Below are 57,419 nucleotides of genomic sequence, written 5' to 3' on the forward strand. Positions count from 1 at the left end.
AGTAGTTACTATTCAGCGCGATTCTTGCTCGGGTTGCTTTAACCAGATCCCGCCCCAGCGCCAGTCAGACATCCGTCAGCGTAAAAAAATTATCGTTTGCGAGCATTGCGGGCGTATTTTGGTTGATGAGCTAATGGCTTTGGAAGAAGAGAACGCATAACGTAACAGAACCACTATTCATAAACTTATATTTAAAAGGCTCCTTTGCGGAGCCTTTTGTGTTGGTATAAAAAGCATAATCGCAATGACGAGAGTTGGTTTTTCGAGGATGGCTCATTTATAATCCACTAAATTTTCAAATAAAATTCTAATCCCGGCGTTAAGGGTTATCTTTACCACCGAGAAGATACAGAGCTATGGGATTACCGCTAAGGATTACATTTAACGATAAGGATTACGTTTACCAGATAGTAAACAGCCGTTTGATCAATCAAAAAACTACCGAACTGGAACTGTTGCTAAACGGAGAAAAATTGCAACTGGTAAAAGAAAACACCATCTGGATACAAAAGGAAGGCGAACACCACACGCTCGACCCGCAATTTGTGCAGGCGCTTGGCCGGTCGGTTTCGTTACGGCTAAGAATGTGATATTATTTAATAAACCAATATATAAAATGAAAGCCCTGCAGAAAAATTCTGACAGGGCTTTCATTTTATATGCATAGTAAACTTATATCGCCAGTATCTCTACTAACTTTAAAAAGTTAGGGTTTATTTCAACATTGTGTTTGCAGGCATGCTCAAACGGCGTGTACGAGATCTCGTTATGGATAACACCTATCATTTCGTTGCGGTGGCCGTCTTTTAGCGCCTCTACAGCGGCAACGCCCACACGGCTGGCCAGCACCCTATCCATGCAAGACGGGCGGCCGCCTCTTTGAATGTGGCCCAAAATAGATACCCGGGTATCATAATGCGGAAAGCGTTCTTTTACATGGCGGCCTATCTCAAATGCGCCCCCAACATCATCCCCTTCGGCAACAATTACAATTTTTGACAGCTTATCCTTACGGCCATGCTCCAGCCTTTCGCAAAGGGCATCAATATTGGTTTTACTCTCTGGTATCACAATGGCTTCTGCGCCGGATGCAATCCCGGTACGCAGGGCGATCAGGCCCGAATCGCGGCCCATCACCTCCACAATAAACACCCGGTCATGAGATTCTGCCGTATCGCGTATCTTATCTACCGCATCAATAACGGTATTAATAGCCGTGTCATAACCGATGGTAAAATCGGTGCCCAGCAGGTCGTTATCAATGGTGCCCGGTAAGCCAACCACGGGGATGTCAAACTCTTCACCAAAAATATGCGCGCCGGTAAAAGTACCGTCGCCGCCAATGGCAACAAGCGCATCAACACCATGCTTTTTTAGCTGATCGTAAGCCAGTTTGCGGCCTTCCGGGGTGCGAAACTGCTCGCTGCGGGCTGTTTTAAGAATGGTACCGCCACGCTGAATAATGTTGGAAACAGATTTCCTGTCCATGGCAAAAAACTCGCCGTTTATCATTCCCTCGTACCCTCTGCGGATACCGGTTACATTAATACCATAATAAATTGCGGAGCGTACTACCGCCCTGATGGCGGCATTCATACCCGGTGCATCACCACCTGAGGTAAAAACTCCAATGTTTTTGATCTGCGTCATTTTATAAAGGGCGCTGTCGCGTTATGTGTGTAAACAGAAATAAATTATAAAAAGCCAGCAGCAGGCCGCATCGTTTTTATAAATTTCCGCGAATTTACATTAATTTTTTTTAGCCGCCTACTTTTTATAGGCTGCTATGCCACTTTCCAGGTAAGCCTTAAAGGTTTTAACATCGCTGGCGCCTTGGGGCGGTTGTACCAATGTTTCGCCTTTCTCATTAATAATTACATAGTACGGCTGCGCATTGGTTTCGTATTTAGAGATCTCAAAATCCAGCCATTTGCCGCCCAGCGTAGTGATATTTTTATGCGTTGCCTTAGAGGTGTACTGCTCTGCAGCCGGCAGCTCTGTTTTGTCATCAATAACCAGCTGCAGCATCACAAATTCGTTTTGCAGCAGTTTAAGTACTTCGGGGTTGGGCATTACGTTCTGCTCCATTTCGCGGCAGTTAACGCAATTCCAACCGGTAAAATCTATTAGGATGGGCTTGTGCAATTGTTTGGCAACTTCAATAGCCTGGTCGTAATCGTACCAATCGTCAAGCCCTTCTACCTTTGGCAGGCGTTTAAAAAGCTCTTCGTATTTTTTTGTTTTGATGGTTGTTGTATTTGCCGGGGCTGCTGCCAAACCGCCGCCTGCCGATATTTTAAAGTCCTGCGTACTTAAGGGTGGCAGTAATGCGCTGATTGCTTTTAATGGCGCCCCCCAAAGGCCGGGCACCATGTATATGGTAAAGGCAAACATGCCCATAGCTATAAATGTACGGGTTACTGTTAAATGAGTAACATCGCTATCGTGCGAGAACTTGATTTTGCCAATAAGGTATAAACTCATCAATATGCCAATGGCTATCCACAGGGATAAAACCACTTCGCGGTCGATCAGGTTCCAGTGGTAAGCCAGGTCGACATTCGATAAAAACTTCAGAGCGAATGCGATCTCGATAAAACCAAGGATCACCTTAACGCTGTTTAACCAGCCGCCAGATTTTGGCAGGCTTTTTAGCGCCGACGGGAACATGGCAAATATGGTGAACGGCAAAGCGATAGCTAACGAGAAGCCAAACATCACTATAGCCGGGCCAAGCCTGTCGCCTTTGGTAAAGGCGCTTGATAGTACGCCGCCAATTGCAGGGCCGGTGCATGAAAACGATACTACTACCAGCGTGGCGGCCATAAAAAAGATACCGGCTAAACCGCCCTTGTCAGAATTTGCATCCAGCTTGTTGGCTAATGAGCTTGGCAGCGTTATTTCAAACGCCCCCAGGAATGATGCCCCGAATACGATCAGCATCAAAAAGAAAAAGAAGTTGAAGATGCCGTTGGTTGCCAGCCCGTTTAAAGCTGCCGGGCCAAAAATAATGGTAATAAGCAAGCCAAAAACCACATAAATAAATATGATGGATAAGCCATACAGGCCAGATTGCCAGATGGCATTGGCCCTTGTACCTCCACGTTTGGTAAAAAAGCTAACCGTTAAGGGCAGCATAGGGTAAACGCAGGGCAACAAAAACGCTGCAAACCCGCCTACAAAGCCAATGATAAATAACTGCCAAAGGCTTGTGTTTGCATCATCTTTACCGGCAGCGGTTGCCACTGATGCTACCGTAGCGGCCTTCTTTGCAGTATCTGTAACAGGTGCTTTCTTTTTAGCGGCCGCAATACTGTCTGCCGCAGTTGGTATATCCGTAAACTGTACATCGTTGGTAGAAACGGTATCGGCTGTTTGGGCTTTAACCTGTTGCGGCGCTATGGCCACAACAGTAAAAAGGGCAATCAATAGTATTAACGCGTGCTTAAAAGGGCGGCGCAGGGGGGCTGGTATCATTTGTGCTGACTTAAAAAAGGGATTATTTACCTAAGGGGACAGAGAACTTAACCTCGTCTGGCGGAAGGCACTTTTGATCGTTACAGGTCATAAATTCCAGTTTGCCTTTTACAGCCGATGCCTTAGCCGATTTTAATTTGATCTTTTGCTGAAACACAACCGAGTTTTCAAAGTAGCCCACATTCATACCGAATGTTTTTTCGTATTTGGTTATCGGCTTGGGCTCAATAGTTGGGCCGGCCAGCGTGTATTCTTTTGACGGTGCAAAGGTAAAGCTGGTTTTTACCGGCCCGCCCTCTTTAACCGATTGCGAATAAATGTGCCAGCCCTGGTCAATCGTAGCCTTTAAAAACACAATGGCCTCGGTGTTGCTGACCTTTTTGGCCGCGTATGACCACCTTACCGGTTGTTCAATCTGCGCGAATGCTGCCGTGCTTAACACTAATACAGCTAATAAAACTACTATTCGTTTCATATTTTATTTATTTAAAAACTCTATTTCTTTTAAGTTATACAGATGCTCGCCATCGTTTTGTTCAACAACCAGCAAACCGTTTTCTTTAACGTTTATGATCCGGCCCTCAAACTTCTCCCCGTTCGACAGGAATTTATGCCATTCGTTTAACCGATATAGTCGGCTAAGGTACATATTCCTTACAAAAGCGCCCCGCCCGGCTTTAAGGTGCAGATAATAGGCTTCTGTATGGTTGCAAATTTCTGCTAATATATTTTTTAATTCATAATCCCTTTGTAATATCTTTTTAACCGATGTAGCATTTATGGCGCTCTCATCAAAGTTTACCTGGTTAATATTGATGCCGATACCTATTACCGAATGCCTTATCTGGCTGCCCTGTAAAACATTCTCTATCAGCATGCCGCCAAGTTTATTATTGCCGTAATAAATATCATTGGGCCATTTTATCTTCAGGCTGTCACGCAGCAGGGGGTATAAAGCGTCATATACACCCATACTAACGGCGCGTGTAAGGTCAAACTGCTGCTGTGCCGATAAAAAGGTGGGGTTTAATAAAATGCTGAAAGTTAAATTTTTGCCGGGCTCGGCATACCAGGTGTTTTGGCGCTGGCCGCGGCCGGCAAACTGGTGTTCTGCCATAATGACCGTTCCTTCAGGTACTGGCTTGGAATTTGACAGGATATTTTTAAGGAATGTGTTTGTTGAGTCAACTTCTTTTAGTGTCACTAAATTTTGTCCCACAAATAATCCTGAAAATATGTTATTTTGCAACGTATAATATTTTTAAACCCGAAATCGTTCAAAACTAAATCTTTTTAATGGTAAAAAGTAAAGTGATAAATGAATCCGCCTACATTTCTGAACTGGCCATACACGGCATGCAGGAAAAAAAGGGGAATGATCTGGTAAGGCTTGATCTTCGTAATATAAACAGTTCGGTAGCAGATTACTTTGTAATTTGCCACGCCGATTCGGCCACACAGGTAAAAGCAATTGCAAATAGTGTTGAGGAAGAGATTTATAAAGCCATGCAGGCAGAACCCTGGAGAAAAGAGGGCCTGGAGTATGGCGAATGGATACTGCTGGATTATGTAGATGTAGTAATACACATCTTCAGGACTGATAAACGCGAGTTTTATGGTGTTGAAGACCTATGGGGTGATGCTGAAATTAAAAGCTACAAAAGCGCTTAAACAAAGCTCAGGTTAAAAATACCCTTTTAAATTAATAATGATTGATGAGCTTGTAGAACATGGAAATTAAAGATAAAAAGTCCGAATCCAATAAACCTTTACGCAAGGTTCCGAATAAAAAAATCACGCCTAAACCGCCAAAGTTTAACCTGATGTGGCTTTATGCTATCGCGATTATAGGCATACTGGTTGTGCCAACCTTAATGAGCGGCAGCATTGGCAAACAGATAGATTTTCAGCGTTTTAGCAATCAGATGCTGCGCACCGGCGATGTTGACCACATTGTGGCCTACAAAAACGGCGACCTGGTAACGGCCGAGGTTTACATTAAAAAGGATAGCCTTACCAAAGCACAGTACCAGGATGCCAACAAAGGGCAGCGCGGGCTGGGCATTGCCGCCAACGAGCCGCAGTACAATTTTACAGATGCATCTTACGAAAGCTTAAAGCAATCTATCGCTGCGGTACAAAAAGATGTGGCTGATGCACAAAAAACACCTATAGAGTATCAGCAGGGTAAAGAGAACCTGCTGAGTAACTGGCTGGTACAAATGGTAATTATGGCGGCCCTGCTTGTTGTGGTGTGGCTGTTTATTATGCGCCGGATGGGCGGTGGTGCAGGCGGCGGCGCAGGCGGCCAGATCTTTAACATCGGTAAATCAAAGGCTACCCTGTTTGATAAGGAGGCACAGGTATCGGTAACGTTTAACGATGTTGCAGGCCTGGAAGAAGCCAAACAGGAGGTGATGGAAATTGTAGATTTTCTTAAAAACCCTAAAAAATACACCAACCTGGGTGGTAAGATCCCTAAAGGGGCATTATTAGTAGGCTCGCCGGGTACCGGTAAAACCTTGCTGGCCAAAGCGGTTGCCGGCGAAGCGCAGGTACCTTTCTTCTCCCTTTCAGGATCTGATTTTGTGGAGATGTTTGTTGGGGTGGGTGCATCACGTGTGCGTGATCTGTTCCGCCAGGCAAAAGATAAGGCGCCATGTATCATTTTTATTGATGAGATTGATGCCATTGGCCGCGCCCGTGGTAAAAACAATATGATTGGCGGTAACGATGAGCGCGAGAACACGCTTAACCAGTTGCTGGTAGAGATGGATGGTTTCGGTACCGACTCGGGTATCATTATCCTGGCAGCAACCAACCGCCCGGATGTACTGGATAGCGCCCTGATGCGACCGGGACGTTTTGACAGGCAGGTATCTATCGACAAGCCCGATTTGATTGGGCGCGAGCAGATCTTTAAAGTGCACTTAAAGCCTTTAAAACTGGCAGAAGGTGTGGATCCGAAAAAACTATCGGCACAAACACCGGGTTTTGCAGGTGCAGAGATTGCCAACGTTTGTAACGAAGCAGCCCTGATTGCTGCCCGCCAGAACAAAGAGGCGGTTGATATGAAAGATTTTCAGGATGCTATTGACCGGGTGATCGGCGGGCTGGAAAAGAAAAACACCCTGATTTCGCCGGAAGAGAAACGCGTGGTGGCCTACCACGAAGCAGGCCATGCCATTGCCGGCTGGTTTTTAGAGCATACCGATCCATTGGTTAAGGTATCTATCGTTCCGCGTGGTGTTGCCGCATTAGGATATGCACAATACCTGCCAAACGAACGGTTTTTGGTAGCCAAAGAAGAACTGATAGACGACATGACGCTTTCTATGGGCGGCCGGGTTGCCGAGGATATTATTTTTGGTAAAATTACTACCGGCGCCTTAAGCGACCTGGAGCGGATTACACGCCTGGCTTACGGTATGGTTAAGATCTACGGAATGAATGATAAAGTGGGTAACCTTTCTTTTTACGACCCGCAGGGCGACAACCAGTTTGTAAAACCATACTCTGATGCTACGGCAGAGCTGATTGATGCCGAAGTGCGTAACCTGATCGAATCTGTTTACGCCCGCACTAAAGACCTGCTGAACAAACATCGCGAAGGGCTGGAAAATGTAGCCGCAAAATTGTTAGAGAAAGAGGTGCTTTTTCAATCGGACCTGGAAGAGATCTTGGGCAAGCGCCCGTTTGAGCACCGCACCGCATACGATAAGTTTGTTAATGGCGAACCGTCGCTTGTGCCGGATAATAACGCGATACCCGATTCGCTTATCGACCCAACCATCTCTAACATAGAGAAAACAGGCGATAACATCTAAAACATCGTATTTAATGGATAACTAAAAAAGTCGCAAGTCTGGTAATAAGATTTGCGACTTTTTAGTTTATACTTGTTAATTTTGGCCCGGCATGAGGGATATCACTACATCTAAAGAAAAGCTTTTGAAAAAGGTGCGTAAAGCGCTGCTGGAAAAACGCGACAACCCGTATCCCAATCTGGAAGACCTGCCCATGTACCCGCCGGGCGAAGAAATACCGGAGGTTACCTTTGCCGAAGAGTTTACAGCGGTAAGCGGCCAGTTTGTTTTTTGCGAAGACGAAGTGCAGTTTATAGAGAACCTGCTGGAACTTGCCGAAGAGCGTAAATGGCATAAAATTTACTGCTGGGAGCCGCCATTGCAAGAGATACTAAGAACCTACGAATATCCTTTTTTTGAAACCGATAAAGATTTTGAACAGGCCGAAGTAGGTTTTACCCTTTGCGAGGCACTGATAGCCCGCAACGGCACTATACTGTTATCAAACGCCAACGCCGCCGGCCGCCGGCTAAGTATTTACCCGCCGGTACACATTGTGCTGGCCTACACCTCGCAGTTGGTGCCCGATCTGAAAGACGGTTTTAAACTGCTGAAAGAAAAATACGGCAGCCACCTGCCATCAATGATAACCCATGTTACCGGCCCAAGCCGTACTGCCGATATTGAGAAAACACTGGTTTTAGGCGCCCATGGGCCTAAAGAGCTATTTGTGTTTTTGCTGGATGGGTAAACCACATATTTATACGCAAAGTATCGCATCGCTACGTTTGCTTGCATAACAGACGCGAAGTATCGCGTCTCTACGTTTGCTTGCATAACAGATGCGAAGTATCGCGTCTCTACGTTTGCAATTTCAGATCCTCCAGCTTACTTTCTTCCAAAACCATCCGCTCGCTAACATTTTTGTGGTAAGCCCATTTTACCAGGCGGATATAACCGCCCTCAATTTCTATCCCGGTAATATCGCCGTCGTTAAAACAGCAGCAGCCGGTGTTAAAATAGGTATCCAGGTAGCCGTTAAAATCAGGCTGGGTGTTTCCTTTCAGGTGCAGGCTGGTTATCTTTTTTTCCAGTTCGGTAATTTTTAACACATCATGCGCTTTTTTAGCATTATCCAGGCCGGTGTAAAGGATCTCCAGCTGGGTTAACGATTTAAAAACCGGCTGGTGCGTATGCCCGGTTATCAGCAGCATGTTTTTACGCTTACTGCTCCATTCATACATCATCCGGTTATGATCTGTTTTTAACTGATTGTTATATGCCGGCGTATTGGGGTTGATGCGCAGGAACCCCTGCAGCGGCCCCCATACATCAGATACAAACCACTTGCTAAACCAATTGCCATCGCTCTGCAGGTCGCCCTGGTGGCCGTGGGTCATAAAAATTTCTAATGGCTGGTTATTGATGCTGGTTTTTAAAATAACACCTTCATATACATGGATGGTTTTGCCGTAGATCTGCAGCAAACTAATTGCAGCCAGCGGGTCGTTGCCCCAGTACAAGTCGTGGTTGCCAAATATCTTTACAAAGCGGTCGTCGTTAATAAACAGTTTTTCTTTCTTAAACGTAGCTTTATTATGGCGTTTAACACTGATGAACAGGTTTTCCCAAAGTTCTTCGCTATCGCCAAGGTTTATATAAATAAACTGCTGCTGGTTATAATGATCGAGCGCTGCCAGATAGTTTTTAGCCGACCGGGCAAACATATCTGCACCATCCCTGGCGCCCTTGTGCTGGTCGGACAGGATGATGAACCTGTCTTTATCCATCTCGAACGGGATCACCAGCCCCTTTTTACCGGGCTTTACCATTATGTTTTTATACAGCGCGCCCAGGGCCTTATTCACCCGTGCTTTGTTGGGGCGCGACGAAAACCTATCGGCCAGGGCAGAAACCGGTTTGTAGAGTAAGCGTTGTAAAAAACGGCGCATGCAGGTTAAACATGCGCCGCCCTATATTGTGTGATAAGGTATAATGATAAATGGAAAATGTTGGGCAGAATGCTCCGCCCGTCATTTCCTTCCATATGCTTCCCCCAAAGCATACATTTTTTTAAATATTATAAACAGCCTGTAGGTTTAATTGCTAAATCCGTTTTCAGCATCGCCGGGCAAATCAACTATTGATATGCAAATCAAAATTGCGGATATACAGAAGCGGTTGAAAGAAGAAGAACACGGTAACCGGGTGGGTATTTATCTGATTAAATACCGTGAAAAAACGGTACTTATTTAATGGGAGCGGATAGTAAGTTTGTATCAATCAATTTGTTTTTTTACTAAACCATAATCAAAATGTTAACAAAAATTGTTAAAGAACCCACTTCAGATAAAGAGTTGCTAAACGGGGCTGAAGTTACCCAGGACCAATTGGACGGATTGTCTGGTAATTACTTTTTAAAAGTTCATGTCACTTCCAAGGGGCGGATACGCCGTATGGATGCATCTAATCCTGCGCCGTATCAGGATTTGGAAAAAAGGGATACTAAAACTATCTATTTTACAAAAGAAAAAATTGAAGAGCTTTTTAAAGATAATCCGGGCAGCGACGGGCTAAAGATTTACCTTGGGGTACATAATAAAGATATATATCCGGGTATCAGGGACGATAATTACGAAAACAAAGTTATGGTGGTTTTAGTGGCAACAAAAGGAGAGGCAGAAATGAAAGATGTAAACGATAAGGTAATGATAGCTGGTGTTAAAAGTGGCGGAATGGATAACGGCAAGCTATGCCCGCCGGATAAAACCTGTTAAACTTGCTAAATGTTTAGGCGCCTGTATCTTGTATTTGAGTTAGTTGCTCTGTTAACTGTACTTTTTTGTTTTGACAAAATAAAAAAAACAGCGTATAAATACTTTGCACCGTATCTGGCCTTTGTACTGATATATGAAGTTGGCTCTATAGAGAACTGGTTTGTAATAGATCACAAAAATTTGTGGATCTCAAATATTACGCTCGACATTTTTTTTGTTTTTTATAGCGTATTCTTAACTCAGCTGATCAGGAGCATAAAGTTTAAGGGATGGATAAAATATATTATTATTTTATCCATCCTGTTTTCCATAATAAATACGATATTCATTCAGGGCTTTTGGGAGTTAAATACCATCACTATTTTAATACAGTTTGTTATTCTGATTGCTTTAGCTTGCTTTTATTTTTACGAGCTGATGCTTCAGCCCAACTATGTATTTAATATTGCCAGTGGGCCCGGTTTTTGGATGAGTACAGGCGTGTTATTTTTTTGCCTTACCGAGTTTTTATTTTATTCGGCATTTGCCTATATGGCCTACGAAAAAAATTATACGCATTATGATATCGTTCAGCTTGTATTATCTAATATAGCCAATGCAATTCTTTACTCCTGCTTAACAATTTCATTTTTATGCATACAAAAGATGAAGTGCTGATAGCTATTATTTTTGCCGGGACAGTAATTTTATTACTGCTGGGTATTTTTATTATCAGTTTTTTATTCTTTTACCAAAAAAGGCATAATACGCATCTTTCAGAACAAAAAAACCTGAAGGCAGCATTCCAGCAAGAACTCCTCAAAACCCAGGTAGAGATACAGGAACAAACGCTTAACCACATCAGCCGCGAAATTCATGACAATGTTACGCAGGTACTGTCATTTGTAAAACTAAACCTGGCCATACCGGTAAAAAGCACCGCAAAAGAAACCGAATTAAAAATAACCGAAAGCCGCAACCTGGTAGCACAGGTGATAAATGATCTGCGCGACCTGTCTAAAAGCTTAAGCTATGACCATATTGTACAGCTTGGCCTGGTAAAAACCATCGAGATAGAAACCGATCGCCTGAATAACAGCGGGATGATCATTGCAAACCTTGCCATAAACGGCAACCCGCATAGCCTGGGCGAACAGCGCGAAGTAGTACTGTTCCGCATTTTTCAGGAAGGGCTGAATAATGCCCTTAAACACTCGGGGGCAAAACAATTAAATATCGGCTTGGATTATTTTAACGATTTGTTTAATTTAACCATTCAAGACAACGGTGTGGGTTTTTTGGCCGGGGCGCTCCCTAATGGCGGTTCGGGCTTAAAAAACATGGTGAACAGGGCCGCTTTAATTGGCGCCGATGCTGCTATAAACAGCGCGCCGGGAGAAGGCTGTTGTATTAAAATTGGGATCAACCACCTTACACAACATACATATGCCAACGCAAACTACAATAGCCCTGGTTGATGATCACCGCCTTTTCAGGAGTGGTATCGTATCATTAATAAACAGCTTTACAGGTTATAAAATATTATTTGAAGCAGCTAATGGCGAAGAGCTTACCCGTAAAATATCGCCAAAGCTTAAGCCCGATATTGTTTTGCTGGATATTAATATGCCCGTTATGGATGGCGTAAGCACGGCACAATGGCTGCGCAAAACTTATCCCGAAATAAATGTCATCATCCTATCGATGTTTGAAGATGCCGAAAAGGTTTTGGGGATGGTTAAAATGGGCGTAAAAGGATATTTGTTAAAAGATGCCGAGCCCCACGAATTTGAACAGGCCCTTGCCAAGGTAACCCAGGGCGATTTATACTACCCCGAATTTGTTACCCGCCACCTGGCACACCGCTTTAGCAAAACTACCGAACAGATTAAGCTGAATGCCCGCGAAATTGAATTTTTAAAACTGGCCGGTACCGAACTTACCTACAAGGAAATTGCCGACCAGATGTGCGTTAGCGCCCGTACCGTAGATGGCTACCGCGACCAGCTTTTTGAAAAACTACAGATAAAAAGCCGTGTGGGGCTGGTTTTATACGCCATAAAAAATAAAATGATTGAGTTGTAATTTGCTAATTATTTTAGCAAATTTGCTTTCATGTCGCATGAGGATAACGCCGGATTTTTTAAGGGGAGAGGGGCGCAGGTAAACACCCACAACAAGTTTTTAAAAAACAAATATGTGCTGGAGCACATTGAAGGGCTTGACGAGCAGCTGCTGGAAAACACCCATACGCAGCTTTTTGAAGAAAACCCTAAAAAGATCGTGAGCGAATCTGACAGCCCCGATCTGAGCCATTTTCATTCCATTAACCCGTATCAGGGCTGCGAGCATGGCTGCATTTATTGCTATGCACGCAACAGCCACGAGTATTATGGCTTTAGCGCCGGGCTTGATTTTGAGCGCAAGATCATCGTAAAGCGTAATGCGCCCCAACTGCTCGAAAAATATTTAAACAAAAAAGGCTACCAGCCGGTACCCATAGTGCTATCGGGCAATACCGATTGCTACCAGCCGATAGAGCGTAAGCTGAAGATTACACGCGGCCTGCTGCAGGTATTTTTAAAATACCGCCACCCCGTAAGCATCATTACTAAAAATAATGTAGTGCTGCGCGATATAGATCTGCTGGGCGAAATGGCGGCTATGAAGCTGGCCCATGTAAATGTATCTATCACCACGCTGAACGAAGCTTTAAGGCAAAAACTGGAACCGCGCACCGTAACAGGTATGAGCCGATTGGGGGTGATCCAAAAACTGACGGAGAAGGGTATCCCCTGCCGGGTGATGGTTGCGCCCATTATACCGGGGCTAAACAGTAACGAGATCCCCGATATTATAAAAGCCGCGGCAGACCGTGGCGCGGTATCTGCCGGGTTTACCATTGTGCGCCTGAATGGCGCCATTGCCGAGATCTTTACCGATTGGGTACACAAGGCCTTCCCGGACAGGGCAGAAAAGGTGCTTAACATGATCAAAGCCTGCCACGGCGGCAAGCTGAACGACAGCGAGTTTGGCCGCCGCATGAGTGGCGACGGGCACGTAGCGCAATCTATCCATCAGTTATACCGCATGGCCTGCATGCGGTTTTTAGCAGGCCGCGAGATGCCCGATTATGACCTTACCTTGTTTACGCCCAAAAGCGGTAAACAAACCAGTTTGTTTTAACAAAAATTGTAACCTGTTTTAATACAGCAGGGGTTTATCCATGCCGGTATAGCATGGAATAAACCCCTGTAATAAATATGAATGGATGTGGCCGGCTTATTCGCCCTTAGGCGAAATGTCTACTATTTTGGCTTCGCTTTCCCTTTGCAGCTTTTTAAGCATTTCAGACCCTATCAGTGCATCTATTAAGCCATTGCCGTTGCCATTCTGGCCGTTAACCAAAATCTCGGGCACCAGTTTAATACCATTGGCCGCTAAGGCCTCTGCTACGCGTACAATGGCGTATTGTTCGGTACCCATGGCTTCGGTTTTTTGTTTGGTCACTTCGGCTTCGGCTAAACCAATGGCTTTTATTTTGCCGGCATCGGCGTTACCGTTCACTTCGGTTGCGTTGGCATCCGCCTTGGCGTTTATGGTTTTTGCTTCCGCATCGGCACGGGCAATAATGGTTTTATTCTCGGCATCCGCTTTAGCGTTAATCACCCGCGATTCCGCGTCGCCTTTAGCAGCAGCAACCCTTGAGGCAGCCATTTGAGTGTTGATCTCTACCTGCCGGGTTGATTTTACCACCTCGGGCTGCATATCGGCACCGGCTTTGGCGCTTTCAAATTCTTTACGCTCTATCTGTGCGCTTTTTTGAATTTCGTAGGTAACGCGTTCCTGCTCGGCTATTTTACGGTCGGTAAGGGTTTTCATCAGGGCTTCGGGCGGCACAATATCGCCAATTAAGGTATCTACACCCTCTACGTTATAGGCGGCTAATACTTTACTGATCTGTTCCCTCGCGTCTTCCTGCCTTTGCGACCGCGCGGTTAAAAACTCTATCACACCACTTTTTTGCGCCGAGTTACGAAAGTAGTTGGCAATAGTAGGTTCCAGCACCTGCGATACCAGGTTTTTCATGTTACCGAAACGGGCGATAACCTTTGGCGCTTCGTTACGCGGGATGTGGATGATCTGCGAAACATCCAGATTAAAGGTAAAACCATCTGATGAACGCACGCTGATGGTGCACAGGTTTTTATCCAGCTCGTGGCTCTCGGTTCGGCTGTTGGCCCAGTTTAATACAATGTTAGTAGTAGGCACTATCTCTACCGTATGGGTATATATATTTACCGGGTGCTTGCCCGGATCCAGCGGTTCGTCCCAAACACCTTTATCATATTTTTTTACGATGTTACCGTGGGTAAAGCCGGTGCCGCTGGTATCTTTCCCCTCCGGCCCTACAAAGGAGTTCACCACGCCCACAAAACCAATGTGGATGTGAATCATTTCTACCTGTTCTACAATGGCAAACCAGGGGTTTAAATAATAGGTACCCGCCAGTATCACATCTTCCTGCAAGCCCTTTTTACCGCCGGCTTTAATAAAGGCCATCGGGTCCTGGTAGTTGCGGTGCCCCATTACAGATCCGCCTGCTATCTCGCCTTTTTCCAGTGGCTCACCATCTAAGGTGGTTACAATACCCACCTTGTTTTCATGAATGCTGGTGATAGGCACCATCACAATCTCGAACAAAAAGGTATTGATACGATAGTTACCCGGCGTTAAGAAAGCGGCCTGCGGACCTTTTTGGCCGTTATTTTCCAGGAACGCCTGCGAATCCTGAAATTTGTCGCAGTCTACCGGTTTGCCCAGCACACGGCCGGTATCCATTGGGGCACCGTCTTTAGCCTTTACCAGGCCCAGCTTATCCTGCGGGATAACCGTGAAGGACTCCATCGTAATAATGTATTGCCATGGCCACATGCGCCAGTAAAGGCCCGGGGCAAGCGGCTTGGCCTGCATACCCGCTTCGCCATAAATAGCAATGATGCGGCCGTCGGGCAGCCGCTTATCCCCGTAAAGGGTGAATTTTTTAACAACCAAACCAATACGATCATCAGGAACGATGATCATACCAAAAAATACGCGCAATACCAATTTGTAAAGCACCAGAGCGCCAACCAGCAGGGCTACCCACCAGAGTTGAATAATTGTTTCAGACATTTGTTTTTTGATTTATTTAACGGGGCCCTTAAGGTGCGGGCTCCTCACAATAACTTATAGCTTTATGAGACCTTGGCTATATAGTGATAGTAGGATGCTGGTGTAATTTAGTTGTTACAAAAAAGTGAAGAATTATTTTTTTACTGATGTACTCCCTGTTTAATTAAACTATTTACTACAAGCCTTTTATATATAAATATTAATTTATACTTTTGCATCCCCGCAGAAAGAACTCCGGGGACAATGTTGAATACATAAAAACAAAAGAATGGCAACTAAGATCAGACTGCAAAGACACGGTAAAAAAGGCAAACCTTTTTATTACATCGTAGTAGCAGATGCCCGTGCTCCAAGAGACGGTCGTTTTATTGAGCGTGTAGGTTCATACAACCCAAACACCAACCCTGCTACAATTGATATCAATTTTGATAAAACATTAGAGTGGGTTAACAATGGCGCACAGCCAACAGACACTTGCCGTGCAATACTGTCTTACAAAGGCGTATTATACAAAAAACACTTACAAGGCGGTGTTAAAAAAGGTGCTTTAACCCAAGAGCAGGCAGAAACCAAGTTTGCGGAGTGGTTAGATCAAAAAGACAGCAAAATAACAGGTAAAAAATCAAATCTTAACGCTGCAAAAGACGAAGCCCGTAAATTGGCTTTAATTGCTGAAGCTAAAAAGAAAGATGATAAAGCTGCAGCTATTGCTGCTAAAAACGCACCTGTAGCTGAAGAAGCAGAAGAAACTGAGGCACCTGCCGAAGAAGCAGCTGCCGATACTGCAGAAAGCGCTGAGTAATTATTTGAACGAAAGTTCTAAAGCAAATGGCGAAGCAACCCACCGGTTCTTCGCCATTGTTATTTAATAACATTTGAATATGAAGACTGAGGATTGTTTCAGGTTAGGGAGTATCCTAAAAACCAAAGGCTTAAAAGGCGAAATGCAGGTGTATATTGATTTTGAGGGCGCAGAAGCCATCAAGATCAAATCTATTTTTGTAGATATTGCCGGCAAGCTGGTGCCTTATTTTGTAAGCTCGATAAAGTTTTTGCAAAAGAACCAGGCCTACCTTAACCTGGAGGACGTAGATACTATTGAGAAAGCCACAATGTTGGTTAAGAAAGATATTTATCTGCCAAATAAAGTAAAGCCCAAAAAGAAAAAAGAAGAATTTACCCTTAAAGATGTTAAAGGCTTTATTGCGGTAGATGAAACCCATGGCGAACTGGGAGAGATACTGGATGTAGTGGAATATCCGCAGCAGTTGATCGCCTCGGTAAACTTTAAAAACAAAGAGGTGCTGTTCCCGCTGAATGTGGAGATCATTAAAGGCATCGATGTAGAAGGCGGTGAGATCTACATTGCCCTGCCGGATGGTTTGCTGGATGTTTACCTGGAAGGATAACGGAATAGAATCAGGATCTTTAGATTCAAGAACCAGGATTAAAACTAATCTCTATTCTCCAATTGCTAATTACTAAATTTGCCCCATGCGTTTTGATATCATATCTGTTTTGCCCGGTTTGCTGGAAAGCCCCTTCGCCCACTCCATTTTACAGCGGGCGCAAAAAAAGGGCATCGCCGAGATTGTGGTGCATAATCTGCGCGATTATGCTGCCGGCAAGCAAAAAAGCGTAGACGACTACCCTTATGGTGGCGGCAGCGGTATGGTAATGGCCATTCCGCCTTTTGCAGCTTGTATCGAAAAGCTGAAAAGAGAGCGCGAGTACGACGAGGTCATCTTTATGTCGCCGGATGGGGAAACGCTGAATCAGAACATAGCTAACCAGCTATCCATCAAGAAGAACATCATGATACTTTGCGGCCATTATAAAGGGATAGACCAGCGCATCCGCGAGATCTACGTTACCCGAGAGATCTCGATAGGCGACTATGTGCTATCCGGCGGCGAACTGCCCGCAGCGGTGCTGGTTGATGCCGTAGTGAGGCTGATACCGGGCGTACTGAGCGATGAGACCTCGGCCTTGTCTGATTCTTTCCAGGATGATATGCTGGATGCCCCGGTTTATACCCGCCCGGCCGACTGGAACGGGCACAAGGTGCCAGACATCCTGTTAAGCGGCAACACCCCTGCCATAGAAAAATGGCGTTTTGAACAAGCTTTAGAGCGCACTAAACAACGCCGGCCCGATCTGTTGGCGTAATTTGGTTAATATTGGCCGGTTAAAATGTGATGTGTTAACTATTTAATAACCACTTACATATTCTTCCCGACCCACTAAAAACCTGCACAGCTTGTGGACAAATAGCAATTTGTGGAAATTTTTAAAATAGGTTTTTAAAATCCAAATAATATCCTTATAATTGCACTCCGATTTTTACGGGTTAAAAATCGCTTTAAGAGCTAAAAATCATGGATTTAGTAAAATTTGTAGAAGAGCAATCAGTAGTTAAGAATACCTTCCCGTCGTTTAAGGCCGGTGACACTGTTAGCGTATATTATAAAATCAGAGAAGGTAACAAAGAACGTATCCAGCTTTACCAGGGTGTTTGCCTGCAGCGCAACAGCGTTGGTAACAGCGAAACTTTTACTGTACGTAAAGTTTCTAACGGTATTGGTGTTGAGCGTATCTTCCCTATCAATTCTCCAAACATTGATAAAATTGAAGTAAACAGTGTTGGTAAAGTACGCCGCGCTAAACTTTACTATCTGCGTGCCCTTACCGGTAAAGCAGCCCGTATCAAATCTAAAAGGGTTTAATTACATTTCGCCTTACGGCGGATACCATATAATATTTAAGAACCTGCCCGTTACTATGGGCGGGTTTTTTTGCGTTGTATTTTAGCTTGGTGAGCCTGTCGAACCATTGGCCGCTTTGCCAAGTCTTCGACATGCTCAGGATGACATTACGAATTTGTCATGGTGAGCTTGTCGAACCATTTGATGATTTAGATAATTCCGGTAATAACTTCCATTGTCCTGCAATAATAGCTTCCTTTTTGGCCCTTCTCCATCCTTTAACTTGTTTCTCAAAGGCAATAGCCTGATTTACATCCGTAAATATTTCATTAAAAACCAACTTTAAAGGCCGCCGTTTGAAAGTATAACATTGAGGATTCTCACCAGTATCATGTTCAGCAATGCGTCTTTCTATATTATTTGTAATCCCTGTGTAGTAGGAGTTATCCCGGCACAGTAAAATATAAACATGATAATTGCTCATACTACTAATATACAGTAATCCATTGATGTACTTTTAAGAGGCTTATTTTAAATTGTCATGGTGAGCTTGTCGAACCATTGGCCGCTTTGCCAAGTCTTCGACACGCTCAGACTGACATATTTGTTTATCCTGTCATGGTGAGCCTGTCGAACCATTAGCCGCTTTGCCAAGTCTTCGACATGCTCAGACGGACATGGTGGGGGTTGTAATGATGGAATGTGTCATGGTGAGCTTGTCGAACCATTAGCCGCTTTATTAATCCTTCGACAAGCTCAGGATGACATGGTGGGGTTGTAATGTTGGATTGTGTCATGGTGGGAATTGTCATGGTGAGCTTGTCGAACCATTAGCCGCTTTATTAATCCTTCGACAAGCTCAGGATGACATGGTGGAGGTTGTAATGTTGGATTGTGTCATAGTGAGCTTGTCGAACCATTAGCCGCTTTATTAATCCTTCGACAAGCTCAGGATGACATGGTGGGGATTGTCATGGTGAGCCTGTCGAACCATTAGCCGATAGATGCTGTTACTTAAAAATACTTTGCGCTTTCTTGATGGTTTTTTCCAGGTTTATCCCTTTGTCGAGTACGCCTTTAAACAGGTCGCCTTCTGTTTTAAGCCTGTCTACAGCGTTATGGATGGTAAAATCTTTCATGGTCAGGCCGGGTTTCACCTCGTCCCAATGCAGGGGCATAGATACCGTTGCACCGGGTTTGGGCCTTAACGAGTATGGGCCGGCAATGGTTGCGCCGGGGCGGTTCTGCAAAAAATCCAGGTACATTTTACCGTCGCGATTTTTTACCATACGCTCTAATGAGGTATAATCGGGGATCTGCCGGTGCACAATGTTCACGATAAGGCGGGCAAACATCTGCGATTGATCGTAATCATACTGAGCCCCCAGCGGGATGTAAATATGCATCCCCGTTGAGCCCGATGTTTTGCAGTAGCCGGGTACATCTATGGCATCCAGCACTTTCTTTACTTCCTGCGCAGCTTCAATTACCTGGTCGAATGTGTTTTTATCCGGATCAAGGTCGATTATACAGTAATCCGGATTGTCTGGCGATTGGATGCGGCTAAACCAGGGGTTCATCTCGATGCAACCTAACGATGCCATCCAAAGCAGGGTGGCTTCATCATGCCCTACCAGGTAATCCTTATCCTCGCCCTCGCTGGTAGTATAGGGGAAGGTGCGCACCCAATCCGGCGATTTGCCGCGCACATCCTTCTGATAAAAGCTTGGCCCGTGGATGCCGTTAGGGAAACGGTTTAAGGATTGAGGCCTGTCTTTTAAATAAGGCAAAATATACTCGGCCACCTGGTAATAATAGTTAAACATATCCCGCTTGGTAATGCTGTCTTCGGGCCAGTAAACCTTGCTCAGGTGGGTAAACTTCAGGTCGTGCCCGCAGATCTTTTTAACCTGCGTTTCTTCCTTAGGATTAAGCAGCGTACGTTTCACCGTTTCCTTTGGCGCGTTAACCAGCTTGTGTTTGGCTGTAACCGGCTCCTTTGGGGCCTTTGGCTTATCCTCTTCTACCATTTCCGCGGTATCGGCCTCCGTTTCGCGCACTATATCTTTAGCCTTTTTATCCACCCGCATGCCTTCAAAAGATGGGTGGCGAAAAACACCATCGCTGGTCACCTCGGCAAAGCTAACCTCGCAAACCAGTTGCGGCTTTAGCCAGGTTGCTTTAGCCCTGGGCGGGTTTGGCCGAAAGCGCGATGGTTTGTTTACATCCGGCTCGCTGGTAAAAGGCACTTTATCTACAATCAGCGGCTCAAACATGGCCATCATTTCTTTTTGCAGCTTATCTGAAAAGCCCGTGCCCACCTTGCCTACATACTGAAACTTGCCATCTTCGTAAACCCCCAGTAAAAGCGAACTGAATTGCTTGGCGGTACCCGCATTTTTGGTAAAGCCGCCAATCACCACTTCCTGGCGCTTGTTTATCTTTATCTTCAGCCAATCTTTTGACCGGTTATTGGTTAAATAAGTGCTGCTTGCCCGCTTGGCCATAATCCCCTCTAAACCCAATTTGCCGGCAGCCTCAAAAAATTCGGTGCCGTTGGCTTTAAAGGTCTGGCTCAGGCGTATGCGGTCGTCATCCGTCGGGATCACCTCTTTCATAACGGCCTGGCGTTCTGCCAGGGGCAGCTCCATCAGGTTTTTACCCTCATACCAAAGCAGGTCAAAAATGTAAAGCACCAGTTCGCCGTCGGCCTCGCTGCGCCAGTTTTGCAGTGCGCCAAAGTTTGATACGCCCTTATCGTTCAGCACCAGTATTTCGCCATCAACTACGGCGTTCAGCTTCCAGCTTTCCAGCAGTTTTTTAAGCGGGTAATATTTCTCGTTAAAATCTTTGTTATTGCGCGATAGCAGCTGCACCTCGCCTTTATTGATAAACCCAAGTGTGCGGTAGCCGTCCCACTTCACCTCGTAGATCCAGTCGGGGTCATCAAAGGGCTCGTTCACCAGGGTGGCCAGCATCGGCTTTATACCGGTAGGAACTTTGCCCTTAGGCGCTTTCTTTAAAATCGCGTTAGTATCTGTCTTTTTACCGGCCGGTGTTTCCTCAGCCTCATCAGATAGCTCTTCTATAGGTTGGTGCAGTTTTTTTTTAGATGAGGCCTTCTTTTTGGGCTGTTCGTCTTCTACATCCTGCTCTTCGCCATCCTTCCAAACCTTCTCGCTGGTTTTTTCCATTTTTTCGATGGTTTTGCCGGAGCGCACCGATCTGTCTTTTTTCGTGATATCCGTAGTGGATGCAAAATCATCTTTATGCTTGATGAGCAGCCAGCCGTTCTCGCCCATGCCGTGGGTTTTTACCAGGGCGTACTCACCTTCCAGTTTTTCGCCGTGGAGCTTTATTTTAAGCGAACCCTCTTTTAACTGCTTCAGCAGATGTTTTTCCTGTGCTTTTTTACCCTTAATTTCTTCTATAGGTTCATACGTGCCCTCGTCCCATACAATAACAGTACCCCCACCATATTCGCCCTGCGGAATGATGCCCTCGAAGTTGCGATAGTCGAACGGATGATCTTCTACCATCATGGCCAGGCGTTTGTTCTTAGGGTCGGTAGAGGGGCCTTTAGGTACCGCCCAGCTTTTTAATACGCCATCCATCTCCAGCCTGAAATCGTAGTGCAGGCGCGATGCATCGTGCTTCTGGATCACAAACATCAGCTTGTCCTTATCCTTGCTTTTACCGGCTTTGGGTTCTGTGGTTTTTGTAAAATCACGTTTTTTTGCATATTTCTCCAGGCTCATAACTAATTAACAGCCAGCCTTAATTAAGGTTTGAAAATTTTAATTAGCAATTAATTACCGGGGCTATTCCGGTTCGATCTCAATCAGCGACAGGTAGTTACCGGCAGGATCTTTAAACCAGGCGATGGTTGGACCGCCGTTTCCTTTAGCTACGCCATGCTCGTCTGTTTTCAGGTACTCGCTGTCGTAGATCTCGAACCGAACGCCGCGGGCGGTCAGCTCTTTTACCGCTGCTTCCACATCTGCCACCGGGAAGTTCAGGATGGTATAGGTAGCGGGCTGATGATCTTGTTTGGGATAAACCAAAATGTTGTTCTCATTGCCATTGATGTGAATGGTGAGCATGCCACCCATGTCTTCTGTTTTATTCACCGGCAGGCCTAAAGTTTCACCATAAAATTTGTGGGCGGCATCAATGTCGTTAACCGAAAAACCGCTGAATGCTTTTGAATTTTTTAACATATCCTATGATTTTGGTGTAATGATTAAACAACACAAAAAACCTGCCGTTTATTGGAACAACAAGGGCGAATGAAGGGCGAAAAAAAGACGTTCCGGGGCGTTTTAGATCCCTATATTTTCCAGGTATTTATACCCGCTGCCGGTATTTACCAGCACCACCGTTTCGCCGGGTTTTATCCAGCCGGTGGCTTTTAGTTTTTTATAGGCCTGCCATAAAGCGGCGCCTTCGGGGGCAATCAGCATGCCTTCGTGGCGGGCAATTTCTTTAACGCCATCATTCATTTCGCTATCGCTGATGGATAGAGCTGTGCCGTTGCTATCGCGCAGCACTTTTAATATTATTTTATCGGCAAATGATTTGGGTACACGCAGGCCGTTGGCTATGGTAAAGCCGCCATCAACAAATTCGGCATGGGTTTGGCCGCTGTTAAAGGCCGTTACAATACCGTTGCAGCTTTGGGATTGTACCGCTACCATACGGGGGCGCTTACTGCCTATCCAGCCCAGTTGCTCCAACTCGTCAAAGGCCTTCCAGATTCCGATAAGGCCTGTACCGCCGCCTGTAGGGTAAAATACCACATCGGGCAGCTGCCAGTTAAACTGTTCGGCAATTTCAAAACCCATTGTTTTTTTGCCTTCCAACCGATAGGGTTCTTTCAGTGTGGAGATCTGGAACCAGCCGTGTTCTGCAGCTCCTTCTGCCACCAGTTTGCCGCAATCGGCAATATTGCCGTCTACCTCTATCAGCCGGGCGCTATACAGCCGGCATTCGTCCTTAAACACCTGCGGCGTTAATTTGGGCATATAAACAATCGCATTTATACCGGCACGGGCCGCATAAGCCGCTAAAGCGCCCCCTGCGTTACCAGCTGTGGGTATCGCAATGGTTTTTATACCCAATTCCTTTGCTTTGGATACGGCCATGCCAATCCCTCTTGCTTTAAAAGATCCGGTAGGGTTACCCGCTTCGTTCTTCCAGTAAACCAGGTTGCCATCGGTATCTTTGGCCAGGTTCTTTATCGGGATAATCGGCGTAAAGCCCTCTCCCATAGTTACTATGTTTTCCGCACCAGTAACCGGCAGCAGTTCGCGGTAGCGCCACATACTATTAAGGCGGCCTTTTAGTACCAGTCTATCCAGCGGCTGGCCAAGGTCATACTGCGCAAAAAGGGTACTATTACAACCCTCTTTGGTACAGAATGTATTGCTTACAAAGGCATTATAGATTGCACCGCATGCCGGGCATTTCAAATTTATAAGTAACGACCCGGTGCCGGCAGCAACATTAGTTTCCATGTTATAAATAAAGTATCTGCTTACTTAACCGCAAGTATCCTGCCTTTATTTTAAGGCACTGATAAAGCCGGTAAATACTTCCTTTTTTAAGCCTGCGGAATTACAATTCGTAAAGCGAGCCCTTTAATTTAAATGTGGTACCTGGCAATGATGCAGCAACCGAAATCTCGGGGATGTTTACGATCAGCTTACCGTTTGTATTTATAATTACCTCTGCAGAAACATCGCTTCCGCCCAGGTAATACAGTACGCCGCCGGCTGCATCGGTAACCGTAACGCGGCATTGATTTTCTGTAAGCGCAGCCGAACCGGCTACAATTGTATAAGTACCGCCCTTCACAGGCAGGGTATTAAACTCAACCTTTACAGCATCTTTTGATCCGCCGGCGTTGTCTTTAAATATAATCGCATTGGCTGTCCGCCCGGCCTGATCTATTGTGTGTTCGGTACTATTTATAAAATAGCTGTTACCTGGTAAATCCGGGGTATAACCATCTTTTGTACAGGCAGCTATCATAAACAGCGCCGAAATCATTATTAATAATAGTGCTTTTTTCATGTTAAATGTTTTTTGTTGCGGGTAAATATCCGCTTTTTATCTAATGGTTTAAAATACTTATTCAATATAACGATTGCGCCCGGCTAAAACCTTTTTGTTTAAAAACAGTTTAAGGTATTGACAATTAAATTTTTAACAAAAATTTTATATTTATGAAAATCCGAATATTGATACCCTCGTTATTTGTTTTGGCGGTGGTAGCCTCTGGCTGCGTAAGTAATAAAAAGTATAAAGAATTACAGGCTAATTACGACAAGCTGGATAGCAATACCCGCAATCTGCGCGGAAAATACCTGCTTACCGAACGTAATTTAGGCATCTCTACAGAACGAGTGAAAAGCCTTGACGAGCAGCTTGCATCTGAACGGGCCAACAACAAGCAGCTGCAATCGGCCCTTGATAAGTGCTTAACTTCCAGCGGGCAGGGCAATGTGAACATTTCCAAGCTGGTTGACGAGATCAACAGTTCTAACCGGTACATTCAGCAACTGGTTAACGCTAAAAACAAAAGCGACTCGCTGAATATGGTGCTTACCAACAACCTTACCCGGTCTTTAAGCCAATCGGAAATGCAGGATGTTGACGTAAAAGTGCTTAAAGGTGTGGTATATGTTTCACTGGCTGATAACATGCTATATAAATCTGGCAGTTACGAGCTTACCGACAAAGCCGGCGAAACCTTAAGCAAAATTGCCAAGATCATTAAAGATTACAACAATTATGATGTATTGATTGAAGGTAACACAGACAATGTACCCATCACGATGAAAAACATCCGCAACAACTGGGACCTAAGCGCCTTAAGGGCATCATCTGTAGTAATGGCCTTGCAAACCACTTACCAGGTAGACCCCAAACGTTTAACAGCGGGTGGCCGCGGCGAATACAACCCTATTGCCGATAACAGCACAGCTGCAGGCAAGGCACAAAACAGGCGTACACAAATTATCATTACCCCAAAACTCGATCAGTTTATGGACCTGATAGGTAAAGCGCCCGAGTCGGCCCCTGTAAAACAATAAGTTGACACGATTTGAATTAAACAAAAAACCCGCTTGATATGCGGGTTTTTTGTTTTGTATGTCGGGATGGCAGGATTTGAACCTACGACCTCCAGCACCCCATGCTGGCGCGATACCGGGCTACGCTACATCCCGAAATTTTATGTTTACTTCAAATAAACGCTGCAAATATAATAAGTTGCGGTTTAAAGGCTAAAAAGCTTTTAAAAAATCTAAGGCGATATCAGAGTTTTTAAACTCATCGCTTTCCAACACCTCTTTTTCCATATGAAAAAAGCTGATCAGATCCGGATGAGCATCCAGGTCTACATTTTCAAACTTCATACTCCAGTTGTTAAACCTTCTTTCTTTTAAATCGGCTTCTTTCAGCAGGGTTACTTGAGTATGGCGGGCATCTTTTTTTATTTTATTAAAGATCCATTGCACCTCCTCCTGCTTCCCTTCCAGCACCTGCATAAATCGCGCTTCAACACGGCCATTTACCGAGCCTTCAATATAGGCCAACATACCCGTTAGGCCATGCGATTCATTCCACGTACGCGACTCTGTAAGCAATTGCTCTAAATCGCTTTTCTGCATAAGTTTGGTAGCCGTGCTAAAATAAATTAAGTAGTATAACATATAGCTGTTGTTTAAACTTTTAAATATATAATTATAATAACAGTATTAAACGCTTGATCAATTGGAGCTTACGCCCCGTTCACATAATTTTTGCTTATAAATGTTTGTAACTGCTTCTACGTTAACAATACCGATGCCAAAAATATGACGTTCCCCGTGGAACTTAAGCTAACATTTTAAGGATTAAAGCGCCTGTAAATGGTGCTCATTTACTGCCATAACATTTTGCTGTTGCTTTAATTTTTCTTTACGCTGATAGCGAAAATGCAGCAGGCCGATAAGCAGGGCTGCAATACCCTCGCATAAAATGGTATTAGGCGCACCGATCCATTTAGATACAGAGCCTACAAGCAGCCCGCCTATGGGCTGGAGCCCGAAAAAAGCCATTGCATAAAAGCTGATAACCCGCCCGCGCATCCCCGGTTCAACGGTGGTTTGAATCAGTGTATTGCTGATGGTTATCTGCGACATCATCCCGAAGCCGGCAATCGTTGCAAATACCAGCGCCAGCCAATACGTATTTTCGTGCGAGAAAAGCAGCAGGCCAATCCCAAATACAAGCGTGTTGAAGCCCAGGATCTTTTTAAGATTGCTCCCTGCCTTTAGCGACGCCAGGAATATTGCCCCGCTAAACGCCCCCAGCCCTATTACGCTATCAATAACCCCAAAAGTGGTGGCATTCCCTTTAAAAACCTCGCGCGCATAGTAGGGTATCAAGGTACTAAATGGCAGCACCAGCAGGCTAATCAATCCCAGCATCAATATCACAAAAGAGATGGATGGCGTAGCTTTAAGATAGGCAAAGCCCTCTTTTAGTTCGCCAAATACATTTTTGGGGTGTTTAGTTTCTACATACCGGGGCAGGCGCATCATCATCAATGACCCTATTACGGCAATAAAGCTTATCGCATTCAGCCCAAAACAAAACCCATCGCCCCAGTACTCTAAAACAAACCCGGCAATGCCTGGCCCTATTAACCGCGACAGGTTTACCATGGATGAATTAAGGGCCAATGCGTTGGGCAGGTCCTTTTTATCTTCTATCATCTCATAAACCAAAGATTGCCTTGCCGGCACATCAAACGCATTAATAATGCCCAATAACACACTTAGAGCAAGTATCTCCCATACGGCATAGTGCTTTAGCAGAATAAGCACGGCCAGCAGGGTTGCCTGTACCATAGATGCCACCTGCGTGGTTAACAAAACCTTGTAACGGTTATACCTGTCAGACACCACGCCGCCAAACAGGGATAATACAAAAGAGGGGAACTGGCTGGCAAACAAGGTTAGCCCCAGCATAAAGGTAGAATGGGTAAGCGTGTAAATAACCCAGCTTACGGCTGTTTTTTGCATCCAGGTACCAATTAACGATACGGATTGCCCGGCAAAATATAAACGATAATTACGGCTGCGGAAAGCGTTAAAGGTAGTAATATTCATATTATAATTATTCAACGACAAAAATTGCGCGGTAATTGTTTTTTGCCCGCTATGTGTTATTTATATTACGATGTTGTGGCATTTGGTTTGCGCTATTCAAAATGATTTTAAATACCTAAAATATACCCTTATCAATATTAATTAATACTTTAATTTCGTTTTATTGTGTAAGTTGGCAGCTTAACCCAAATATGACCCAGGCCGAAAACTATGACCTGTTGATTGAAAAGATCAACACATTTATTCGCAAATACCATTATAACAACCTGCTGCGCGGGCTGATATTTTTGGGTGCAGGTATATTTTCGGCCTATGTAGTAATTACCCTGCTGGAGTATTTTGGCAATTTTAACACCACCTTGCGCACCGTTCTGTTCTATTTTTTTATTGTGCTGAATGTGGGTTTAATTGTTTGGTTGGTTTTACCGCCACTTTTAGCAGGTTTAAAGCTGCGTAAAACGTTAACACATGATGAAGCTGCCGAGATAATTGGCCGGCATTTTAATGATGTGCACGATAAGCTGCTTAACACGCTGCAGCTAAAAAAGCAGGCGGCAGAAAACCCTTCACACCGCGAGCTGATAGAGGCCAGTATCAACCAAAAAATAGAAGCCTTAAACCCGGTTAGTTTTCCATCTGCTATTAATATTCGCGAGAACAGCAAATATTTAAAATGGGTTATCCCGCCCGCGGCCATCATTTGCATTATTGCCTTTGCTGCCCCATCGGTTTTAACAGAAAGCACCAAAAGGCTTATCAGGCATAACGAGTATTTTGCGCCTGTAGCCCCTTTTCAGTTTGTACTGCTAAATAAAAACCTGTCTGTGGTACAAGGCGAAAATTACAAACTGGACCTGAAACTAACCGGTGATAACCTGCCTAATGACGTTTATGTAGAAACAGCCAGCACTACTTTTAAGCTGGATAAAGATAATATCAGCCGCTTTCATTACCTGTTTACTAATTTACAGCAAAATACAGCCTTTAAATTAACGGGCAACGGTTTTGCATCTGTGCCTTACGAGATAAAAGTTAACCGGAAACCCGTGCTGCTGCATTTTGATGCCGGGCTGGTGTATCCCGCCTATCTCCGTAAAAAAAATGAGACTGTTGCCAATGCCGGCGATCTGACGCTACCGGCCGGTACTATTGTAAACTGGCAGTTTCATACGCAAAACGCATCTTCGGTTTTATTTACGATGGATGGGGCTCACAAAACTATTGAGCCCAAAAACAGTGATGTATTTGAACATCGAGAGCGGATCCTCAAAACCACCGCCTATCAGGTTAGCCCCGTAAATGACCGGGTACGCCGAAGCGATTCTGCCGGTTATCGTATTAATGTAATTGCCGATGAAGCCCCGGCTATTGAAGTGCAGGAAAAGCCCGATTCGGTAAGTATGAAGGCTTTTTATTTTAACGGCCGCGTACAGGACGACCACGGCTTTTCATCGCTAAAATTTTACTATAAAACGGGCGGCAAAGGGGCAGAACGATTATTAAGTAACCCTGTAAAGGCTGATTTGAATGCTTTGCAGTCGGCTTTTTTTTACTACTGGGATTTGAAAGATCTGGGCATTAAACCCGGCGATGTGGTTACCTATTACTTTGAAGTAGCCGATAACGACGGTGTTAACGGCCATAAAACAGCCCGAACGCCCGAACGTACCCTGAATATACCCGATGCGGCGGCATTGGCCGATCAGCTTAACGCCGGCACTAACGCGGTAAAAGAAAAAATGCAATCGGCAGTAAAACTTGCTGCGCAGATAGAAAAAAGCGCGCAAAAGCTAAATCAATCGCTGTTAGATAAAACTGACCTTTCTTTTGATGAGAAAAAACAGGTGGAAGAATTATTGCAAAAACGTAAAGACCTGGATGAACTGGTGAAAGATATACAGGCCGATAATAAAAAGAACCTGTATAACCGCCAGGAAAATCAGCAGCAAACGCAGGAATTGATGGACATGCAAAAGCAAATAGAAAATTTGTTTAACAACGTGCTTGACGATAAAACCAAAGAAATGCTGCAAAAACTGCAGCAGCTACTGCAAGAAAGCCAAAAAGACGGCACCCGCGATGAGCTTTCTAAAATGCAGATGGATAATAAATCATTAAAAAAGGAACTCGACCGGATATTGGACCTGTACAAAAAATTAGACTTTGAACAAAAGCTGAACCAGAATATCAACCAACTGAACCAGCTGGCGCAGGAGCAGCAAAAACTGGCCGGGCAAACACAAAAAGCGGGCGATAATGATAAAAACCTGCAACAGCAGCAAAAGCTGAACCAGCAGTTTGATGATATTAAAAAATCGTTGGATGAGCTGCAGAAAGAGAATGAAAAAGGCGGTAACAAACAGGAGTTTAAAAACCCGGATGCCGAAAAGCAGGCCATTGATGAGCAAATGGATAAAAGCACCGACGCTTTAAAAAAGAACAACCGCCCGCAAGCCTCCAAAGCGCAGCAGCAGGCGGCCAAACAAATGAAACAATTGGCCGATAAGATGCAAAACGATGACGCCGAAGGCCAGGAAAGCCAGAATGCTGTTGATGCCCGCCAATTGCGCGAGTTGTTAAAATCGTTGGTTAATAGTTCTTTTAACCAGGAAAAAATAATGCAGCAATTACGCGGCACAAGCCCTACCGACCCTAATTATATTAGTTTGGCACAAAGGCAAAAAGATATTAAAGACAATTTAAAAACAGCCGAGGATAGCTTATATTCGTTAAGCCGGCGTATCCCGCAAATACAATCAACTGTAAATAAAGAGATTACAGGTATTAACGGGCAGATTGACCAGTCGCTTGAAAACTTAGGTGAACGCAAAACGCCCGAAGCGTTGCGCAACCAGCAATTTGCCATGACGGGGATGAACAATTTGGCACTGCTATTGAGTGAAGCGCTTGAGCAATTGCAAAAACAAAAAAATAAGAGCGGTAAGGGTAAAGGCAAACAGCAATCTTTATCGCAATTAAGCAAAATGCAGCAGCAGCTAAATCAAAACATGCAAAAAGCCCGCGAGGGGATGCAAAAAACGGGTAATATGCCGCAGGGTAATGGCGGGCAGCAGGGCATGAGCGAGCAATTTGCAAAAATGGCCCGCCAGCAGCAAATGATACGGGAATCGTTACAACAAATAAATAAAGAGAGCAATAAGGACGGGGCCGGCGGTTTGGGAGATCTGGATAAAATATCAAAAGAAATGGAACAAACTGAGAACGATCTCGTAAACAAGAAAATTACAAATGAAGCGTTAAAGAGGCAACAGCAGATACAAACACGTTTGCTTGAAGCTGAAAAAGCAGAACAGGAAAGAGAGCAGGACCAAAAGAGAGAGAGCCGGGCGGCAGGCAATATGCCACCGGGGTATATTAAAGCTTTGCAGGATTATGAGCAGGTTAAGTCAAAGCAAACAGAGCAGATAAAAACAGTGCCTGCGGCGCTTAACTTGTACTACAGGCAAAAAATAAAAACATACTTTGATCAACTTAATGGAAAATGATATGGCACAGGCAAATGTTCAGACAGGTGAACTTTATACATTACAACTTCCGTCAAAACACGAAAGCATAACACAGCTGGAGGCTTTGATTGAAGAGGTAGCGGATAAATATCAGGTGGCCGAAGATGTTTTTGCCAACATGATGACCTGCCTTAACGAGGCGGTTATTAATGCTATTATACATGGCAATAAATTAAACCCCGATAAAAAAGTTTTTGTAAACGTAGAGGCCGACCCCAAACGGATCATCTGGACCGTAACAGACGAGGGTGCAGGCTTTGATTATAATAACCTGGCCGACCCTACAGCTGCAGACCGGCTGGAAGAACTGACCGGCCGTGGGGTGTTTATTTTAAAACATCTTGCAGATCAATGCATTTTTAATGCAAGCGGTAACGAGGTTGAACTACATTTTAAGATATAAATGCCGGCCATTACCTTCCACGAGGAAGACATCAGTTACACGTTAAAAAACAAAACAGCCGTACGCAAATGGATAACAGACACCATTACTGCCGAAGGTTATAAACTGAACGAGCTTACCTACATTTTTTGCACTGATGAATATCTGCTGCAGATCAATCAGCTGTACCTGGATCACGATACTTATACCGATATCATTACCTTTGATAATTCGGAACAAGAAGGCGTAATTGCCGGTGACATCTTTATTTCGATAGAACGCATTAGGGATAATGCCGCCAAGTTTGGCGTTACCGATACACAGGAATTACATCGTGTTATCATTCACGGTACGCTTCATTTGCTGGGTTATTTGGATAAATCGCCGGCCGACAAGAAAAAAATGACGCAGAAAGAAGATTTCTATTTAGATAAAAGAGGTTTTTAATAGCTAATTTTACATCTGTAATTCAATTATCTCCGTAATTCACTCACATCAAATTCTAAAAAATGAAATTACTTACATTAATATGCGCTATGATGTTTATTACATCGGCTCCCACATCGGTTTATACCTTTAAACTAAAAACTATTGATGGGCAAGATTTTTCGCTGGCTAAATACAAAGGCAAAAAGTTACTTATTGTAAACACTGCCTCAAAATGCGGTTTTACACCACAGTACGCCGAATTACAGAAACTTGCCGACCAGTACAAAGACAAATTGGTTGTGGTTGGCTTCCCGGCTAATAATTTTGGAGGGCAGGAACCCGGCACCAACAGCGAAGTAAAAGAGTTTTGCCAGAAAAACTTTGGTGTTACCTTCCCGCTAAGTTCAAAAGTAAGTGTTAAGGGCGATGATATAGCGCCGATATTTGCTTATTTAACCAAAGAACCGAACCCGGATTTTACAGGCGAGATTAAATGGAACTTTGAAAAGTTTTTGATAGACGAGAACGGCAAGCTGATACACCGCTACCGCTCAACTACAAAACCTTTGTCTGACGAGATAACCAAAGCATTATAAAACAAAAAGGGAAGCTGTTTAGCTTCCCTTTTTGTTTGTAGATATTTGCAGTGATACCAAATTAGTTATCACCATTCTTTTTAGCAGCATCTTTAGCTGCTTTTTCTTTTGCTTCCTGGGCTTTTTCCTGCACTTTCCTTATCGAATCTTGTTTAGCTTTTTTTGCCTTTTCCTTCTTTTTAAAGAAACCCCTTAGTAAAAAGTTATGTTGGGCTGCTTTCAGGTCTTCATTCAAAGTGGCTGTAGTAGTATGTACGCCCTTCATGGTGGTTTGGGCCTGTTTAACAGTACCTTCTAAATCGCGGGCTATTTTATCATTATTTAGCAGGCGGCCTATGCTGCCTTTACCGTTATTTACTTTGGATACAATTTCTGACAGATCGCTGGTAAGTGATTCTGCGTTATCAGCCACTTTGGTAAGTTTTGTGATAATCTTATCTACATCAACCGGGTTAACAGATCCTAACTCCTTGCCATCACCTATTTCTGTTTGGCTGGTGATACCGCCCGGCGCTATCACTACCAGCTTATCCCCCATCAGGCCGTCGCTGCCGATGCTCATTTTAGAATCGGTTTTTATGAATTTTTTTACCGAATTATTCAGGGTCAGGTCCACCCTTACCGAACTATCGGTAACGATATTTATGGCTTCAACCACCCCCACATTGATCCCGGCAAAGCGTACATTGTTACCCACGGTAAGTCCGCTTACGTTTTTGAACGTACCGTAAACTTTAAAGGTAGAGTTAAATAAACTTTTTTGATTGCCGATGTAAAATACCGCCAGGAATAGCACCAGTAGCCCAACTACGGTAAATACCCCGATCTTTACTTTTTGCGATGATGTGGTTTTCATGTTGTTACGTTAAAAAATGACTTTACCAGTTTGTCGTCTGATCTTTTTAGCTCATCAAATGAGCCTTCAGCTATATATGTACCCTCATTCATGATCACTACACGGTCGGCAGTAATTTTGGCGCATTCCATATCGTGGGTGATAATTATAGACGATGTTTTATATTTTTTTTGCATGCTAAGGATCAGTTCGCTGATCTCGCGCGAAGTGATCGGGTCCAGCCCGGTGGTAGGTTCGTCATAAAGCATTATTTCGGGCCGTACAATCATCGTTCTGGCCAGGCCGGCACGTTTACGCATCCCGCCCGAAAGGTCTGACGGCAGCTTATCTATGGCATCCAGCAGGCCTACTCCGTCAAGCGCCTCTTCAACGCGCTTATCCAGTTCGGCCTGGTCGGTGATCTTCAGGATACGGGTAAGCGGGAACTCCAGGTTATCCCTAACCGTCATCGAATCGTACAAAGCACCACTCTGGAACAGGAAACCAACTTTGGTCCGTAATTCTTTTAGTTCAACCTCGTTCATCCGGCTTACATCATCGCCAAAAACCTTTACAGTACCGTTGTCCGGCGTAAGTAAACCTACAATGCATTGTATGGTAACTGATTTCCCCTGACCGGATTTACCCAACACCACTACGTTTTCGCCCCGTTTAAGCTTCAGGTTAATGTCTTTAAGTACATCTTTCGCCCCAAACGATTTAGATATATGGTTTATATCTACCACAACCTCGTTATCAGTAACCGGCTTATCTTTTGGGGTAGAATTAGTTTGATTTTGCATAGTTTACCTGTAAAATAATAAGCTGGTTATCTGTACCGCAAGAGCATCAATAACAAAGATCCATAGCGATGCCGTTACCACTGCAGAATTTGCGGCAATACCTACACTTTCGGTCCCTTTGTTAGAATTATACCCTTTATAACAGCCCACAAAGCCTATGGCAAAGCCAAAAAAAACGGTTTTAACCAGCGCCGGGAAAAGGTCTATAAATTCAAGCGATGCGATGCATTTATGAAAATAAAGCGAAAAACTGATATCATCTGTAAAGTTTAAAGCTAAAAAACCGCCAAACAAGCCGATTGCATCACCAATTATGGTAAGCAGCGGTATCATTAGGCTGGTAGCTAAAATACGGGTAACAACCAGGTATTGTAAGGGGTTTGCCCCAGATACTTCCATGGCATCTATCTGCTCGGTAACCTTCATACTGCCCAGCTCGGCGCCAATGCCGGATGCTACCTTACCTGCGCAGATTATGGCTATAATAACCGGCCCTATTTCGCGGATAAACGATACGGCAAGCGTTTTGGGCAGCATACTTTCGGCACCCAGCTCCAGCATAGACGGCCTAAGCTGCAGGATAAGCACCAGCCCCATAATAAAGGAGGTGATGCCTACCAGCATCATAGAGCGATAGCCAATTTCATAACACTGGCGCACAAACTCCGACCACTCAAAACCGCCCCTGAAGATATTGCGGAAGAAGCTTGTAAAAAATACGCCCTGCTCCCCAACGCCTTCCAGCCATTTTTTGTATCCGGTAACTGCCTGTTCTGCCATAAGTTATTAATTACTGCCTTTTAAAACAAAGTATTCCTAAAATGTTTTAAACCGCCGTAATATTCTTCAGGATCAGCTTATAAACATCGGTACTTCTATGATCAATATACGGCTTTCGCTGTTGGTTTCTATCGCGAATGCGTCTGTTTCGTAAACGCCAACGGCATCCCTTTTGTTTAGATCGTGCCCCGCAATTTTAGCACTTCCTTCTAAAAGAAATACATAAGCGCCGTTCCCGGGAGTTATCATGCTGTAAATTAACTGTTTACCGGCATCAAAATTACCCTGGGAAAAGATGGTATCCTGGTTTAACCAAAGGGTATCTTCACTTTTTACAGGTGATATCAGCGTGGTGAACTGGTTTTGGATAAATTTGTCGCCGAAATGCTTCTGATCGTAACGCGGCTGGATATTCCTCACTTTAGGGAAAACCCAGATCTGTAGGGACTTAGTATCCTCATTTTCAGAGGGGTTATACTCTGAATGGAAAACGCCCGTACCGGCAGACATTACCTGTACATCGCCGGCTTTGATGATGCCTTTGTTGCCCATGCTGTCCTGATGTTCTAAGGCGCCTTCCAGTACAATGGTCGTGATTTCCATGTTGTCGTGCGGGTGGCGGCCAAAGCCGTTTCCACGGGCAATAAAGTCGTCATTCAGCACCCTTAAAACACCAAAATTCGTCCTTTTTTCGTCCCTAAAAGGCCCAAAACTGAATGAAAAGTTTGCCTTTAACCACCCGATGTCGTTATACCCTCTTTCGCCTGCTGCGTGAAATACTGTCTTCATTTTTTTTATTAATAAGTAAATACTCGTTATGTAATTAAATACATGTTTAAACATTCAATATTCACTCCACAATTTAATTATGCGTATTTTTGCACGTTAAAACCTACCATAATGGCATATAAAGCAGTTATAGCAGGCGCAAGCGGCCTAATTGGCAGTAATTTATTAAATATATTACTGAATGCACGCGAATACACGGAGGTTTTAGCAGTAGTGCGAAAAGAATTACCGCTGCAGCACCCTAAACTGGTTCAGTTGGTTGTTAACTTTGATGATTTGGCAAAGCATGCGGGGGCCATAACCGGCCACGCAGTATTCTCTTGCCTGGGCACCACCAAAGCGCAAACACCGGATGAAGCAATTTATAAAAAAATAGATCACGACTATCCCCTGCAGCTGGCACAATTAGCAAAGCAAAACAGCGTTGATCAGTTTCACGTGGTATCGGCGGTTGGGGCAAACGCGGCTTCTTCCATCTTTTATACCCGGCTGAAGGGAGAACTAGAAAACAGCCTGAAGAAGCTTGGCTTGAAGGCACTTTACATCTATCAGCCGGCTATGCTGATTGGCGGGCGGGAAAAGCCGCGCCTGGCAGAAAAAATAGCAGGCAGTTTGTTTAAACTGATAGACCCGTTGCTGTTTGGCGGTTTAAAAAAATACAGAAGTATTAAAGGCAGCACCGTGGCTATGGCCATGTACAAAAAATCATTAGAAAGCACTACAGGCACTTTTACATATCCATCAAACATAATACATACAATTTAGTGAGCACATATATCTCGGCCGAAAATTTAGGCCACTCTTTTCATGATAACTGGTTGTTTAAAAACCTTACCATTGGTATTAACCGCGGCCGCAGGGTTGCGCTGGTAGGCATCAACGGTGCAGGTAAATCAACCCTGTTAAAAATACTTTCGGGTTCGTTAAAACCAACCGAGGGTAAGGTTGCACAGGCGCGCGACCTGAATGTGGGCTACCTGGAGCAGGACCCGCATTTTAAAAACGCCGTTACCATCAGCGATTACATCTTTCATGCGGATAACATTCAGCAGCAGCTGATCCGCCGTTACGAGGAGTTGTTAGAGAACGACCCGGAGAATATGAAAGAGATGGATAAAGTGATGGAGGAGATGAGCGAGATCGATGCCTGGGAATATGAATATAAGATCAAAACCATTTTAGGAAGACTTGACATACATCACCTTAACCAGCACATTAACACCCTATCGGGCGGGCAGAAGAAACGTTTGGCTTTAGCTAAACTTTTAATTGAGGACCCGGAGATCTATATTTTAGATGAGCCTACTAATCACCTTGATATTGATACGATTGAATGGCTGGAAAAATTACTGACCGAAGGCAGCAAAACTATTTTAATGGTTACGCACGACAGGTACTTCCTGGATAACGTTTGTAACGAGATATTGGAGATAGACCGCGGTAAGATCATCCCCTACATTGGCAATTATGGTTACTACCTGGAAAAGAAAGCCGAAAGGGACGCATCTGATGAAGCTACCTTCCAGAAAAATTCTAACCTGTTACGTAAAGAGCTGGAATGGATGCGCAGGCAGCCTAAAGCCCGCGGCACTAAATCAAAATCGCGCATTGATGCCTTTTACGATCTGGAATCCAAGACCAAAAACAACGGACCTAAACAAAACGTTGAATTAAGTGTAAAAACTGCGCGCCAGGGTAACAAGATCATGGAGATGCACGGGATAAGCAAGGGTTTTAACGGCAACACTTATATTAAAGATTTTAGCTATACCTTTAAAAAGGGCGACAGGATTGGCCTGGCCGGCAAAAACGGCAGCGGTAAATCTACCCTGCTGAATTTAATTACCGACCAGTTACAGCCCGATAGCGGCGAGATTATTAAAGGCGAAACAACGGTTATCGGTTATTTTAACCAAGCCGGCTTAAGCTTTAAAGAAGATGAGCGCGTTATTGACATTGTAAAAAATGTAGCTGAATTTATTACGATGGCCGATGGTAAACTGATCTCGGCCTCGGCATTGCTCACACTGTTTTTGTTCCCTCCTGCCAAGCAATACGGCATGGTATCTAAACTAAGCGGTGGCGAAAAGAAACGCCTGCACCTGATGAGCATCCTGATCAAAAACCCTAACTTTTTAATACTGGATGAACCTACCAACGATTTGGATATTGATACGCTGAACGTACTGGAAGAGTTTTTAACCAATTTTCCCGGTATCCTGATCATGGTATCGCACGACAGGTATTTGCTGGATAAACTAACCGATCAGCTTTTTATTATGGAAGGCGGCGGCAAAGTATTGATTTATAATGGCAACTATACCTCGTACCGGATAGAGCTGGAAGAAGCCAAGCAGTTAAACAAAAAACCTGCGACTGCCTTATCTACACCCATACAAACCGAAACTCCTAAAAAAGCAAAACTGAGCTTTAAGGAGGAAAAGGAATTGGAAGGCTTGGAAAAAGAAATAGCAGATATTGAAGCTACGTTAAAAGCGACCACCGATGCTTTAAATACCACCAATATCGACCCAAAGGAATTGACTAAATTAACGGATAAGATTGCTTATTTAAATAAACAGCTGGACGCAAAATCTGCCCGTTGGATAGAATTAGGCGAATTAAAAGAGGCGTAAACATGAAGGCATCAGATATTATTGCTTCTGTAGGTGTTATTATTTTATTAATAGCATTCCTGCTAAATATCTTTAAAAAGATCTCGGCACAAAGCAGGCTATATTCTGGCCTGAACTTTATAGGCGCCGCTATCTGCTGCTTTTCATCCTATTTGATCTCTTTTTATCCGTTTGTAGTATTAGAGGGTATATGGGCTGCATTTGCTTTGTACTCATTTATCAACGTTCCACGTGGAACATCTAAATAAGGCTTTATATAATGTTCCACGTGGAACATGGAGGTTATATGTTTAAGAAATATAATGTAATAGTTGTTGGTGCAGGCCATGCCGGTTGTGAGGCTGCTGCTGCTGCTGCCAATTTAGGCTCGTCTGTTTTGCTCATTACCATGAATATGGGTACCATTGCGCAGATGAGTTGTAACCCGGCTATGGGCGGTGTAGCCAAAGGGCAAATCGTGCGCGAGATTGACGCTTTAGGTGGATACTCGGGTATTATTACCGATAAAACATCCCTGCAATTCAGGATGCTTAATTTAAGCAAAGGGCCTGCCATGTGGAGCCCGCGTGCACAAAGCGACCGGATCCGTTTTGCGGAAGAATGGCGCATAGCCCTGGAAAAAACACCCAATGTGGATTTTTGGCAAGATACCGTTACCTCTTTATTAGTCAAAGGCAATACCGTTGCCGGCGTTAAAACATCTATTGGTGTAGAAATAGAAGCCGATGCAGTAGTATTGACTAATGGTACCTTTTTAAATGGGGTAATACACATTGGCGAAAAGAAATTTGGTGGTGGCCGTACCGGAGAAAAAGCAGCTACCGGATTAACCGAGCAATTGGTAACCCTAGGCTTTGAAGCCGGCAGAATGAAGACCGGTACACCACCCCGCGTGGATGGCCGCAGCCTGAATTATGCGTTGATGGAAGAACAGTGGGGCGATGAAGAGCGTGGCCGTTTCTCATACACTAATGTAGAATTAGCAACCGACCAGCGCTGCTGCTGGATCACCTATACCAATACCAAAGTACATGAAACCTTAAAGGAGGGTTTCGAAAAATCACCGATGTTTACCGGCCGCATCAAAGGGTTGGGCCCGCGTTACTGCCCTTCTATAGAGGATAAGATCAACCGCTTTGCCGAACGTGATCGCCACCAGATTTTTGTAGAGCCGGAAGGATGGAACACTTGCGAGATTTATGTGAACGGCTTCTCTACTTCGCTGCCGGAGGATGTACAATACAAAGCGCTTACCCAAATACCGGGATTTGAAACTGCCAAAATGTTTCGGCCAGGATACGCTATAGAATACGATTTCTTCCCGCCTACCCAATTAAGCCTTACCTTAGAAACTAAACAGATCAGTAACCTGTTTTTTGCCGGCCAGATAAATGGCACAACCGGTTACGAAGAAGCCGCATCACAAGGTTTTATGGCGGGCATCAATGCGCATCAAAAAATAAATGATCAGCACGAACTGATCCTGAAAAGATCAGAATCGTACATCGGTGTATTAATAGATGACCTGGTAACCAAAGGTACAGAAGAGCCCTACCGTATGTTTACCTCGCGGGCAGAACACCGCTTATTATTACGCCAGGATAATGCCGACATACGCCTGAGCCCGATTGGCCACCAGTTGGGTTTAATAAACGATGAGCGCCTGGATAAAGTTAACCGTAAGATCAAAAACTCTGACGATATAGTTGCCTTTACCAAAAGCAAAAGCCTTAACCCGGCCGAAGTAAATACCATGCTGGAAGAGGCCGGTACTTCGCCGTTGAGCCAAAGCGCCAAATTATTTAATTTACTTACCCGCCCGCAAATAGGCTTTAATGAACTGAAGCGGGTAGATAGCTCATTACAAGATAAGTTATCGGGCTATGATAAAGAAACTGTTGAGCAGGCTGAAATAAAAATCAAATACGAGAGTTACTTTATAAAAGAAATGGAAATTGTTGACCGGATGAAAAAGATGGAAGACCGGGAAATAAACCCCGAGTTTGACTACCGCCAACTGGTTTCACTTTCTAAAGAAGCGCGCGAAAAACTGATGAGAATAAAACCACGCACTTTAGGCCAGGCTTCCCGCATTTCGGGTGTATCGCCGTCGGATGTATCGGTTTTGATGGTTCATGTATCCAGATAATTCATAATTAACTGTAAATCAATTATTTATAAAAAATCGCTTATAAGACATTTTCTCAGTTTTTTAATAGTAGGTTTCATCAAAACATAAAAATCGTTTATAGGGCATAAAAACAATGTTAAATCTAAAATCGACTGTTTTCGGTAAAAATTTCTTCTTTATTTTTATTTGCTTGTTTGTTTTTGGCTGCGCAAGTATCCAAAGGCCACAGGGAGGCCCCCGCGACCTTACCCCGCCCAAATTATTAAAGGCCACCCCGGAAAATATGACCCGAAATTTTGCGGCTAAAGAAATTAAGCTGGAGTTTGATGAATTTTTTAAACTGAGTAACCAGTACCAGGAGATCAGCATTAGTCCGGCGATGGAAAAACAGCCGGAGTACAACATCAGCCGTAAAAACCTGATCATTGATTTTAAGGATACGCTGCAAAAAAACACCACCTACGTGATCAACTTTGGTAAGGCCGTGCAGGATGTGAACGAAAGCAACGTACTTAAAAACTTTACGTACGTTTTTTCTACCGGCCCGCATATAGATTCGTTGAGCATGTCGGGGTCTGTGATCAACAGCATCACCCAGGAAAAAGAAAAAGATGCAACGGTGATGTTATTCACCGTGAAGCAGGATTCGCTTTTATTTGGCAAAAAGAAACCTGCCATTTTTACCACGACAGATTCATCGGGTAACTTCTCGCTCAACAACCTGCACGACGGCGAGTACCGCATTTATGCTTTAAAAGAGACCAGCCCCGATAAAATTTTTAATAATGATAAGGAGCTGATCGCTTTCTCTAACAAACCTATCGTTTTATCTAAAGATACCGCAGACATCCGCTTAAGCCTGTTTCAGCAGGTGCCCGAAAAATTCCGGGTAGCAGAAAAGAAACTGACGAACGAGGGCGTATTATCATTAGTGTTTAACAAGCGCTTAAATAACCCATCGGTAAAAGTGATCTACCCGCCTGCCCTGGATGCCCAAAAGATAGTAGAGATCAGCAAAACCAAGGATACGGCACTGGTTTATATGCGCAATATGGATTTCGACTCGTTACGGGTAGCTATATCTGATAATAACAAACCGATTGATACCATATACCAGCTTAAAGGGCGTAAAGAAAGCTTTGTACGCACGCTAACCTTTAAGTATGATATTAACCGCGATAACCGGCTTAAACCCAATACAGACCTTAGTATAACGGCTAACCTGCCTATAGCATCTTTTGAACAGCCGCTTATCGGCTTAAACGAAGATTCTGTAAATGTTACCAATTTTACGCTGCTAAAAGATACAGCCAATGCCAAAAGGATATTGATGAAATATAAGTGGCGGGTGGGCAGTAAATACCAGCTTACCCTGAATGAAGGTGCATTTACTGATATTTATGGTGATAAAAATAAACGTACAGGAATAGCTTTTGAAGGCGACAAACCCGAAAATTACAGTGTGCTTATCCTAAAGGTTACTATACCCGATTCCTCAAAAAATTACGTTGTTGAACTGCTGGATGATCAAAAAAATGTATTAAGGAGCGACCGGGTAATTAAAAATACATCCATCGTTTATAAAAACTTTTTAACCGGTAAGTACAAAGTAAGGGTGATATATGATGCCAATAAAAACGGAAGATGGGACAGCGGTAATGTACGCCAGAGAAGGCAGCCCGAAAATATCTGGATAAGCGATAAGATACTTACGCTAAGGCCAAACTGGGAAGCGGAAGAGGCAATTGAGATACCAAAAGAACCTGTTAACCCGTAAACCAACCGGAATACATGATATAGTTTTGCGGTAATTTATCTAACAAAGCCTTTTGCTCATCGGTAAGGGGTTTTATTTTTTTAGCAGGCGTGCCGGCATACAGGTAACCGCTTTCGCATATGGTTTTTTCTAAAACCACAGAACCGGCACCGATGATCACGTATTCTTCCACCACCGCATCATCCATTACAATGGCCCCCATACCTATCAAAACATGATCATGCAGGGTACAACCATGTACAATGGCGTTATGGCCAATGGATACATTATTACCTATGTTGGTAGGCGCCTTTAGATAAGTTGCATGTATCACAGCACCGTCCTGGATATTGGTGTTATCCCCTATGCTGATGTAATGTACATCGCCCCGGATCACGGCGTTAAACCAAACCGAGCAATGATTACCCATTACCACATCGCCAACTATGGTAGCATTTTCGGCAATAAAACAGTCCGTTCCCCATTGTGGTGCTTTATCTTTTACAGGCAAAATGACAGGCATGATATAAATAGTGATTGATTGAGTTAGTGAATTGGTGATTGAATAGTAAATTTTATTTATGTTTGAAGATAATTACAAGCGAAAATAGCTCAGTTGGTAGAGCATCAGTTTCCCAAACTGAAGGCCGCGGGTTCGAATCCCGTTTTTCGCTCCAATTTAAAAAACAGTGTCCTCCAAAACATCCTGATGTTCAGGATAATCCGTAGTGAAATGCAGTCCCCTGCTTTCGTGCCTGGCCATGGCCGATTTTACGACTAAATAGCTCACCTGGATCAAATTACGCAGTTCACAAAGCTTAACGGATAGCTTGGTTTTCTTGTAGAAATCCTCGGTTTCTTCATATAATAAACGCAGCCTGCGCATTGCCCTTTCCAAACGGAAATCAGAACGTACAATACCCACATAATCATTCATGAGTTTTTGCATTTCACGGATATTATGCGTAACTAAAATATCTTCGTTAGATAATTGAACACCATGTTCGTTCCAATCCGGTATATTTGGGGGTATCTGCAAACCCGCAAAATCAACAATGGCATCCTGATAAATACGGTGTGCAAAAACCAATGCCTCTAACAAGGAATTTGAGGCCAATCGGTTAGCCCCGTGTAAGCCGGTAGAAGAGCATTCTCCGCAAGCATATAACCTATTAATGGATGATTTTCCCTGATGATCTACCAGTACTCCTCCGCACATATAATGGCAGGCCGGCGCCACAGGGATCATATCGCGGGTCATATCAATACCTATTTCCAGGCACTTGGCATATATATTAGGGAAATGTTCTAAAATATCCTTTTTCTTTTTATGGCGGATATCCAGGTAAACAAAATCCTCACCCGATTTCTTGATCTCTGCATCTATTGCCCTAGCCACGATATCTCTTGGCGCTAATGATTTGCGCGGATCATATTCCTGCATAAACTCCTCGCCATTGGTACGCTTTAAAACACCACCCATACCCCTTACCGCTTCTGATATCAGAAAAGAAGGGTATTCACCCGGGTTATACAATGCTGTTGGATGGAACTGAATAAATTCCATATTGCGCACCTTACCTTTAGCCCTATACACCATGGCCACACCATCACCGGTAGCTATAACCGGGTTGGTTGTTACCGAATAGATATGCCCGGCACCACCGGATGCCATTACGGTTATTTTTGACTCTATTTTTTCTACCTGGCTATTCTCGGTGTTAAAAGCATAGATACCATAGCACTTAATATCACTTGATGATTTATCTACAAACTCACCCAAATGGTGTTGGGTTATCAGGTCTACAGCAAAGTAATGGGTCAATATCTCGATATTAGGTTCGCGATGTATCTCCTCTAATAAAGACCGTTCAATTTCAAAACCAGTGATATCTTTATAATGAAGTACCCTGAACTCACTGTGTCCGCCTTCTTTAGCAAGGTCATAAATACCCTCATTCGTCTTATCGAAATTGGTACCGTAGTCGATAATCTCGCGGATCCGCTCTGGTCCTTCCTTTACAACTGCTTCTACAACCGCCGGGTCGCAAAGGCCGTCACCGGCAATTAAGGTATCATTAATGTGTTTTTCAAAAGAATCTTCTTTTTTATCCACAACTACGGCAACACCACCCTGGGCATACTTCGTGTTGCTTTCATCTTCGTTAGCTTTTGTAACTATCAGAACCTTACCATGCTTTGCGGCCTTTAATGCAAAACTTAGCCCGGCTATCCCCGATCCTACTACAAGGAAATCAACAGTTCTGGTCATGTTTGGTATATGTATTGTGTAAAATTAGTACTTATGTTAATAAGCGGTATAAAACATGTTAACTTTGTGTAAGTAAAAATCTAACAATTAATCAAGACGTTGATAACTCTGAAAATTACAGTTTTTACAACTACTTTTGAGCAAATTGTAAGATGATTTTACAACGAAACTAACATTTTATTAAGCAAGTAATTATTAACAAATAAGTTTTTGAGATAAATATTGTTTCTTATACGCATCTTAAAATCAGTATTATAAAAAATAAAAAGCTGTTTATAAATGTTAGTAAAAATGGAAAAACAACTTTAAGTGTAAATCGTATTTCAACTTTTAAACATAACTAACACCTTAATAACAATAGTTTTATTTATATATATAAAAAGAGTTATTATTAATTGATTTGTGGAATGGATATCTTCGAAGAAATAAAAGTGAAAGGTTTTGCCGACGAATACATCAACCCGTCGCTGGACCTTTTTGCCGAAATAGAAAAATTAAAAAAAGAAAAAAATGCCGTTATACTGGCCCACTATTACCAGGAAGGAGATATTCAGGATATTGCCGATTATATTGGCGACAGCCTGGGCCTATCTCAGCAGGCAGCCAAAACAGATGCCGATATTATTGTTTTTGCCGGTGTACACTTCATGGCCGAAACAGCAAAAATATTATCACCAAACAAGAAAGTACTGCTACCGGATCTGAAAGCCGGATGCTCATTGGCCGACAGCTGCCCGCCGCATTTGTTTAAAAAGTTTAAAGAAAATTACCCCGACCATCTGGTGATAACTTACGTAAACTGCACGGCCGAACTAAAAGCTTTAAGCGATATTGTTTGTACATCAAGCAACGCGGTGCAGATAGTGGAAAGCCTGCCAAAAGAACAGAAGATAATTTTTGGTCCGGATAGAAACTTAGGAGCATGGGTAGCTAAAAAAACAGGCCGCGACCTGGTTTTATGGAATGGTGCCTGTATGGTACACGAGATATTTAGCCGGGAGAAAATTACAAAGCTAAAAGAGCGGTATCCAAACGCCAAAATATTGGCACATCCGGAATGTGAGGAAGTTATATTACAAATGGCCGACTACATTGGATCTACCACCGGGATATTAAAATATGCTACCAACAGCCCCGAAAAGGAGTTTATTGTAGCAACAGAAGCAGGTATCTTACACCAGATGCAAAAGGATAACCCGGATAAGAATTTTATCCCGGCTCCCCCTAATAACACCTGTGCCTGCAACGATTGCCCGCACATGAAAAGGAATACATTGGAGAAACTTTACCTGTGCTTAAAAAATGAAATGCCCGAAATTGAGGTGCCTATGCACATTATAGAAAAGGCTGTAAAACCTATTGAACGTATGCTGGAGATCTCGGCAAGTTTAGGCTTATAAAAATCAAAAACCCGTCATTGCGAGTTAAAAGCGATGACGGGTTTTTAATGGCCGAGGGCTAATAGCAATTACAAATTATCTTTCTTGGTTTCTATAGCATCCTGTACGCTTTTTGGCAAGTTCGATAGCAAGTCATAACCGGTTGCAGCTTCTATATCCCTTACGGTAACACGGTATTGTTTCCAATCGGTATTAATGGTGTTAGTGTTAGGTGTATTTACTGCAATAACACGGGTATTAGCGGCAACCCGGCTCACATCTGCATCACCTTTTGGTACAATTACAGCAACCTTCCAAACATTACTTGGTACAACTACATGGTCGTTGTTAATTTTGTTAAAAGCACCTTTTGAACCTGTACCTCCTGTACCATAATTACCCATAATAATATACACCTCGTTACCGGCAACAACTTCTGTACGCAGGTAATTTTCGAGATTTGCCCAGGTTTGCTGATTATTTTGCGGTGCCTGTGGTATCATGTTGGTCATTAAAAAAGTAGCTGAATTGGCATCTGCAGAGCTCGTCCTGTCGGCAGACGGGCAATTATGCCCCCTGTCAAAACCAGACCCGGAATAGCTGGTACTTTCTACATGATAAAAGTTATTTGGCAGGCCTATAAAACCGGCAAAATTATCAACACGCGGCGCTGCATTGGTAATATTGGTAGCATCTAAGTGCCAGCTTACCCAATTTGGTGTACCGCGTGTACTGCTGTAAGATTCTGTGTAATATCCCTGGTCTATCAGGTAATTATCAACCATTACTATATTAGGCTGCGCGTTAGAAGGGTTACCTAATAAAAGGTTACTATTATCTCCATTACTTGGCGGTGCATCAGCGCCAACAGTTACGCCTCTTTCGCCTGCAGGTGTGCCTGTACCGGGGTCGGTACTGCCGTCTCCGCCGGTGGTATCAGGCTGGCCAACAACTATGCCTGCATCACCTTTGCCTTTGAAGGTAATATCATCTATATTGATACGTGCCGTACCTGTTTTTTGGATTCTGAAACGTACAGGTTTGGTAGTGCTTACCACAAAAGAATCTGTAGCAAGTGTGGTGTTGTTTTCGGCAATATCCGCACCTAATTGTTTAAAGGTTGCACCGGCATCGTCAGATATCATTAATTGCCAGGTTGATGCTGCATCATTACCATATTTGGCATGCTTTATTACAATTTTTTCCAGGTTTTGGATATCAAATTTCATGGTGATATCACCGGTACGTAAACGAACTGCTTTTGCATCTGCCTTAACATCTGCAGCAAGGTTACCAATTAAAGCATCATTAAAATTCCATATACCGGTTATCAACTGTACATCTGCAGCAGCATAAGATCCCTTCGTTCCGGATTCAAAACCCTCGGTAATACTATAAGGTGCCGGTGCGGGTGGTATAACAACCGGATCTATTGGCGGGGTTATAACTGTATTGTCTTTCTTACAACTTGCAATAGCTAAAGCAAGTGTAGCATATATAAGTAATTTTCTGATTTTCATGTAAATGTATTTAGTAAAGCAAAAGTATTTGGAATGTATTAACCTAACGTTAATTAGTTGTTTGTATGATAAATATTACAATGATGGTTATTGCCGTAAGCTTTTGTATTTTTGTATTTTATTTTGGTTGCACTATTTAAAACTGATTATGCCGTTTATACCGGGCAGGATAATTAATAGGTGTGGTCATAAATTTAAATCCGTGTAATCATAATTATATGTTCGAGAACGAAGAGAAAACCAATATAGAATCATTAGGAGAGTTTGGGCTGATCAGTCACCTGACAAAAAATATAACCCTTACCCAAAAAAGCACCGTTAAAGGTGTAGGTGATGATGCGGCTGTTTTAAATTTTGAAGGAAAGAAAACACTAATATCTACCGACCTGCTTTTAGAAGGCATCCATTTCGATCTGGCATATACACCTTTAAAACACCTGGGTTATAAAGCAATACAGGTAAACCTGAGCGATATATATGCCATGAATGGTACCGCCAGCCAGGTAACGGTTTCTTTAGGGATGAGCAGTAAATTCCCTTTAGAGGCTATTGAAGAATTATACGAAGGTATTTACCTGGCCTGCGCTAATTACAATGTAGATATTGTGGGTGGCGATACTTCGGCATCTAAGCAGGGTTTGGTTATCAGTGTAACCTCTATTGGTTATGCCGATGAGCAGGATGTAGTTTACCGTAATACAGCCGAAGAAGGCGACTTGATCTGTGTGTCCGGCGATCTGGGTGGTGCATATACCGGCCTGCAATTGTTAGAGCGCGAAAAACTGGTTTATATAGAGAATCCAAACATCCAGCCTGATCTGGAGGGTAAGGATTACATTGTAGAGCGCCAGTTAAAACCCGAGGCACGTAAAGATATTATTGATTTGCTGAAGGAACTAAGCGTTAAACCAACAGCAATGATAGATGTATCTGACGGTTTGGCATCAGAGATCTTGCATATTTGCAAACAAAGTAATAAAGGCTGTAAATTATACGAAGAAAAAATACCTATCGACCCGATGACCTATGAAACCGCCCGCGAGTTTGGCCTGGACCCTACCGTGTGTGCCCTAAGCGGTGGCGAGGATTATGAGTTGCTTTTTACCGTAAAACAAGCCGACTACGATAAGATCAAACACAAAATGGATTTCTCTATCATAGGCTACATTACCGAGCCAAACGAAGGCTGTAGCCTGATCACCAAATCCGGTAACCAGCATGAGTTAAAAGCGCAGGGATGGAATGCGTTTAAGGCGGAAAATAAGTAATTTTAAAAAAGGGAGGTAATAAAGATTACTACCTCCCCTTTTTTTATCTGTATTTAATTATCCGTTCTGTATAAGTTTCTGGTTTCCCATTCGTATAACTGATGCATTTTAACCAATTTCCATTCTCATCTATATTTGAATATTTAAAGGTATGGGAAAACGGATATTCACCCGATATTTGCTTTTCAGTCAAGGTATTTCCATTGTCATCATAAGTTAACCCATACTTGAAGTTTAATTCACCGTTAGCTTTGTAAACTTGTAATTGAGAAACAAGATCATTTGCGTAACTGAATTTTTCCTTACCTGTGAATTTCCCATTAGCGTCATACCTATTAATTTCACTTAGCAAATTGCCACTATCATAAATATACTTAGCTTTTGAGCTTAATTTTCCTGATTCAAAGTCATCAACTTCAACAAGTAATTCGCCGTTGTATTTTTTTAGTGTGTATTCGGTAGGCTTATTAACTATAATAATTTTGTTGTTATGACCCTTATCATCGTATTGAAATGAGAATTTATTATTATGAACTTCGGCACTGTCCGCACTACCATAATACCAGGTGTTATCGCTTGCTTCAGTATTTCCAGCTTTATTAAAAGTTGAAACAGTATGTAGTTGAATTTTATCTTTTACGATCTCTCCAAATTTGGTTTCGGCTTTATATCTATTAACAATTATTTCATTAACATTGCCATGTACATGGCCTTCTTGTAAATCATTTTTCTGTTTTTTTGTACATGATATCAATATGCTTAAAGCATAAGGAGTGATAATTTTGATTTCATAATTGTTTTAAGGTTATTCGTCACTAATATATTTATTATCTATTTGCTTGTTAGCCTTGGCACCTAATTTTTTTATTTTTTCGGCCGTTATCGTCAGGTTTCCACGTCCGTCTGTAAGTTTGTTTAAGGCTTTATCATAGCTATCCTGGCTTTGTTTGATGTTTTTTCCGATACCTTCCATATCGCCAACAAAACCCACAAATTTATCGTACATCTCGCCGCTTAGGCGGGCAATCTCCAGCACGTTTCGGTTTTGGCGTTCCTGTTTCCAGATGCTGGCAATGGTGCGCAGGGTAGCCAGTAAAGTACTCGGACTAACAATCACTACCCGCTTATCCCAGGCATCGCTAAACAGGTCGGCATCCAATTGTACGGCAAAACTAAAGGACGATTCTATAGGTACAAAAAGCAACACAAAATCGGGCGAATTTACCTGGTACAGGTCGTGGTAACTTTTTGAGGATAGGCCGTGCACATGGTTCCGTATCGATTCGATGTGTGCTTTAGAATATAATTTACGCTCTTCCTCGGTTTCGCAATTAACCAGGCGCTCATAAGCTATCAACGAGACCTTAGAATCAATTATTAAATGTTTTTCATCAGGAAGGTCAATAATAACATCGGGCTGCAACCTGCTGCCGTCAGAATGGTTCAGGCTGGCTTGCACGCGGTATTCCCTGTCGCGCACTAATCCGCTGCGCTCTAAAACTTTCTCTAATATCACCTCGCCCCAGTTACCCTGCTTTTTATTGTCGCCCTTTAAAGCTTTGGTTAGGTTTGATGCCTCGGTACTGATCAGCTTGTTCAGATCCATCAGTTGCGTAATCACACCTTTGAGGGTGTTGCGCTCTGCAGCTTCCATATTGTAAACCTTATCTACTTTGTCTTCAAAAGCTTTAATATTTTCTTTGAGCGGATTTAAGATGGTATCTATACTCAGCCTGTTAACATCTGTAAACTCACGCGATTTTTCTTTAAGCAACTTCTCTGCAATGTTTTCAAACTCGCGCTGAAAATGCTGGCGGGTATGTTCAATTTCCGCCTTTTGTTCGGTCAGCTTTTCTTGCTGTGCTTTAAAGTATGACCGGGATGATTCTAAGGATTGATTGGCCTGCGCCAATTGGGTACGCTCATACAATAACTCATCAAGCAGGCGGTTTTGCTCGTCCTTAAGTAATTTGGTAATATTATCTTTTTCGGATAATAGGCTTGCGGCCTTTTGCTCGGCCTGGGCCAGTGCTATTTTCAGAAGATCATTTTCTGTTTTGAAGGCAGAAAGCTCATCTGCAGAAATGCCATTTGCCTGCGGCCGTTTCAAAAAAAGGAGAACGGAAATAAGCAAAATTACAATAGCGGCACTTAAAACTAAAACATCCACTTTGATAAAAATATTAGCAAAACGAATATAGTAATTTTAAGATCAGAATAAAATATGAGTATTTAATGTTTAGTGCTAACCGTATCTTTTGATGGGTTGGTATTAGTGATACCATCAGCAGATGTATCCTGGCCACCGGTTTCTACCGGTGTAGCCGGATATTTGGCGCTATCAGCAGTTGTTGAACCACCCACATGGACCTGGCCGGAATCTGCCGAATCAACTTTACTGTCTTTACTCTTACAGGCGCCTGCACCTATTGCAACCGCAAAGATCATCAGGATAAGCTTTTTCATTTAGGGTTAGATTTAAGCGTATCTGTAGTTGGGTTGGCCGTACCTTTTCCGTTAGCGCTGGTATCTGTACCGCTGGTGCCGGTTTGGGCAGGTGCACTGGATGAAACAGTCGTATCTGCAGCACCCGAGCTACCTACGTTTGTAGCGCCGGAATCGGCCTGGTCGCCACCTGTCTTATTATTTCCTGTACAAGCCGATAAGCTTAATACAGAAAAGGCAAATATTGTAATAAATAACTTTTTCATCATAAGTGCGTTATGTATTTAACTACAAATAGCTGTATTTGCTGTTTTAATTATTTACAGATAATGGTTTTACCTATGAAGCAAGTTATATTTATAATTGGCATAATATGTTGTTTAGTGATAGGGGCCTGCTCTAAAAAAGAAAGTGCTGCACCGGCTAATCAAAAGCATACGATAAAAATAACGGCATCAGCCAATGCTGAATTTACAGCGGTAGTTTCGGTAGCAGAAAGTATTGGAGCAGCACAAACCGAAGTAAAAAATATTACCGTAGCAACAGGTACATCTTTTGAGTTTACAACCGAAGCAATCACAAACAGCTACGTTTTTTTAAAGCTATCTACCAACGTAGCAAACAACATTACTTATAAAATAGCCGATAACGGGATTGTTGCAGAACAGGGCACAGATGTAGAATTTGCAACACGCACAACACAAACTATTCAGCACCTGGTGCAGTAATTATTTTGCTTTCTCTACCCTTAAGCCGGCATCGATAACCTCGTGCAGGGGGTTATCGCGCATGTTTTGCTCTATCTGGAAATGGTAAACACCTTTTGCAGGGAATTTATACTGTTTGCGTAAAAGTAATTGATAGCTATATAAATTGCCGCTTCCACTGCCCAGCCACTCGCCATCGTTATTGGCCAGCTTAAATTCGTACCGGGTTGTATGTGTTTTTTTGCCGGGAGAGGTTTGGGATAACAACGCAAATATATTGGAGTACCTGTAACTGCCGCTAACCCTTAAGTTAAAATAAAGGTTATAGGGTTCCTGGATATCGTCGATCTTTACATCGTACTTAAGCTTGTTTACGTACGACCAGTTGTGGTTGGCAATAGCCGTGCTTTCATCAATAACGCTGTCAGGGTCGGTGCATCCCTGTGCTGTAAACAGCACAAGGGTTATCAACACACCGGATACATATTTTAAAACATTCATTTATTCTGCACTGCCGCTGCCGGGGCTATCGGTACGCGTTTGATTATTGTTAGCACTATTAGGCCTTGAGCGGTTATTGTTGCGCCTGTTATTATTGCGGTTGCCCTGCGGGCGATTTTCGCCCGCACCATCGGGTTTTTGGCCGCCTGCCTGCTGCCCATCAGGTTTGTTGCCGGCTTGCTGTTGGGGGCGGTTGCCATTGGGCCTGTTGCCCTGCTGGCGGTTACCGCCGCCTTCCGGCCTTGGTCCGTCTGGCCTGTTGCCACCCTGCTGGTGCTGCTGGCGGTTACCATCGGGCCTGTTGCCCTGCGCCGGGCGATTGCCGCCGCCTTCTGTTTTTTGGCCCCCGGCCTGCTGCCCATCGGTACGGTTGCCACCCTGCTGGTTACGGTTACGGCCTTTATTATTTTTATTACGATTGTTGTTTTGATTCCGGCGCTCATCCAAACGGGTTAGGCTATCCTGCCCAACAACATTTTCGTAATCCAGCACCTTTACCGGCTTGGTTTCCATTTCAACCACTTCGCCCAGGTCGGCAGGGATAATACCCTCGCGGTTTAGCTGTTGTATCTCTTTAACTTTGGCAATAGGCATCGGCACCCATGATTCTTCCCTCGGGTAGCTAAACCACATGATCTTTTTAAAGATGTCTGTTTTTTGCAAACGGGCATCTCCCTTTTCGGTTTTAAGCACGTTTACGTTATCCGGGATATGCTTAAGCGCATCCATATAAGTATCCAGCTCGTAATTTAAGCAGCATTTTAACTTACCGCACTGGCCGGCAAGTTTAAGGGTATTTAAAGACAGGTTTTGATAACGTGCGGCAGATGTAGATACCGTTTTAAAATCGGTTAACCAGGTACTGCAGCAAAGTTCGCGGCCGCAAGAGCCTATACCGCCTAAGCGGCTTGCTTCCTGGCGCATACCTATCTGGCGCATCTCGATCCGGATCCGGAAATTTTCGGCCATTTTTTTGATCAGTTCCCTAAAATCAACGCGGCCTTCGGCTGTGTAATAAAAGGTTGCCTTGGTTTTATCACCCTGGTAATCCACATCGCTTATCTTCATAGACAGGTTAAGATCAAGCGCCAGCGTGCGCGATTTGTGCATGGTTTCCCACTCCATATCCTTGGCCATCTTCCACTTGTCTACATCGGCAGGGGTAGCCCGGCGATAGATCTTTTTAACTACATCCGCCTCTTTTACGTGGCGTTTGGTCATTTGCATGCGTACCAGTTCGCCAGTGATAGATACGTGGCCGATATCATAGCCGCCGGTAGTGGTTTCTACCGCCACCAGGTCGCCTGCTTCCAGGTAAATGTTATCGTTGTTGTGATAAAATTCCTTACGCGATCCTTTGAATTTTACTTCGATAATTGAGTAAGGCTTATAATTAGTTGGCATATCCATATGCGACAGCCAATCGTGTACATCTAATTTGCTGCAACCATTTGTAAGGCAAGAGCCATTACTTTTGCAGCCCGCAGGCGAACATCCGCCTGTTGAGCAACTTCCGCATCCCATAATTAATTCGGTATATAATGATTCCCCGCAGGGACAGTTTTCAAATTTAAAACTTTTATAATTTGTAAAGATACGTCTAAAAACAAGATTTTAGGGTTAGCATTACGTTCTATATGATAATGAGCTTTTTCCAGCTCGGTAATTATGGCTTGCGCCATGGCATTATTAATAACTGCAGCCATTTTTTTGGCAGTTTCCATCTCCTGCGCAGGCAGTTTAACTATCCTTTCGGCCCCGGCCCTGATCAGGCAGCACTCGCGGATAAAGCTGGTGCCGTAGCGTAAAAAGTTCTTTTGATTTTCGCGGCCCATTTTCGCGGCATTATCTACAAAACTTAAAATCTCCAGTCCTTTATTGCCAAAGCACAAGCGCAGCCATTGTACAAACAGTTCATGATAACTTTTAGTATCGTGCTGCAGCATTCCCAGTGCTTCGGTCATGTTGCCATTGCTTAAATAGGCAATTTGCGAGGCAGCAGTTTCTGTTTGGTGATGCCTGTTCATCAATTCTGTTTTGATGTCCTCATAGTTTAAACAGGGTACTTTTATCAGCTGCGTACGCGAGAGGATGGTGTTCAGTATCTGATCCTGATTTTGGGCAACCAGTAAAAACAGCGTATTAGGCTGCGGTTCTTCAATAACTTTAAGCAGGGCATTTCCCTCTTTGTCCAGATATTCGGGCAGCCACAGGATTAGAATTTTATAAGCAGATTCAAAAGGCTTAAAACTGAGTTTTTTGATGATCTGGTGGCATTCGGCAATATTGATGTTGGCCTGCTTGTTATCGGCATCCAGGTATCCGCGCCAAAGATCCAGGCTTAGGTATGGGTTAGCTGTAAAAGCATTGCGCCATTGTTCAATAAAGGTAAGAGCGGTATCGTCCTTATGCTTCGCGAAGAAGGGGTAGGAGAAATGCAGATCGGGGTGCATGAGTTTCTGATATTTACGGCAAGAGGAACATACACCGCAAGAATCATCGGGTTGCTTATCCTCGCACGATAAATATTGCGCATAAGCAACGGCCAAAGCCAAACCACCGGCACCTTCGGGCCCTAAAAACAATTGTGCATGGCTAACTCTGTTCTCGGTTACCGAGTTGATGAGCCTTTGCTTGGTTGCTTCCTGTCCGATGATCTCCTTAAACTGCATTTGGTGCAAAATAGTAAATAGATATGAGATGTGAGATATGAGATTTGAGACAGTAATAGGTTTACGCTATCTTTGATATATAAATCCGAATGAAAATCATCTTTTGTCTCATATCTCACATCTCATATCTATCATGCGTATAATGGCTTTCGACTATGGTACCAAGCGGATTGGTATTGCCGTTACCGACCCCATACAGATCATTGCAACCGGTTTAGACACCATCCACCCGTTAAAAATAATAGACTACCTTAAAAAATACTTGCAAACAGAGCAAGTGGAGCGCTTTATTGTAGGCGAACCCAAACAGATGGACAATACGCCGTCGCAATCGGCCATGCATGTAAAAGGTTTTGCCAATCTGCTAAAAAAAACCTTTCCGGAGATCCCGGTAGAAATGTTTGATGAGCGCTTTACCTCTAAAATGGCATCGGCCACCATTGCTCAAAGCGGCATGGGCAAAAAAGCCCGGCAAAATAAGGAACTGGTAGATACCATATCGGCGGTGATATTGTTGCAGAGCTGGATGAGTAAAAGTTATTAAATTTACTTTATGGAAAAGAAAAATCTATTCGAGGAGATTAAGCATTTAAACAGCATTGGTCAAGAGTACTGGAGTGGAAGAGAGTTATTTAAAATATTAGGATATTTGAAATGGGACAAGTTTCTTAATGTAATTGAAAAAGCAAAAGAAGCCTGTAAAAATTCAGGCCAGGATGAAAACGACCATTTTCCCCGGGTGGAGAGAATGGTTGAAATAGGTTCTGGAGCTAAACGGGATATAGGAGATTTGCATCTAACAAGATATGCTTGTTACTTAATTATTCAAAATGCAGACCCCGCTAAAGAGGTTGTAGCACAGGGGCAAACATATTTTGCTATTCAAACTCGTAAGCAAGAAATTTTAGAACAAGGCTTTGAGCAGCTAAAAAGTGAAGAAGAAAAGCGTCTTTACTTGAGAAAAGAAATGGCCGAGCACAATAAGCACTTAGCTGATGCCGCACGCGATGCTGGTGTAATTAAACCGGTTGAATACGCGATTTTTCAAAACCATGGATATATGGGATTATACGATGGATTAGGAGCAAAGGAAATACATAAAAAGAAAGATTTAAAAAAAGGGCAAAATATTTTAGACCACATGGGCAGCACTGAATTAGCTGCTAATTTATTCCGAGCCACGCAGACAGAAGAAAAATTGAAGAGAGATAAGGTTAAGGGGAAAAGCAATGCGAATAAAACGCATTATGAGGTTGGGAAAAAAGTAAGGCAAACGATTAAAGAATTAGGCGGGACCATGCCCGAAGATTTACCAGCAGAAGACAGTATTAAAAAGCTTGATTCGGGCAATAAATTCGAATGAGATTTTACTGTTTAAATAGATTATTAGACAGCCAAAAATCTCGTTAAAATTATTTCCGTACCTTTGCCCCTATGGAAATCCTTGATCCGGCCTTGCAGGCTTACCTTGATAGCCATTGCGACCCGGAGCCCGAGGCGTTGCAACAAATAAACCGGGAAACTTACCTGAAGGTGCTTAAACCGCACATGCTATCCGGGCATTACCAGGGCCGGTTGCTGAGTATGCTCAGTAAAATGATCCAGCCAAAGCTTATTTTAGAAATAGGTACTTATACCGGTTACTCGGCCGTTTGCCTGGCAGAGGGATTGGCAGAAGAAGGCGTTTTGCATACTATTGAGGCTAATAGCGAATTGGAAGAAATGCTTAATTCACATTTTAAATCAACAAATGTGGATAAAAAAATCAGACTTCATATTGGCCCTGCAGAGGCTGTAATGGCTGATTTAGAGTTAAATAACATCGACATAGTGTTTATTGATGCGGATAAACGAAATAATTTTAGGTACTTTGAGTTAATATTAGATAAAGTAAGGCCAGGAGGCTTAATAATAATTGATAACGTTTTGTGGAAAGGGAAGGTGTTTGGCAACCATAACGACGCCGATACCGTAAACATTCGCAAACTAAATGAACGAATAGCTGTTAACACACAGGTTGAAAAACTAATTCTACCTGTACGCGATGGCATATTGATCATCAGAAAAAAATAATTATGAAGAAACTCTTAACTATTACACTGCTTTCAGTTTCCGTTTTCATTGCTTCTACATCAGCCGTATCGGCACAAAGCGCAGCACAATCATACATCGAGAAGTTCAAAGATAATGCCATTCGTATTATGCACGAAACAGGTGTGCCTGCAAGCATCATTTTAGGTGTGGCTATGCACGAAAGCGCCAGCGGCAAGAGTGCAATTGCCCAAAACCTGAACAACCAGTTTGGAGTAAAAGGTGGAGGATCTGTAGTTTATTATAAACACAACAAAAAAGTACGCTCATCTTATAAGCGCTATGACAACGTAATGGATTCTTTTAAAGACTTTGCCCGTATCATGACGGAGCGTAAACAATTTAGCCACCTGGCAGATAAACTTACGCAGTATGATTATAAAGGATGGGCAAAAGGTATCCAGCGCAGCGGCTACGCCAGCAGCAAAAAATGGTCGGCACAGGTTTTAGGCATCATCAGCAAATACGACCTGAACGAGCTGGATGACGATGCCGTATCTGAGGAAACAGCAGATCCGCAGAAAGCCGAATTGGCCGAAAACAACAGATAATTGTATTTTAAACCTTAAGTTTGGCTGATAAAAGCTAAAACTACATGCGTAGGATATATACATTATTAGTTGCTGTACTTTTGTTTACCTCGTGCTCGGCCCACAAGAGCACCATTAGCAGCAGCAAAGCCCGCAAAAATAATAAGGCTATACAAAAACGCAACCGCCAGCTGATAGATCAGCACCGTGATCTATCCTCACTGGAGTATATCGAACGCTTTAAGGCCATTGCCATTCAGGAAATGAATACTTACGGCATACCGGCAAGT

The 57,419-nt window shown here is 43.4% G+C and carries 58 protein-coding genes and 2 tRNA genes (2 of these 60 running past the window's edge); 32 read left to right on the top strand and 28 right to left on the bottom strand.

What is annotated here, in order from left to right:
- Positions 1–160 carry the end of a zinc ribbon domain-containing protein gene (locus E2R65_RS08675; protein ID WP_134336103.1) on the top strand. It extends 584 nt beyond the left edge of the window, so only the last 160 of its 744 coding nucleotides appear in the window; its start codon lies beyond the left edge, outside the window; its stop codon occupies positions 158–160.
- Positions 161–356: 196 nt separating this feature from the next.
- Positions 357–590 (top strand): hypothetical protein, encoded by a 234-nt coding sequence (locus E2R65_RS08680; protein ID WP_134336104.1) that lies wholly within the window; start codon positions 357–359, stop codon positions 588–590.
- 82 nt (positions 591–672) lie between these two features.
- Here the strand turns inward: E2R65_RS08680 and pfkA are convergent, their stop codons facing one another.
- From pfkA to E2R65_RS08700, 4 genes are all read right to left on the bottom strand, one after another.
- Positions 673–1,650: a 6-phosphofructokinase gene (pfkA, locus tag E2R65_RS08685; RefSeq protein WP_134336105.1), complete on the bottom strand. Its 978-nt coding sequence runs from the start codon at positions 1,648–1,650 to the stop codon at positions 673–675.
- A 117-nt stretch (positions 1,651–1,767) separates the two neighbouring features.
- On the bottom strand, positions 1,768–3,477 hold the full coding sequence (locus tag E2R65_RS08690; RefSeq protein WP_134336106.1) for a protein-disulfide reductase DsbD family protein: 1,710 nt from the start codon (positions 3,475–3,477) through the stop codon (positions 1,768–1,770).
- A gap of 22 nt (positions 3,478–3,499) precedes the next feature.
- Complete coding sequence (locus tag E2R65_RS08695) at positions 3,500–3,952, bottom strand: protein-disulfide reductase DsbD N-terminal domain-containing protein (RefSeq protein WP_134336107.1); 453 nt, start codon at positions 3,950–3,952, stop codon at positions 3,500–3,502.
- Between the two features lie 3 nt (positions 3,953–3,955).
- Complete coding sequence (locus E2R65_RS08700; protein WP_229704626.1) at positions 3,956–4,696, bottom strand: biotin--[acetyl-CoA-carboxylase] ligase; 741 nt, start codon at positions 4,694–4,696, stop codon at positions 3,956–3,958.
- A 77-nt stretch (positions 4,697–4,773) separates the two neighbouring features.
- On the opposite strand from E2R65_RS08700, the gene rsfS reads away from it, so the two are divergent.
- From rsfS to E2R65_RS08715, 3 genes are all read left to right on the top strand, one after another.
- Complete coding sequence (gene rsfS, locus E2R65_RS08705; protein WP_134336109.1) at positions 4,774–5,148, top strand: ribosome silencing factor; 375 nt, start codon at positions 4,774–4,776, stop codon at positions 5,146–5,148.
- Positions 5,149–5,207: 59 nt separating this feature from the next.
- Positions 5,208–7,304, top strand: coding sequence for an ATP-dependent zinc metalloprotease FtsH (gene ftsH, locus E2R65_RS08710; RefSeq protein WP_134336110.1), 2,097 nt, complete (start codon positions 5,208–5,210; stop codon positions 7,302–7,304).
- Between the two features lie 91 nt (positions 7,305–7,395).
- Complete coding sequence (locus E2R65_RS08715; protein ID WP_134336111.1) at positions 7,396–8,034, top strand: LutC/YkgG family protein; 639 nt, start codon at positions 7,396–7,398, stop codon at positions 8,032–8,034.
- 109 nt (positions 8,035–8,143) lie between these two features.
- Here the strand turns inward: E2R65_RS08715 and E2R65_RS08720 are convergent, their stop codons facing one another.
- Positions 8,144–9,235 (bottom strand): metallophosphoesterase, encoded by a 1,092-nt coding sequence (locus E2R65_RS08720; RefSeq protein WP_134336112.1) that lies wholly within the window; start codon positions 9,233–9,235, stop codon positions 8,144–8,146.
- 363 nt (positions 9,236–9,598) lie between these two features.
- Between E2R65_RS08720 and E2R65_RS08725 the strand changes: the two genes are divergently transcribed.
- The 4 genes from E2R65_RS08725 to E2R65_RS08740 all read left to right on the top strand — a co-directional run bounded on the left by E2R65_RS08725 (position 9,599) and on the right by E2R65_RS08740 (position 13,225).
- The gene (locus E2R65_RS08725; protein WP_134336113.1) at positions 9,599–10,060 is read left to right on the top strand and encodes a hypothetical protein; all 462 of its coding nucleotides are present in this window, start codon (positions 9,599–9,601) and stop codon (positions 10,058–10,060) included.
- 632 nt (positions 10,061–10,692) lie between these two features.
- The gene (locus tag E2R65_RS08730; RefSeq protein ID WP_134336114.1) at positions 10,693–11,517 is read left to right on the top strand and encodes a sensor histidine kinase; all 825 of its coding nucleotides are present in this window, start codon (positions 10,693–10,695) and stop codon (positions 11,515–11,517) included.
- Entirely contained in the window at positions 11,486–12,124 is a 639-nt protein-coding gene (locus E2R65_RS08735) for a response regulator transcription factor (protein ID WP_134336115.1), read from the top strand. The genes E2R65_RS08730 and E2R65_RS08735 overlap by 32 nt, the downstream gene beginning before the upstream one ends.
- 30 nt (positions 12,125–12,154) lie before the next feature.
- Positions 12,155–13,225 (top strand): PA0069 family radical SAM protein, encoded by a 1,071-nt coding sequence (locus tag E2R65_RS08740; protein WP_134336116.1) that lies wholly within the window; start codon positions 12,155–12,157, stop codon positions 13,223–13,225.
- A 96-nt stretch (positions 13,226–13,321) separates the two neighbouring features.
- Here E2R65_RS08740 and E2R65_RS08745 read toward each other — a convergent pair whose 3' ends face one another.
- Positions 13,322–15,214, bottom strand: coding sequence for an SPFH domain-containing protein (locus E2R65_RS08745; RefSeq protein ID WP_134336117.1), 1,893 nt, complete (start codon positions 15,212–15,214; stop codon positions 13,322–13,324).
- Between the two features lie 268 nt (positions 15,215–15,482).
- Between E2R65_RS08745 and E2R65_RS08750 the strand changes: the two genes are divergently transcribed.
- From E2R65_RS08750 to rplS, 4 genes are all read left to right on the top strand, one after another.
- Complete coding sequence (locus E2R65_RS08750) at positions 15,483–16,016, top strand: 30S ribosomal protein S16 (RefSeq protein ID WP_134336118.1); 534 nt, start codon at positions 15,483–15,485, stop codon at positions 16,014–16,016.
- 79 nt (positions 16,017–16,095) lie between these two features.
- Positions 16,096–16,623, top strand: a complete 528-nt coding sequence (gene rimM, locus E2R65_RS08755; RefSeq protein ID WP_134336119.1) for a ribosome maturation factor RimM — start codon at positions 16,096–16,098, stop codon at positions 16,621–16,623.
- 85 nt (positions 16,624–16,708) lie between these two features.
- The gene (trmD, locus tag E2R65_RS08760) at positions 16,709–17,383 is read left to right on the top strand and encodes a tRNA (guanosine(37)-N1)-methyltransferase TrmD (RefSeq protein WP_134336120.1); all 675 of its coding nucleotides are present in this window, start codon (positions 16,709–16,711) and stop codon (positions 17,381–17,383) included.
- Between the two features lie 209 nt (positions 17,384–17,592).
- Positions 17,593–17,940: a 50S ribosomal protein L19 gene (rplS, locus tag E2R65_RS08765; protein WP_121245424.1), complete on the top strand. Its 348-nt coding sequence runs from the start codon at positions 17,593–17,595 to the stop codon at positions 17,938–17,940.
- A 157-nt stretch (positions 17,941–18,097) separates the two neighbouring features.
- Here rplS and E2R65_RS08770 read toward each other — a convergent pair whose 3' ends face one another.
- From E2R65_RS08770 to E2R65_RS08790, 5 genes are all read right to left on the bottom strand, one after another.
- Complete coding sequence (locus tag E2R65_RS08770) at positions 18,098–18,403, bottom strand: GIY-YIG nuclease family protein (RefSeq protein ID WP_134336121.1); 306 nt, start codon at positions 18,401–18,403, stop codon at positions 18,098–18,100.
- 526 nt (positions 18,404–18,929) lie between these two features.
- Positions 18,930–21,677, bottom strand: coding sequence for a DNA ligase D (ligD, locus tag E2R65_RS08775; protein ID WP_134336122.1), 2,748 nt, complete (start codon positions 21,675–21,677; stop codon positions 18,930–18,932).
- Between the two features lie 63 nt (positions 21,678–21,740).
- On the bottom strand, positions 21,741–22,139 hold the full coding sequence (locus E2R65_RS08780) for a VOC family protein (RefSeq protein WP_134336123.1): 399 nt from the start codon (positions 22,137–22,139) through the stop codon (positions 21,741–21,743).
- 102 nt (positions 22,140–22,241) lie between these two features.
- Entirely contained in the window at positions 22,242–23,435 is a 1,194-nt protein-coding gene (locus E2R65_RS08785) for a threonine synthase (RefSeq protein ID WP_134336124.1), read from the bottom strand.
- Between the two features lie 100 nt (positions 23,436–23,535).
- Complete coding sequence (locus tag E2R65_RS08790) at positions 23,536–23,994, bottom strand: hypothetical protein (protein ID WP_134336125.1); 459 nt, start codon at positions 23,992–23,994, stop codon at positions 23,536–23,538.
- 152 nt (positions 23,995–24,146) lie between these two features.
- Between E2R65_RS08790 and E2R65_RS08795 the strand changes: the two genes are divergently transcribed.
- A complete protein-coding gene (locus tag E2R65_RS08795) occupies positions 24,147–25,016 on the top strand; it encodes an OmpA/MotB family protein (protein ID WP_134336126.1) in 870 nt (289 codons plus the stop codon).
- Positions 25,017–25,077: 61 nt separating this feature from the next.
- On the opposite strand, the gene E2R65_RS08800 is transcribed toward E2R65_RS08795, so the two are convergent.
- The 3 genes from E2R65_RS08800 to E2R65_RS08810 form a co-directional block, all read right to left on the bottom strand.
- A tRNA-Pro gene (locus E2R65_RS08800) sits at positions 25,078–25,151 on the bottom strand.
- Positions 25,152–25,208: 57 nt separating this feature from the next.
- Positions 25,209–25,637: a BLUF domain-containing protein gene (locus E2R65_RS08805; protein WP_134336127.1), complete on the bottom strand. Its 429-nt coding sequence runs from the start codon at positions 25,635–25,637 to the stop codon at positions 25,209–25,211.
- Between the two features lie 183 nt (positions 25,638–25,820).
- Positions 25,821–27,080 (bottom strand): MFS transporter, encoded by a 1,260-nt coding sequence (locus E2R65_RS08810; RefSeq protein ID WP_134336128.1) that lies wholly within the window; start codon positions 27,078–27,080, stop codon positions 25,821–25,823.
- A gap of 191 nt (positions 27,081–27,271) precedes the next feature.
- Here E2R65_RS08810 and E2R65_RS08815 point away from each other — a divergent pair, with 191 nt between their 5' ends.
- The 4 genes from E2R65_RS08815 (at position 27,272) to E2R65_RS08830 (ending at position 32,014) form a co-directional block, all read left to right on the top strand.
- On the top strand, positions 27,272–30,586 hold the full coding sequence (locus tag E2R65_RS08815) for a DUF4175 family protein (RefSeq protein ID WP_134336129.1): 3,315 nt from the start codon (positions 27,272–27,274) through the stop codon (positions 30,584–30,586).
- On the top strand, positions 30,576–31,010 hold the full coding sequence (locus tag E2R65_RS08820) for an ATP-binding protein (protein WP_229704627.1): 435 nt from the start codon (positions 30,576–30,578) through the stop codon (positions 31,008–31,010). The genes E2R65_RS08815 and E2R65_RS08820 overlap by 11 nt, the downstream gene beginning before the upstream one ends.
- Complete coding sequence (gene ybeY, locus E2R65_RS08825; protein ID WP_134336130.1) at positions 31,011–31,436, top strand: rRNA maturation RNase YbeY; 426 nt, start codon at positions 31,011–31,013, stop codon at positions 31,434–31,436.
- Positions 31,437–31,498: 62 nt separating this feature from the next.
- Positions 31,499–32,014, top strand: coding sequence for a glutathione peroxidase (locus E2R65_RS08830; RefSeq protein ID WP_134336131.1), 516 nt, complete (start codon positions 31,499–31,501; stop codon positions 32,012–32,014).
- Positions 32,015–32,075: 61 nt separating this feature from the next.
- On the opposite strand, the gene E2R65_RS08835 is transcribed toward E2R65_RS08830, so the two are convergent.
- The 4 genes from E2R65_RS08835 to E2R65_RS08850 all read right to left on the bottom strand — a co-directional run bounded on the left by E2R65_RS08835 (position 32,076) and on the right by E2R65_RS08850 (position 35,221).
- On the bottom strand, positions 32,076–32,870 hold the full coding sequence (locus tag E2R65_RS08835; RefSeq protein ID WP_134336132.1) for an MlaD family protein: 795 nt from the start codon (positions 32,868–32,870) through the stop codon (positions 32,076–32,078).
- Entirely contained in the window at positions 32,867–33,652 is a 786-nt protein-coding gene (locus E2R65_RS08840; protein ID WP_134336133.1) for an ABC transporter ATP-binding protein, read from the bottom strand. Before E2R65_RS08840 ends, E2R65_RS08835 begins: the two co-directional genes overlap by 4 nt.
- Positions 33,653–33,655: 3 nt before the next feature.
- On the bottom strand, positions 33,656–34,432 hold the full coding sequence (locus E2R65_RS08845) for an MlaE family ABC transporter permease (protein ID WP_134336134.1): 777 nt from the start codon (positions 34,430–34,432) through the stop codon (positions 33,656–33,658).
- A 72-nt stretch (positions 34,433–34,504) separates the two neighbouring features.
- Complete coding sequence (locus tag E2R65_RS08850; protein ID WP_134336135.1) at positions 34,505–35,221, bottom strand: pirin family protein; 717 nt, start codon at positions 35,219–35,221, stop codon at positions 34,505–34,507.
- A 111-nt stretch (positions 35,222–35,332) separates the two neighbouring features.
- On the opposite strand from E2R65_RS08850, the gene E2R65_RS08855 reads away from it, so the two are divergent.
- From E2R65_RS08855 to E2R65_RS08875, 5 genes are all read left to right on the top strand, one after another.
- A complete protein-coding gene (locus tag E2R65_RS08855; RefSeq protein WP_134336136.1) occupies positions 35,333–35,986 on the top strand; it encodes an NAD(P)H-binding protein in 654 nt (217 codons plus the stop codon).
- Positions 35,986–37,857, top strand: a complete 1,872-nt coding sequence (locus tag E2R65_RS08860; protein ID WP_134336137.1) for an ABC-F family ATP-binding cassette domain-containing protein — start codon at positions 35,986–35,988, stop codon at positions 37,855–37,857. Before E2R65_RS08855 ends, E2R65_RS08860 begins: the two co-directional genes overlap by 1 nt.
- 2 nt (positions 37,858–37,859) lie before the next feature.
- Positions 37,860–38,105 carry a CBU_0592 family membrane protein gene (locus E2R65_RS08865; protein ID WP_204986296.1) on the top strand — a complete coding sequence of 82 codons (246 nt, stop codon included), beginning with the start codon at positions 37,860–37,862 and terminating at the stop codon, positions 38,103–38,105.
- A gap of 38 nt (positions 38,106–38,143) precedes the next feature.
- Complete coding sequence (gene mnmG, locus E2R65_RS08870; RefSeq protein WP_134336138.1) at positions 38,144–40,006, top strand: tRNA uridine-5-carboxymethylaminomethyl(34) synthesis enzyme MnmG; 1,863 nt, start codon at positions 38,144–38,146, stop codon at positions 40,004–40,006.
- Positions 40,007–40,121: 115 nt separating this feature from the next.
- Entirely contained in the window at positions 40,122–41,765 is a 1,644-nt protein-coding gene (locus E2R65_RS08875; RefSeq protein WP_134336139.1) for an Ig-like domain-containing protein, read from the top strand.
- On the opposite strand, the gene E2R65_RS08880 is transcribed toward E2R65_RS08875, so the two are convergent.
- Positions 41,755–42,267, bottom strand: coding sequence for a gamma carbonic anhydrase family protein (locus tag E2R65_RS08880; RefSeq protein WP_134336140.1), 513 nt, complete (start codon positions 42,265–42,267; stop codon positions 41,755–41,757). The genes E2R65_RS08875 and E2R65_RS08880 overlap by 11 nt on opposite strands.
- 78 nt (positions 42,268–42,345) lie before the next feature.
- On the opposite strand from E2R65_RS08880, the gene E2R65_RS08885 reads away from it, so the two are divergent.
- A tRNA-Gly gene (locus E2R65_RS08885) sits at positions 42,346–42,421 on the top strand.
- Positions 42,422–42,423: 2 nt separating this feature from the next.
- Here E2R65_RS08885 and nadB read toward each other — a convergent pair.
- Positions 42,424–44,016 (bottom strand): L-aspartate oxidase, encoded by a 1,593-nt coding sequence (gene nadB / locus E2R65_RS08890; protein WP_134336141.1) that lies wholly within the window; start codon positions 44,014–44,016, stop codon positions 42,424–42,426.
- Positions 44,017–44,423: 407 nt separating this feature from the next.
- Between nadB and nadA the strand changes: the two genes are divergently transcribed.
- Entirely contained in the window at positions 44,424–45,416 is a 993-nt protein-coding gene (gene nadA / locus E2R65_RS08895) for a quinolinate synthase NadA (RefSeq protein ID WP_134336142.1), read from the top strand.
- 68 nt (positions 45,417–45,484) lie between these two features.
- On the opposite strand, the gene E2R65_RS08900 is transcribed toward nadA, so the two are convergent.
- Positions 45,485–46,915: a DNA/RNA non-specific endonuclease gene (locus tag E2R65_RS08900; protein WP_134336143.1), complete on the bottom strand. Its 1,431-nt coding sequence runs from the start codon at positions 46,913–46,915 to the stop codon at positions 45,485–45,487.
- 218 nt (positions 46,916–47,133) lie between these two features.
- Between E2R65_RS08900 and thiL the strand changes: the two genes are divergently transcribed.
- On the top strand, positions 47,134–48,183 hold the full coding sequence (gene thiL, locus E2R65_RS08905) for a thiamine-phosphate kinase (protein WP_134336144.1): 1,050 nt from the start codon (positions 47,134–47,136) through the stop codon (positions 48,181–48,183).
- A 43-nt stretch (positions 48,184–48,226) separates the two neighbouring features.
- Here thiL and E2R65_RS08910 read toward each other — a convergent pair whose 3' ends face one another.
- The 4 genes from E2R65_RS08910 to E2R65_RS08925 form a co-directional block, all read right to left on the bottom strand.
- Positions 48,227–48,937 (bottom strand): hypothetical protein, encoded by a 711-nt coding sequence (locus E2R65_RS08910; RefSeq protein WP_134336145.1) that lies wholly within the window; start codon positions 48,935–48,937, stop codon positions 48,227–48,229.
- A gap of 51 nt (positions 48,938–48,988) precedes the next feature.
- Positions 48,989–50,353 (bottom strand): DNA recombination protein RmuC, encoded by a 1,365-nt coding sequence (rmuC, locus tag E2R65_RS08915; RefSeq protein ID WP_134336146.1) that lies wholly within the window; start codon positions 50,351–50,353, stop codon positions 48,989–48,991.
- Positions 50,354–50,415: 62 nt separating this feature from the next.
- Positions 50,416–50,649, bottom strand: a complete 234-nt coding sequence (locus E2R65_RS08920; protein WP_134336147.1) for a hypothetical protein — start codon at positions 50,647–50,649, stop codon at positions 50,416–50,418.
- On the bottom strand, positions 50,646–50,897 hold the full coding sequence (locus tag E2R65_RS08925) for a hypothetical protein (RefSeq protein ID WP_134336148.1): 252 nt from the start codon (positions 50,895–50,897) through the stop codon (positions 50,646–50,648). The genes E2R65_RS08920 and E2R65_RS08925 overlap by 4 nt, the downstream gene beginning before the upstream one ends.
- A gap of 72 nt (positions 50,898–50,969) precedes the next feature.
- On the opposite strand from E2R65_RS08925, the gene E2R65_RS08930 reads away from it, so the two are divergent.
- Positions 50,970–51,356, top strand: coding sequence for a hypothetical protein (locus tag E2R65_RS08930; RefSeq protein ID WP_134336149.1), 387 nt, complete (start codon positions 50,970–50,972; stop codon positions 51,354–51,356).
- Here E2R65_RS08930 and E2R65_RS08935 read toward each other — a convergent pair whose 3' ends face one another.
- From E2R65_RS08935 to E2R65_RS08945, 3 genes are read right to left on the bottom strand one after another with little or no spacing between them, the layout of a single operon-like run.
- Positions 51,357–51,836 carry a gliding motility lipoprotein GldH gene (locus E2R65_RS08935; protein WP_134336150.1) on the bottom strand — a complete coding sequence of 160 codons (480 nt, stop codon included), beginning with the start codon at positions 51,834–51,836 and terminating at the stop codon, positions 51,357–51,359.
- Positions 51,837–53,360: a regulatory iron-sulfur-containing complex subunit RicT gene (ricT, locus tag E2R65_RS08940; RefSeq protein ID WP_134336151.1), complete on the bottom strand. Its 1,524-nt coding sequence runs from the start codon at positions 53,358–53,360 to the stop codon at positions 51,837–51,839.
- 2 nt (positions 53,361–53,362) lie between these two features.
- Positions 53,363–54,508, bottom strand: a complete 1,146-nt coding sequence (locus E2R65_RS08945; RefSeq protein ID WP_134336152.1) for a DNA polymerase III subunit — start codon at positions 54,506–54,508, stop codon at positions 53,363–53,365.
- Positions 54,509–54,641: 133 nt separating this feature from the next.
- Here E2R65_RS08945 and ruvX point away from each other — a divergent pair, with 133 nt between their 5' ends.
- From ruvX to E2R65_RS08970, 5 genes are all read left to right on the top strand, one after another.
- Positions 54,642–55,052, top strand: a complete 411-nt coding sequence (gene ruvX / locus E2R65_RS08950; RefSeq protein ID WP_134336153.1) for a Holliday junction resolvase RuvX — start codon at positions 54,642–54,644, stop codon at positions 55,050–55,052.
- Positions 55,053–55,061: 9 nt separating this feature from the next.
- Positions 55,062–55,871 carry a DNA damage-inducible protein D gene (gene dinD / locus E2R65_RS08955; protein WP_134336154.1) on the top strand — a complete coding sequence of 270 codons (810 nt, stop codon included), beginning with the start codon at positions 55,062–55,064 and terminating at the stop codon, positions 55,869–55,871.
- Positions 55,872–55,942: 71 nt separating this feature from the next.
- Complete coding sequence (locus E2R65_RS08960; RefSeq protein WP_134336155.1) at positions 55,943–56,581, top strand: O-methyltransferase; 639 nt, start codon at positions 55,943–55,945, stop codon at positions 56,579–56,581.
- A 2-nt stretch (positions 56,582–56,583) separates the two neighbouring features.
- A complete protein-coding gene (locus tag E2R65_RS08965; RefSeq protein ID WP_134336156.1) occupies positions 56,584–57,150 on the top strand; it encodes a glucosaminidase domain-containing protein in 567 nt (188 codons plus the stop codon).
- A 44-nt stretch (positions 57,151–57,194) separates the two neighbouring features.
- Positions 57,195–57,419, top strand: the 5' portion of a protein-coding gene (locus E2R65_RS08970; protein ID WP_134336157.1) for a glucosaminidase domain-containing protein. 603 nt of this gene lie beyond the right edge of the window; the window shows 225 of its 828 coding nt (coding positions 1–225); it begins with the start codon at positions 57,195–57,197; the stop codon falls past the right edge of the window.

This window comes from Mucilaginibacter phyllosphaerae, from assembly GCF_004378255.1.
Lineage (GTDB): Bacteria > Bacteroidota > Bacteroidia > Sphingobacteriales > Sphingobacteriaceae > Mucilaginibacter > Mucilaginibacter phyllosphaerae.

Bases quoted from the DNA above. Each gene is read 5' to 3' on its own strand.
- E2R65_RS08680 (WP_134336104.1), top strand. From the start codon at position 357: ATGGGATTACCGCTAAGGATTACATTTAACGATAAGGATTACGTTTAC.
- pfkA (WP_134336105.1), bottom strand. From the start codon at position 1,650: ATGACGCAGATCAAAAACATTGGAGTTTTTACCTCAGGTGGTGATGCA.
- E2R65_RS08690 (WP_134336106.1), bottom strand. From the start codon at position 3,477: ATGATACCAGCCCCCCTGCGCCGCCCTTTTAAGCACGCGTTAATACTA.
- E2R65_RS08695 (WP_134336107.1), bottom strand. From the start codon at position 3,952: ATGAAACGAATAGTAGTTTTATTAGCTGTATTAGTGTTAAGCACGGCA.
- rsfS (WP_134336109.1), top strand. From the start codon at position 4,774: ATGGTAAAAAGTAAAGTGATAAATGAATCCGCCTACATTTCTGAACTG.
- ftsH (WP_134336110.1), top strand. From the start codon at position 5,208: ATGGAAATTAAAGATAAAAAGTCCGAATCCAATAAACCTTTACGCAAG.
- E2R65_RS08715 (WP_134336111.1), top strand. From the start codon at position 7,396: ATGAGGGATATCACTACATCTAAAGAAAAGCTTTTGAAAAAGGTGCGT.
- E2R65_RS08720 (WP_134336112.1), bottom strand. From the start codon at position 9,235: ATGCGCCGTTTTTTACAACGCTTACTCTACAAACCGGTTTCTGCCCTG.
- E2R65_RS08725 (WP_134336113.1), top strand. From the start codon at position 9,599: ATGTTAACAAAAATTGTTAAAGAACCCACTTCAGATAAAGAGTTGCTA.
- E2R65_RS08730 (WP_134336114.1), top strand. From the start codon at position 10,693: ATGCATACAAAAGATGAAGTGCTGATAGCTATTATTTTTGCCGGGACA.
- E2R65_RS08735 (WP_134336115.1), top strand. From the start codon at position 11,486: ATGCCAACGCAAACTACAATAGCCCTGGTTGATGATCACCGCCTTTTC.
- E2R65_RS08740 (WP_134336116.1), top strand. From the start codon at position 12,155: ATGTCGCATGAGGATAACGCCGGATTTTTTAAGGGGAGAGGGGCGCAG.
- E2R65_RS08745 (WP_134336117.1), bottom strand. From the start codon at position 15,214: ATGTCTGAAACAATTATTCAACTCTGGTGGGTAGCCCTGCTGGTTGGC.
- E2R65_RS08750 (WP_134336118.1), top strand. From the start codon at position 15,483: ATGGCAACTAAGATCAGACTGCAAAGACACGGTAAAAAAGGCAAACCT.
- rimM (WP_134336119.1), top strand. From the start codon at position 16,096: ATGAAGACTGAGGATTGTTTCAGGTTAGGGAGTATCCTAAAAACCAAA.
- trmD (WP_134336120.1), top strand. From the start codon at position 16,709: ATGCGTTTTGATATCATATCTGTTTTGCCCGGTTTGCTGGAAAGCCCC.
- rplS (WP_121245424.1), top strand. From the start codon at position 17,593: ATGGATTTAGTAAAATTTGTAGAAGAGCAATCAGTAGTTAAGAATACC.
- E2R65_RS08770 (WP_134336121.1), bottom strand. From the start codon at position 18,403: ATGAGCAATTATCATGTTTATATTTTACTGTGCCGGGATAACTCCTAC.
- ligD (WP_134336122.1), bottom strand. From the start codon at position 21,677: ATGAGCCTGGAGAAATATGCAAAAAAACGTGATTTTACAAAAACCACA.
- E2R65_RS08780 (WP_134336123.1), bottom strand. From the start codon at position 22,139: ATGTTAAAAAATTCAAAAGCATTCAGCGGTTTTTCGGTTAACGACATT.
- E2R65_RS08785 (WP_134336124.1), bottom strand. From the start codon at position 23,435: ATGGAAACTAATGTTGCTGCCGGCACCGGGTCGTTACTTATAAATTTG.
- E2R65_RS08790 (WP_134336125.1), bottom strand. From the start codon at position 23,994: ATGAAAAAAGCACTATTATTAATAATGATTTCGGCGCTGTTTATGATA.
- E2R65_RS08795 (WP_134336126.1), top strand. From the start codon at position 24,147: ATGAAAATCCGAATATTGATACCCTCGTTATTTGTTTTGGCGGTGGTA.
- E2R65_RS08805 (WP_134336127.1), bottom strand. From the start codon at position 25,637: ATGTTATACTACTTAATTTATTTTAGCACGGCTACCAAACTTATGCAG.
- E2R65_RS08810 (WP_134336128.1), bottom strand. From the start codon at position 27,080: ATGAATATTACTACCTTTAACGCTTTCCGCAGCCGTAATTATCGTTTA.
- E2R65_RS08815 (WP_134336129.1), top strand. From the start codon at position 27,272: ATGACCCAGGCCGAAAACTATGACCTGTTGATTGAAAAGATCAACACA.
- E2R65_RS08820 (WP_229704627.1), top strand. From the start codon at position 30,576: ATGGAAAATGATATGGCACAGGCAAATGTTCAGACAGGTGAACTTTAT.
- ybeY (WP_134336130.1), top strand. From the start codon at position 31,011: ATGCCGGCCATTACCTTCCACGAGGAAGACATCAGTTACACGTTAAAA.
- E2R65_RS08830 (WP_134336131.1), top strand. From the start codon at position 31,499: ATGAAATTACTTACATTAATATGCGCTATGATGTTTATTACATCGGCT.
- E2R65_RS08835 (WP_134336132.1), bottom strand. From the start codon at position 32,870: ATGAAAACCACATCATCGCAAAAAGTAAAGATCGGGGTATTTACCGTA.
- E2R65_RS08840 (WP_134336133.1), bottom strand. From the start codon at position 33,652: ATGCAAAATCAAACTAATTCTACCCCAAAAGATAAGCCGGTTACTGAT.
- E2R65_RS08845 (WP_134336134.1), bottom strand. From the start codon at position 34,432: ATGGCAGAACAGGCAGTTACCGGATACAAAAAATGGCTGGAAGGCGTT.
- E2R65_RS08850 (WP_134336135.1), bottom strand. From the start codon at position 35,221: ATGAAGACAGTATTTCACGCAGCAGGCGAAAGAGGGTATAACGACATC.
- E2R65_RS08855 (WP_134336136.1), top strand. From the start codon at position 35,333: ATGGCATATAAAGCAGTTATAGCAGGCGCAAGCGGCCTAATTGGCAGT.
- E2R65_RS08865 (WP_204986296.1), top strand. From the start codon at position 37,860: ATGAAGGCATCAGATATTATTGCTTCTGTAGGTGTTATTATTTTATTA.
- mnmG (WP_134336138.1), top strand. From the start codon at position 38,144: ATGTTTAAGAAATATAATGTAATAGTTGTTGGTGCAGGCCATGCCGGT.
- E2R65_RS08875 (WP_134336139.1), top strand. From the start codon at position 40,122: ATGTTAAATCTAAAATCGACTGTTTTCGGTAAAAATTTCTTCTTTATT.
- E2R65_RS08880 (WP_134336140.1), bottom strand. From the start codon at position 42,267: ATGCCTGTCATTTTGCCTGTAAAAGATAAAGCACCACAATGGGGAACG.
- nadB (WP_134336141.1), bottom strand. From the start codon at position 44,016: ATGACCAGAACTGTTGATTTCCTTGTAGTAGGATCGGGGATAGCCGGG.
- nadA (WP_134336142.1), top strand. From the start codon at position 44,424: ATGGATATCTTCGAAGAAATAAAAGTGAAAGGTTTTGCCGACGAATAC.
- E2R65_RS08900 (WP_134336143.1), bottom strand. From the start codon at position 46,915: ATGAAAATCAGAAAATTACTTATATATGCTACACTTGCTTTAGCTATT.
- thiL (WP_134336144.1), top strand. From the start codon at position 47,134: ATGTTCGAGAACGAAGAGAAAACCAATATAGAATCATTAGGAGAGTTT.
- E2R65_RS08920 (WP_134336147.1), bottom strand. From the start codon at position 50,649: ATGAAAAAGCTTATCCTGATGATCTTTGCGGTTGCAATAGGTGCAGGC.
- E2R65_RS08925 (WP_134336148.1), bottom strand. From the start codon at position 50,897: ATGATGAAAAAGTTATTTATTACAATATTTGCCTTTTCTGTATTAAGC.
- E2R65_RS08930 (WP_134336149.1), top strand. From the start codon at position 50,970: ATGAAGCAAGTTATATTTATAATTGGCATAATATGTTGTTTAGTGATA.
- E2R65_RS08935 (WP_134336150.1), bottom strand. From the start codon at position 51,836: ATGAATGTTTTAAAATATGTATCCGGTGTGTTGATAACCCTTGTGCTG.
- ricT (WP_134336151.1), bottom strand. From the start codon at position 53,360: ATGGGATGCGGAAGTTGCTCAACAGGCGGATGTTCGCCTGCGGGCTGC.
- E2R65_RS08945 (WP_134336152.1), bottom strand. From the start codon at position 54,508: ATGCAGTTTAAGGAGATCATCGGACAGGAAGCAACCAAGCAAAGGCTC.
- ruvX (WP_134336153.1), top strand. From the start codon at position 54,642: ATGCGTATAATGGCTTTCGACTATGGTACCAAGCGGATTGGTATTGCC.
- dinD (WP_134336154.1), top strand. From the start codon at position 55,062: ATGGAAAAGAAAAATCTATTCGAGGAGATTAAGCATTTAAACAGCATT.
- E2R65_RS08960 (WP_134336155.1), top strand. From the start codon at position 55,943: ATGGAAATCCTTGATCCGGCCTTGCAGGCTTACCTTGATAGCCATTGC.
- E2R65_RS08965 (WP_134336156.1), top strand. From the start codon at position 56,584: ATGAAGAAACTCTTAACTATTACACTGCTTTCAGTTTCCGTTTTCATT.